Consider the following 57,671-nt stretch of genomic DNA (forward strand, 5'->3'; position numbering starts at 1 on the left):
CGTTAGCACATATAAAATTCCATTGTTTATTTTGTAAACAAAAACTAATCAAACTATGTATAGGCCAAGGTAGACTATCGCACAATAGATTATTGGTGGTGTGTATTTCTAAAGACTTTAACTGCTTTAAAACCTCAACAAAGCTTGTAAAATCTCCTGTAAGCGCATGGAGTTTTAAATAATCATAATAAACCCAAGCCAAAGAAAACTTAGCTTCCATATCCTGGGGATTATTATTCAAATTCTGATTAGCCAAAAGTAAAGCTTGCTCCAATTGGCCTTGTTTACGTAAAACTGTTACTGGATTATTAACCATACTAATACTACTTAAAATACAACAATAGAGCTACTAATCGCCCTTTATAAAGCGTCTCTTTAAATATACAATTTATTTTTTAAGTGTCGAAACAGTAAACACGAATATTGTTAAAATTTTAAGATTGATTCAAGAACATATCTAGTAGTACATAAGGATCAATAAGCTTTTTTAAAAATAAAAAAATTTCTTTGTGCTTGAATTCTGTATATAGGCAATACATGCAGCAAAAGCAAAAAAACTTTTTATTTATAGCAAATTATAGCTACATAAAAATGATTTTGGCCATTATTGAAAAATAATTTCACCCATTTAACAATTCCTCAGATAATAAGTTTACTTAAAAAAGTATTGCTTTAACACCTCTATAGATATAAACAAGAATTAAATTCATTTTTTTATCAAATTATCAAAAACAAATACTAACTAAAAACTAAATTATTTAAACATCGTGTATTTTTTGTTAAATTTTCAAAATACAAAATTAAAAAAAAAGAAGAAAATTCGTGTTTTTTCCTTATAGGTTGGGCGCTAGAGCCAAACCTTAATTTAATTTACTTTCTTCCAAAGTGTTAAATATCAGTATCTATAGAAAATTTACTATCGTTTATTGAAAACTTATTCCGATTTTTACCTAACACAAAAAACCATTTTTTATGAACACAACCGCTTTACTAAAAGTTAAGGCATTTAATCCACCTTAGCACAGATTAACTCAAGCTCCGTATAAAACCAAGCATCCTAATTAATTTTAGCTCATTATTAGCTAAAGTGTAGGTGAATTTAACTGGATTTCGACTTTCTTTAATAAGGCAAATATTATACTCTTTGGATTTATCCTAACTACAATCCAAGTGTTACTCAAAGCTTGCTCACGCAATTTTCTATTTCATCTAGCCTGAGAAATTCCATAAAACACCGAATCTTAATTTTTTCATTTCATTACTTTTTAAAAGGTAATCCTTTTTGTTGTATCTATCAATTAGATAGCAAGTTTGCTATCTAGGATTTGCTTTATCTTGTTATTTGCACTAGGCAAAGGATAAGGATAAGTATATGTCTACTTTATGCTAAAATAAAAGGTAAGATGATTCCATTTTACATAAGCAAAAAGTAACATATATGGCAATGGGATTACTGCTAATTTTAATTTGTTCTGATTTTTTCATTTTTAAATCGTTTTATATTATGAGTCAGAGTTTTGAATTTATTAATCCCGAACTAAGTCATACAATCTTAGTACAATGCAAGAAAACTAGTGAAATTCTAGTTATAAAAAACATTGATGAAAATGGCCTTTTACAGGGTGTAGAACCAATTATGGATAATTTGTTACATTTTATCAAAGTCCATCATAATCACGATCGTTTTCTACCATTTTTTTCACTCTTGTTGTTTCGCATGCAAAAGCCACATCAATACATCTATTACAGGGTACCTATTACCTCTGTGGTTGTAGCCGCGCAAGAAATTCGACAGACAATAAATCCATACTCATTTGATGATGATTGTGATTTTACGCTGCAAGAACAAGAAAACGGGTATAAGAAAGCGACAAAAAAAACCTTAAAAAAACAAACCGATATGTCTTCGAATCCAATTCCTACTTCTATAAAACAACAGGAAACAGATACTTTAAATACATCACTTGAGTTAAATTCTGATCAAAAATCGGATCAACAAAACAACTCTTCTAATAATCAAACAACTTATCCCAACAATACATTTTTAGAGAGTCAAATCGATTGGGATGCTTTAGAAAAGATAGGTATCTCTAAAGAAAAACTTCAAGCTAAAAATCTTTTAGAACCATTATTAAAAGGATATAAAACTTACACCTTATTTTCCGTTAAACTACAATTTGGAAATATATCCTGTAAAACAGATGCTCGAATAAGTTTCAGGCATGATAGTGCTGGTAGGGTAATTATCAATCTACAAGGTATTAAAAGAGAACCTCTACTTCACTTGCCTTTCTATGGCCATGAGTTCTCGGCTGAAGATAAGTCCAACTTATTAAAATATGGTAATATGGGACGTGTGGTTGATCTACTACAGGTTCATACAGGTGAGCTACTCCCCTCATTAATAAGTATAGATAAAGCAACAAATGATCTAGTGGCTATGCCTTTAGATAGAGTAAAAATCCCAGATTATATTAAGGGAATTAAATTATCTGAACAGGAAAAACTAGATTTAAAGCATGGTAAAAAGGTCTATATCAAGGATCTTCAATCTAAAAAAGGCGAGCCTTTTAATGCCTTTCTTCAATATAACACCGATAAGAAATACGTTGAGTTTTTCTTTGATAAACCCTATGATTCTTCCAGTAATTTCTCTGCAAAAACTGGAGTTCCTACCAAGTTTCGTGGGGTAGAACTGACTCTGGATCAGCAAGAGGCCCTTGAAAATGGTCAATCTGTATTTTTAGATAACTTAATCGATAGAAATGGTTGTCAATACAAAGGTTATATCATGTATAACCAGATTACCCATGCCTTACAGTTCTTCTTTGAACAACCCGCCAGCACTATTGATTAATTAAAAATGCCCCAAAAAGTGTGCACTTACTTTTTGGGGCATATCTTTTTTTTTGGCCAGCCGATTTTTTTTGCTCTTTTTTAAATTAAAAGGACAATCAATTATCAGATAGACGATTTAATTCCTTGTTTACAAGTTCAATTACTTGTGATTTAATATTTTTAAAATTTATATCCAATTGCTCTACGATATTGTTTCGTATTTGCTTTTTACTTTGTTTAAGCAAACTACTCTTATATTTAAAGCTGGTAATTACTGGTAATTCAGTATTTGATTCCCCTTTTTTTAAGTGTTTATCAATAATAATCTTTCCGTGAAAAACAGGGTATACTTGTCGTTGATTACCCTGATCGGATAGGCTAGCAACAAAGAAACCTTGTTTTAAACTACTAATTTTAGCACTTGGTATTAACATATCTAATTGTGTAGATACAGAATCACTGCGGCTTAAATCTGTTAAACTAAATGCATTTCTTTTTTGAAGAACTTTCCCAAATCTTTCACTTAAATGCTTGGCTGTCTCCCCTAAGGTCTGTCCACTAAAAATATTACCTACAGTTTGTAGTATTACTCTGCTTTCTTTGTCCCCGTAATCTCGTACTAATTGGGAGTAATCTTGAATCCCTAAGGTTACAGAGACTTTATTACTTCTAGCTGTAGCTATTAATTGATCTAATCCATTGAAATAAATAGTTGGTAATTCATCAAGTATCAAACTGCATTTAAGTTTTTGCTTTTGATTAATTAGTTTTACAATTCTAGAGCTATACAAACCCAAGGCTGCCGAATAAAAATCTTGTCTACCTGGGTTATTACCCAAACACAAAATTTTCGGCTTTAGTGGGTTATTCAAATCCAAAGTAAAATCACTATGACTCATAATCCAATATAAATTTTTTGATATTAATCGAGACAAGGGAATTTTCACCGAAGCAATTTGTCCCTGTAGTTGATCTTGCGCCCCAGCTTGTAGAGCATCGGTAAATGGAGATAAATAATTTTGTAATTCGGCATAACTACTTAAAATGCGGAATATTTTTTCATACGGCTGATTTATAAACTCAATTGCATGTGGTAGAGTGCAATACTTCCCATTTTCATAAATTTTTAAAAACCAGATTACCGCACTAAGTAATAAAATGGGAGATTCGACAAAAAAATCTCCTTGCTTTTGAATCCAGGAACGATTTAAATTCAATAGAATACTTTTTGCTGCTTGATAAGCATCACTAATATCAGTTAAACTTTCGGCCTGTAAGGGATTGCATCGATGAGACTTTTGGACATCATCGAAATTTAAAACATAAAACTTAACTCTTGGACTATATCCTGTGGGATTTGTTAATAAAGTATTATAAGCCAATAGGGTCAAATCACTAAATTTAAAATCATAGATCAACATGCTAAAACCTTTTTCTATATGCTGGGTAATAAAACTATTGATAATAGTGTAGCTCTTACCCGAGCCCGGGGTACCTAAAACCAGGGTGCCTCTATAAGGGTTTAGAAGGTTTAGCCACCCCTTATGCCACTTGTTTTTATAATAGAATTCTGTGGGTAAGTTAATAGAGTCAGGAGTATTAACACATTTTTTTTGCTGTAAAAAACTTTCGTTATCTATATTAAAGACATCTTTTAACAGATTTGTATTGCTTTGCCTTTTTAATTGAACTAAACTATATAAAACACCCATATATCCAATAATCACCCCATAGGTATCTACCTTTTGAGTAATCTTCACACCAAAGAATTCTACTGTTTCTCTGAGATTAAAGACAGCAAGGCAAACACCCAGATAAACCAAAGCTCTTTGTTTACTAATAGGATCATCCATCCTAACTCTAGTGGTATATAAAGCAAGAGTTAAAAAAAACAGGGCTAATGACTTATAAAAAAAACTATAACAACCCCATCTATACCCTTGACACAACTCAAGCAAGTAACGGTTAATATAAGCAACAAAGTAACCAGTACTTAAAGTCTTGCTATACTCAATGTGAAAGTAAAATATCACACTGGATATACTAACAAAAAATAAAAATCCGGTAATCGAGCCATAACTGGTATTAAAGGAATTTCGAGACATATTTAACTAAGTTTTATTTTGTTGGATAGTTTCAGTTCATTTAAAAACGAGTGCTTTTTTTGAACTGAATTTCTATATTGTTTTTCAGCCTGTAGAGTATATTTATGACGCTCTTGTAAAAAACCAAATAAAGGGTCTAGGTGAGTTATAGGTAATCTCACCCCCTTTTCAAAACTGTAATTTATCTGCTCATCTTGCCTTGGAATCCGATTAGAATACTTTGCTAATTCCCTTAGTCTATTGTTAATTTGTTGTCCCAGTAAACCAAAGGGTAAAACAAAACGGTTATGGTAATCCAAAAGATAAAAACAACTTGTGATACGATGGTTATCCGAAACTATTTTCATGGTTAAAACAGACAAGTTATTTTGTAAATCCTCTAAAGAGTTAGCTGATTGAATTTGTTGTTCTAAAAGTATTTGTAGTCCTATCCAATCTACTTCTTTGTCTAGAAACTTTCTTTTACTGGATAAAGATTTTGTTAGGGAATCCTTATTGGAAAAGCTGCCCAATTCATAAAACTTTTGTGCATCACCCATAAGCCCATCTTGGGTATCTAAGACAAAATACAACAACTTTTTTTCCTTTAAGGCTTTTGATGTAAAAGATAAATTAAACTGGTTAAGTAGTATTAGGTAACTATTTAAATCCATAAAATAATAACGTTCAAATAAATAGCCTAGAAGAACTTTTATTTGACTTTTAATATCCGCTTGATTTTTATTAATCAAAGGATTTAAAAACGTTTGGCTGGGAGAAAAATGTGGTTTTAGATAACTTAAATCATACTTTTCACTAAGTTTCTTTGCCAGCTCTGTGGCCTTGAAATAATCATAACTTCTTGATACAACTTTTCGATTATTTTGCACCCGAGAGCCAACGATATGATAGTGCTCTTTAGGGGTATCAAAATGCTTAAAAGCAATATAGGGTGTTTCCCTGTACCCCATGCCTGTCATAAAATCTCGTATTAACAATTTTCCTTTAAAGTCCGATAAGATGCTCCTGGGATTTGGGTTAACATTTCCATGAAATATGGGTTTAACCACCCGCGAGTTTAATAAACTATGTAGCTTTATCCATTGCAAGGCTTGTTGAAAACCTACTTCAAAGTCTTTGTTTTGGGGTATGTTGTTACAAAAAAGTACGCTTGCTTTGTTTTGCTGTACTTTTTGAAAGTTATACCATAAAACACGTTTTGGTGTTGCACTATACCAAACTCTGACTATCATAATAATTAGATGTTGATGGAAAATGTGCCTCAAACTCTAAGGATATCCCTACTATATTCTTGCATATATGGGTTAGTTCCTTAGTTAGATTTATCAATTCTAGAATTGTTTGGTCTTCTAGTTGCTTTTGCTTTGGAAATTGCTGAATTAGCGTAGAATAATGAAGACCTACTTGATAAAACTGCTCGTATAAACTAGTTAAACGCATATAATAATCCAGTTTTACTTTGTCGATTATAATACTCTTTAAGGTATTGTTTAATAACTTGTTTCGTATAAAAAAGCCTTTACTGGGAGCACAGGATTTTAAATACGCTAATTCAAATTGTTCTATCTCTTTATCCTTTAAGGTAAAAGTATAAGTCTTGGTTTGATGGTGCTGATTTTTGTCTTGCATAATTTTGATTTTTATTTAAGTAAAGAAACCAAATATTTTAAGTGATATATAAAGACTATGCAAAGCAGCTAAAAGCCAGTCACATCCATCTTATGCCAAAATACATAAACAAGTAAGAACCTACCTACAATGTATTAGTTTTAGAATATCTTTTGATGAATACTATAAATTATGATGCACCTATTTTCAAGTTTAATTTGGAGAAAAGCAAAGAGCTCCCCCTTCAAAAAAAAGAATAAAAAGACAAATAAAAATAAACAATTTTTGGGAAAAAGTACCACTGAGATTATCCAGGTAAATACTAATTTATTACAACACAAGGACCATTTTACTACGGCATTGAAAAGAAAACGAAAAAATAAATCCAAAACCATATCTGGCAATAAATCCTTAAAAAAAACAAAGAGCTAAAAAAAGTATTTTAGTCAACTTGTGTTGATCTACCAAAAACAGATATAGGCACTACAAAACAATCTCTTAGTATAAAACAACAAACAGTAAAACAAAAATACCTACTTGTTGCATCCCTATGGGACTTGTTTTTTACATTCTATTTATTGCCTTGTGTATTAATAAAAAAACCGATCCCAAATTGGATCGGTTTATATTTAAAACAATAGATAAACAGTAAGTTTTTATTGCCCTGCTAAAACACGGTAAAGTTCTACAAGATTGATCAAATAGTCTCTTTTTAATTCCGCGAAGCTTAAATCAGCGGCTAAAGAAAGCCCTTGAGCATTGATTAACTCCAAATAAGTAGCCTTATCCATTTCAAACATAAATTTAGTATTGTTTAAAGAAGTGGATAAAATTTCTACTCTTGTTCCCATCAACTCACCTTGCTGTTTTACCTTATCTATCTTAACAAGTGTATTGTGAACATCGGTAAAACTAGCGATAACTGCTGCTTTGAACTCTATGGCAGCCTTGTCTCGTTCGACTTTGGCCACCTGGTAGGCCGTACGCAATTTCTTTTGGTTAAAAATGGGCTGAATAATCCCACCGGCTACCATCCCAAATAAAGATCCAGGTGTATTAAACCAATCAGAACCTTGGATCGCATTTAAACCACCCGAGGCTGAAATAGTCAAATTCGGATACATTTGTCCCTGAGCAGCACCTACCTTGGCATTGGCAGCGCGAAGATTAAACTCTGCAATTTGAATATCGGGTCTTTGGCTTACAAAATCTGCTGGTACCCCATGACTTAAATCGCTAGTAAGATCTAAATCTTTTAAAGTAGTAGTACGTTTAATTTCTTGTGGATATTGATTTAAAAGTAAGTTCAAAGCACTTTGTTGTAAAGCAATCTCGGTTTGGATTTGGGTTAAAACCTCTTTAGATTCAATCCATTGTGCCTTAGATTGTTCAACCCCTAAAATATTGGCATTACCCACTTGGAACATTTTCTGGGTCAAATCATAGGTATTATAACGTAATTCTATACTTTTTTCAGCAATTTTTAATTGTTCATCTAGCATTAATAAATTAATGTACGTGGTTGCAACTTGTGCAATTAATCGATTCTCAACTGCTTTTTTTACTTGCTGACTTTGCAAATACATAGCCAATTTTGCTTCCTTTTCTCGGCGAATTTTCCCCCAAATATCTAACTCCCATGATAAATCTAGACTCGCTGTAAAATCATTATTTAAACGATTTTCCCCACTTAATCCTACAGCACTATTTTTAGAGGACTCGGTACGTGCCCCAGTTATATCTAAGCCAACTTGCGGTAATAAAGCCAATTTTGATTGCTTAAATAAAAGTTCGCTTTGTTGCATGTTTTTTACCGATAAAAGTAGATCTGTATTTTGCTCAAGGGCCAATTCTATAAGACCAATGAGTTCTGAATTTTTGAAAAACTGTTGCCATGTAACTTTACCTAGAGCATTTACTTGCTGGTTTTGTTGTTGCGAGTCTAAAAAAGATTCGGGTAAATTTTGCTCGGGTCTTTGATAATTTTGTCCAACTTTACAGCCCACAAGTAAACCCGAAGCAATTAATGTATAAACTATATTTTTCATTTGCATTTCATTAATTTTTAAGTTGGTGTTTTAGTCTAAAGTTTGGGTGTTATTCACTTGGGGTTTATACCCCGATATTTTTTCCTGTAAATACTGAAATAAAACATAAAGAACTGGAATGATAAATACACCAAACACCACACCAAATACCATCCCTCCTGCTGTACCTATACTAATGGAGTGATTACCCTGTGCCGAGGACCCCACTACAGTCATAAGGGGAATTAACCCTGCTACAAAGGCAAAGGATGTCATTAGAATTGGTCGTAGTCGTAGTTTTGAGGCCTGGATTGCAGAATCCACAATACTTAAACCTTGTGCCCTACGTTGAACGGCAAATTCGATAATTAAAATAGCATTTTTAGCCAAGAGTCCAACTAACATAATGAGTCCAACTTGAACATAAATATTATTGGCAATACCAGCCATTCCAATGGCAACAAACACCCCCATTATACCAATAGGTAAGGAAAAAAGAACGGCAAGTGGCAAGATATAACTCTCATACTGCGCGGCTAAAATAAAATAAATAAACAAAATAGATAATCCAAAGATAAACACCATTTGTCCACCACTTTTTTGTTCTTCTTTACTTAATCCTAACCATTCTATTGCATAACCATCTGGTAATTTCTCTTTGGCTACTTGCTCTACTTTAGCCATAGCATCTCCGGTACTCACACCAGGGTTTATAATTCCGTTTACCGTAATGGAATTAAATAAATTATGACGAGAAATTGCTTGAGGTCCATACGTTTTCTTTAAATAAGCTAAGGCACTAATAGGAATCATTTCTGCATTTTCACCTAACACAAAAACACTATCAAAGGAGGCCTCATCGGCACGATATGGCGCATCTCCTTGTACAAAAACTTTAAACTGTTTACCAAAGCGGTTAAAGTCATTTACCTGAGAACTACCGTAAAAAAGTTGAATTGCAGACATTATATCTGAAACTTCCACACCGTGCATCTTTGCTTTAACCGGATCTACCACAATTTCATACATTGGGAAGTTAGCCTGAAACATGGTAAAGGCTGCTTGAACCTGATCGGTGGCACTTAAATCTGCATTAAATTGGTTAACAACTTGGGCAAATTCGGTAATACTACCTCCTTTTCTATCTTGAACCACCAATTCTAATCCGTCGAAATCACCAAATCCGGGAACCGTCGGGTTAGCAAACATATAAAAGTCACCTTCTTTTATCTGAGATAGCTCTGTGTTTAAATTGGCGATTAATTCATTAATATCCACAACCTCTCCACGTTGATCCATATCTTTAAAACTAACAAATCCCATTGCATAGGCTGGAGAAGCCGCATTTCCTAAAATATTAAATCCAGAGATTGTTGTCACAGAACGTACCGCAGGGTTGTTTCGAATAATTTGATCTCCTTGTTTTAATACTTGGGTTGTTCTATCAATAGATGATCCCGGAGGTAAAGACAAAGCAAACATTGCAAAGCCCTGATCCTCATTTGGTATAAACGCTTTTGGTGTTGAATTCATTAACAGTATCATTCCAATTACAGAACCCACGATAATACATAAAGACAATACTTTTTTCTTAATCAAAAATGCAACTCCTTTCCCATATCGATTAGTTAAAGCAGTAAATCCAGCGTTAAACGATCTAAAGAAACGCTTTAAGAAATTCAACTTTTTACCTGAATCCTTATCTAAATCATGGTGATGATTCTTAAGCATTAAAGCACATAATGCAGGTGATAAAGTAAGGGCGTTAACCGCCGATATTAAAATAGCTATTGCTAAAGTAAAAGCAAACTGCTGATAAAATACCCCCACTGGTCCGTTCATAAATCCAACGGGCAAAAACACAGCACTCATTACAAGAGAGATCGAAACAATAGCACCAGTTATTTCACTCATAGCCTTAGAGGTTGCCTGTGGGGCATCAAGCCCCTCGTGCTCCATGGTGGAATGCACCGCTTCAACTACCACAATGGCGTCATCCACTACAATACCAATGGCTAAAACTAAAGCAAAAAGCGTCAACATATTAATGGAAAATCCTATTAAATCTAAGAAAAAGAAAGTTCCTATTAATGAGACCGGTACAGCAATAGCAGGTATTAAAGTCGATCTAAAGTCTTGTAAAAAGATATATACGATAATAAAAACCAAAATAAATGCTTCTAATAAGGTATAAATAACCTGATTAATGGATTCATCCAACTGGGTTTTATTTGCAAATGTAACATGGTATCTTAGTCCCACTGGTAAATCAGGAGTTAATTCCTCCAAAACTTGATAAACCTGGGTTTGAATCTGATTGGCATTAGAGCCATTGGTTTGGAAAACGGCCATGGTCACTGCTTGATTTCCATTAATTCTGTTATCTTCATCATAGGAAACCGAACCAAACTCAATTCTGGCTATATCCTTTAAATAAAGAACATTACCAGATTTATCGGCCTGAATAACTATTTTCTCAAATTGTTCCGGCGTATTGTACTTTCCGGAATAAGTCAAGGTATACTGCATAGCTCCTCCTGCATTTTGACCTAAATTACCCGCGGCAACCTCCATACTTTGATTTTGGATAGCTGTTTGAACATCCTTGGGAGTTAAGCCTCTACTGGCTAGTTTATGTGGATCTAACCAAACACGCATTGCATAGTCTTTCTCCCCAAAAATTTGCACGTTTCCAACTCCTTTAATACGTTTTAAAGCGCGAACTAGGTTAATACGGGCGTAATTTTGAACAAAGGTTTCATCATAGAGCTGATCATCATCGGAAATCAAATCTATAACCATGATCATACCTCGTTGCTCTTTTTGGGTAATTACCCCGGCTTGAATTACTTGCTCGGGCAAGATTCCTTGAACCTGAGCTACACGGTTTTGTACGTTTACTGCAGCTTGATCCGGATCGGTTCCCAATTCAAAGAATACCGTTATCATTGCCGTACCATCATTACTAGCTGTAGACTCGATATGAGTCATATTCTCCACCCCGTTTACTACCTCTTCAATTGGAGTAACAACGGATTTTAATACCGTCTCGGAGTTACCTCCTGGATAAGATGCCTGAATAACTACACTTGGGGGTGCGATATCTGGAAATTGTGCTATAGGAAGCTGGGTTAAACCAACAATTCCCAATATCACTAAAATCACAGAAATTACCGTAGCCAATACAGGTCTATGTATAATCTTTTTTAGCATTTCTACTTTTTTATAAGTTTAAAGTTTCTTACAAAGTCAAATTGTAAAAATATTTTTTATTGTTTTTGATCACTCAAAGGGCTAACCTGCATTTGATCCCTTAGTTTATCCACACCTGTGATAATCAAAGTTTCTCCAGGCTCAACACCACTTTCTATAAAATAGGTATGTAAGTCTTTCCCTTTTATTTTTAATTGACGTTGCTCCACAATATTATCAGCACCTAGTACATAAGCGAAAATTTTATCTTGTAAATCAACCGTGGCAGCTATTGGTATTTGGGTAATATCCTTTTCAATACTAATTAATTGTATGGTTCCTGTCCCACCATTGCGCAATAATTTCTCGGGGTTAGGAAAGTTAGCACGAACAGTAATGGCGTTTGTTTGTTGATTAAATTCACCATTTATCACATCTACCTTACCTGGTAGATCATAAGGTTGTCCATTACTTAAGATAAGTTTAGCAGGCATGTTTAGTACATTTTGCTGATTTTTGTTCTCTTTTACTAAATCCAAATAATTCGATTCCGATAAAGAGAAATAGGCATATATCTGATTAATATCAGAAAGAGTTGTTAAAGGCTCCGGATCGGTTGGTGAAACTAAATTTCCTACACGCTGAGAAATTAATCCCAAGAATCCATCCACTGGAGCTTTAATTTGACAATACCCCAGATTCAGATTGGCTTGGGCAACCTGAGCTTGAGCTTGAGCCACTACAGCTTGAGCGGTTTGTAAATTAGCCTCAGCACTTTGTAATTGAATGGGAGAAACAAAAGAATTTTCTAGTAAAGAAACTACCTTATTTTTTTCTAACTCGGCATTAACTAAACCTGCTTGGGCTGCTTTTAAAGAAGCTTGTGCGTTGTTAAGCTGTATTTGATAAGGTTTTGGATCAATCTGTAAAATAATTTGTCCCTTTTTTACATAACTCCCCTCTTCTGTTAAAATACTTTCTATATAACCCGATACCTTTGGTCGTATCTCCACATTCACTTTTCCTTTTAAAGAAGCGGTATAGGTATTTAATATATTGGCATCCTTACTTTCAACAACATCTACTTTTACCTCAAGCAAAGGCATTTGCACTTGGCTTTGATCTTGTTTGTTTTCACAGCTTACCAAAAAACCAGAACCCGCAAGTAAACCGGCCAAAAATAAAAATCTAATTGATCTAAAAAATTTCTTCATTATTCTTGTTTTTTTACAAGGACAAAATAAATTAAAAACCACCTTGTGTTTTTAAATTTTAATTTGAAGCGTAAAAAATAGTCTCTGAAGTGTAAAAATAACAACCTGTTATGTCAAAGCACTCTTTGTGGGTGGCTTTGCAAGATTATCGCAGTGTTAATAAAGTATTAAGCCAAGTTTTTTAAACAAAAAAACTTGGCTTTTCTAGCAATGTTTATCTACAATAAAAACCTAATGAATTTATTTAAGAATTAAGCCAGCTTTTAAAAAGGGGAGCTTTTTCTCTTGAAATTATAATTTCTCTTTGTGGATCTCGATGTAGTATTATTTTGAGTTTACCATTGAAATAATTTTGAATACTGGCAATAGAGTCTATGTGGATAATATGTTGGCGATTAGCACGAAAAAATAGCTTAGGATCTAATTCCTCTTCTAAATCCTCCATGGTTTGTCCTAAAATATGTGTGGTTAGATTTTGTTCAACCAAGTGAGTTATTTTTTGCTCGGAATAGATATAGTCAATATCTTTAACCTTCACGGTGATAAAGCCGTCTTTATAAGGCAATAAAAATCGAGAACGATAAATTTGTTGTTGGGTGTTTAAATATCCTAAAATATCTTTAATAGAATCTGTTATATCACTTGGATTAACAAAGGCCTCTAATTTATTGATTGCCCTTTGAAGATCTTCCACGCGAAGAGGCTTCATTAAATAATCAATACTATTTACTTTAAATGCTTTTAGTGCGTATTCATCATACGATGTGGTAAATATCACAGGAGAGGAAACTTTAACCTCTTGAAATATTTCAAAACACAAACCATCTTCTAGACGAATATCCATAAATATAACATCAGGCTTTGGATTCTCATTAAGCCATTTTACACTCTCATCGATACTTTCTAACACAGCCAAAACACTAGCAAAAGGACGTAACTCCTTTAATAAGCGTACAAGTTTATTGGCATTTCGCAATTCATCTTCTATGATTAAAACATCCATAGGTTCATTTTTCTAGTGTTATTATTATTTTTTTAAACTACTTTCCAACAAAGGTAGTTTGACAGTAAAAGACTCCTTGGTTTTTATAACCTGTACTTGGGTGTTGCTAAGGAGTTTGTATCTATCAATTATATTTCGAAGCCCCACCTTAGGCGAAGGCATAATTACAACAAGCTCTTGGATGTTATTGGAAACCACCACATATTTATCTTGCAGGTAAATTCGTATGTATAAAGGACTCTCCTTAGATGCCTTGTTGTGTTTTACTGCGTTTTCTACCAAAAGTTGCAATGCAATTGGTGCGATATAAAAATGTTCTCTGGCCTGATCAGGTATATCAACCTCTAAGATAACTTTGTTGCCCATTCGCTCATGAATTAAATAAAAGTAAGAATCCAAAAAGCAAATTTCATCTTGCAAAGGCACTAGGTTTTTACGTACATTAGACAACATGTAGCGATAAACCAAAGAGAGGTGTTCTAAAAATTTGGCAGCCAAGTTCTGGTCCTCAATAACCAACTCGGAAAGGGTAGAGAAATTATTAAATAAAAAATGTGGATCTAACTGCATTTTTAAGCTTTCTAACTCAGCCTGGGAAGCAACACGCTGTAATTGTTCGGTTTTTACCCGAAGCTCTGCTGCATCCATCATGGATGTCTTCCAGTTTTTTATTAAAAAATATCCTGTATGCACTGCCGAGATAAAAATCCCTGTATTAATACTAATTATTAAACTTTGCCAAATATCGATTTTTACATCCAAACTTATGGCCTGATCCCTGGGTATAGGCGTACAAATGATGTAAAGTAAGTTTAGAATGAAATAAAAAATAAAAATCAGTAAAATCAAAGAAATCAATTGCACAATAGCCCTTAAACCAGCACTCCTATCCCATGGAATCCAACGATTTAAAACCCTACTTAACCATAAACTAACCTCGGTAATCACCGTACAGTACAACAATAGTAATACCAAAGATTCTATTAACTCCTGTTGTTTAATAGTACCATGCCAATGCTCATCGTATGGGTTTAAAATAAAATGAGAAAACAGGTATAAAAGAAAAACTATAGGAATTACAATAATCCGATAATGTTTTATAAATAAGGACTCTTCTTTATTGCTACTCATAGTTAAGAATTTGTTCAACAAACTAAACAAAAATACACCTTTATGTGACTAGGATCTTAAAAAGAATCACTCAAATGTAATATTCACTTACTAAAGCGTCGAATTTAACCCTTTCACTCGTAGATCAAATTATCTGAATGTAGCAAATTAACAAAAACCATTTTTCATCAAGAGTGAAAAACACCAACATATCTCTAAAAAAAGTCTTTACAACAGGCTAATATTTATCATGCTACATATTTTTAACGTTTTAATTAATAAATTCTAAATCACACAACGAAACTTCATCTAAGAAACACTTAAAATCAAAAAAGCCCTATGATAAAATCATAAGGCTCTTTTTTTGTACTCTTGCAAAATCCAAATCATATAAAGTGTAGTGGCTTTACATGGTAGAATTTAGCCAAAATTCTAAATAACAGGCCCCCACCTGCATTTAGCAACAAACTAACCGTTATACTACCTAACTCGGATCTGAACTGGATCACAATTTTAGTATAACCACATTAATTCCCCAATCAATGTATTTTTAATTGGAATCGTTTCCACGCAATGCGCTTTGTAATTCCAAAATTATATCTTCTTTAAACCAAGTGGGCTTTTCCACTCTAACATAACGTGCAAACTTTAAAACTTCTTGCTTAAGATTTTCATTTATTTTCACTTGCAGATTTACCACCAGTCTTTGTGAATTTTCTTGAGATACGATACTTTGAGAGTTGTGAATTGGTCGCTTTTTTAAGTTTTCCTTTTGCGAACTACAAAACGACAACACCACATTTTCAACCTTCGCATTACAATACCCCAAACCTATACTTTGTTGATAGGCTTGTCTAACTTTTTGAATGTTTTCTCGGAACCTACTTTTTAATACACACAAATCTTTTATTGCTATTACCTTAAAGGTTTTAATTCTATCTTTTTCCTTAGCCACTAAATACCATAACTCTTGTTCTTGAATCACAAATAATGGCGATACTATATAATTCTTTTCAATTTTTTTAGACGCACTTACATAACAAAAACTAATCTTCCTTTGCCTTGTTATAGCCCCAAGAATCTCTTGGAGATAATCAATAGGTACAATACTAGTTGAACTAGGCATAAACTGGGTAAAACTCTCAAAGCTTATTTTCGCACTATCCCCCAAAATATCGGCTGTCACTAAATTACGAAGACAACTATGTACAAAATTAGCCGTGTCCATATTTTTTGCAACAATGTAATATCCTTTGGTTTTATTATCTAATTTAATATCTACTCCAAATTCGATTTTTAATTCGCGTAATGCCCTATAAAGGGTACGTTCACTAATATCAATTTTATGCATATTTAAATACGCAATTAACTCTTCCCTTTTAGGATAAGTATTTGTTTGTAAATAATTTAATAGTAAAAAATAATATCTTAGTTTTTTCATTATCCGGTTCCCTTTAAAAGAATTCTCTTTATGTACTACGGGATGTAAAAGTATACAACCACCTTGGTAATCACTAACTATATTTTGTCAAACCACTAAAAACCTGAGGGAATAAAAATCTTTTACACTAGTTTGCCATTGAATCTTTATTCGAAGTTCTTTATCTAACTAAAAGGTTAAAGTAATTGCACATGGAAAAAGAATATATTTTACAAAATTTTAGCATAATTTTAAATAAGTCACAAAAAAGAAACTTTATTTAATGCAATAAAACTCGCACAATGCTTAGGTAATACACTTGTAATTCTCTATGTGCATACAATATACACAAACAAGGTACATATTCCAAACAAAAAACTATTAAATCTTTATTTTAAGAATCTAGTTAGTACATTTTATCCCTTAAAATAAAAAATTAGTCTTTACTTTTTAGAATTTAAATAAGATAAATTTTTAATCCAATTACCTGTTAAGGCTATCTATAATTTTCGTATTTTTATATAGACATTTTTTAAGTCTTTGAATTTTGGTCTAACAATCAATTGCAAAAAAATATATACATGAGACTATCTTACCTTGTAGTAAGTGCTTTTTTTAGCACTGCGATTTTATTCTGCTCGTGTGACAACAAGAATAAAAACACCTTAAATAAAGCCGATCAACAAGAATTGCAAGAAAATTCTAAGGAATTCTTACAAGGAGTATTCCCTAAAATGCTGCTTACTGATTCTTATTTGGTTAAAAAGCCCAATTACAAACAAACTGTCCTTAGCACTACTTTAGACAAACAATTAAGTGTTGATTTTAATAAACATGGAGATTGGACCCAGGTAAAAAGTATAGATCATACGGCCATACCGGATGAATTTTTAACCACACAGATTCCTTTAATTCTAGAGTATGTAAAGACAAACTATCCTCTTAACTTTATTATAGAGGTAGAGAAAATTAAAAATCAGGGATATGAAGTAGAGTTGAACTCTCAATTTGAATTAATTTTCGATCACAATCAAAAATTCATTGGTATAGATTTAGATTACGATGATAACGAAGAATTAGTTGATTATCAAACTTTTCCAAAACAAGCCAAAGAGTTTCTTTCTAAAGACTTTTCACAAAGCCAAGTGGTCTTAGCTAAAAAGGAAACAGATGCAAAAAAAGTATCCCTAAAGGCTTATCTATCTCAGGGTTATAAGGTTGAGTTTGATAAAAAGGGAAATTGGACTCAAATATCCTCTAAAATCAATCAAGCAATAGATTTATCTAACATAGCCCCAGAGATACAAAACTATATCTCTTTGAATTATCCCAAATATATTATCACCGAGATTCAAAAAGACCTAAAAGATAAAGTGTATGAAGTAGAATTGGAAAAATCTGATGATTACATGGAACTAGTATTTTCTTTAGAGGGTAATTTTATAAAAGTAGATTAATAAAAAAGGCTAGAAATTATTTCTAGCCTTTTTTATTTAGCCCAATTATATTAGCTTTATAAATCAGCCAATAGGTATTAAGCAATGTATTTTCTTTTTCATCTATGTAAAGGTAATTATAACCTTAAAGAAAAAATATTTAAAATAAGTAAAGTCCTTTATTTATTTAGTAAAGACTTATTTTTATATAGTTAACTAATTAATTGGCATTTTTAAAAGGTAAATACCGTTTGGTTTTATATCTATCTTTTTTTGTTTATAAAGATTTCCAATTGCTTTTTTAAAGGCTTTTTTACTCATGTTTAAAACTGTTTTAATGTGCTGGGGATGACTAGTGTCATTTAGACCTAAAAATCCATTGTTTTTATCCAATTCACGTAAAATAACCTCTGCACTATCTAAGATTCCTTCCAAGCCAACTTTAGTTCTTGTAACATCTATTTTTCCATCCTCACGAATGGTTTTAATATATCCTAAGATACGGTCTCCGGTACGCAAATCCTCATATACTTGATTTTGATACATTAAACCTTTGTATTTTTCGTTTATAATCACATTAATACCTAATTCGGTAATATGTGAGACCACTAATTCTACTTCTTGTCCTATGGTAAGATCAATATCTTTGTTGTCCAAGAATTGATTTAGTTTACTAGAGCCAACAAGGCGGTTTGTTTTCTGATCCAAGTACATATGGATCAAATAGCGGTTTTTTTCCTTCATAGGACGCGCCTGTTCTCTAAAGGGAACAAATAAATCTTTTTCGAGTCCCATATCCATAAAGGCTCCGTATTGATTAATATAATTGACTTTTAACAAGGCAAATTCATTAATATAAATATACGGCTCTAAGGTAGTGGCCACTAATCTTTCCTCGTGATCTAAATATACAAAAACAACGATTTGGTCTCCTATTTCGTATTTTTTTGGTACATATTTATTGGGAAGTAGCACATCGGTCTGCCCATCTGTTAAATACAAGCCCACGCTAGTGTGTCTTGCAATGGTCAATGTATTATCGTCTCCTATTTTTATCATTTGTTATTCTAATTCTAAGTTATTTTAGTTCTAAGTCAAAAACTTGACGAAGATTTTCTATTTGCGGATTAATTTGTGTAAAATGTAGGTATTTATCCTTGTTAGACATTACTTTACTTACCACTTTAATTTGTTCGTTAACCTGGATGTGAATCTCTATATCGTAGTTGTTTAATTGCTTACGCAAAAAATTAACTAGTTCAAATTTATTTTCATCAAAACTAATCTTTGAGCCTTGGTTGGGTAATTCCAAGTTAATAATGGGAAAATTCAACTCCGGTTTTCTCATCCCCATTAAAGAGGCCATTAACATCATTTTGTTTTGCGATAATTTATCAGCATACCAATTCCAATGTTGCATCAAATCCGAATAAGAGAAAGTATCTTTTGGTAAGTCCTGCAAATCAACCGTTTGCTTATCTAGGGAATTCTCTAACTCTTTTTTCTTGCGTATTGAGGATAACGAAAGAGCATTTATTTGCACTTTAGTAGGCTGGTTTGGTGGTGAAACTTTAGCTTGTGAATCAAAACCAATTGTAGGTAAGGATTCCTGCGCACTATCTTTTGGCCAAAGATTTGGATTTAAACCTGAACTGATTTCACTTTTTTCAAGACTGCTTTGCAGGGTAGAATCCAAGTTTTGCTTAACCAGGTTCGCTTGGATATCTCCTTGATTTGAATTTGAATCAACGTTGTTTTTAAAATCTATAGGCTTTATAAAACTTCCTTGGTTGGTGTGATCCAAATTTGACTCGCCCAATACTTTTATTAACTCTTGTGGCGATACAATTACAGATTCATCTTTTTTTTTTCGCCTTGTATTGATAAAGACGCTAATTGCATTAAACAAAGTTCCACTAAAAGGCGTTGGTTTTGACTCGATTTGTATTTTAAATCACAGTCATTTGCCATTTCCATTGCTTGTAATAAAAATCCTATATTGGTTTTTTGACTTTGCATCACATAAAGATTTCTACCATGCTCCCCTACTTCCAATAAACTTGCTGTTTGTGGATTCTGTACCACCATTAAGTTTCTAAAATGAGAGGCAAGACCACCAACAAAGTGATGTCCATCAAACCCTTTTGCCAGGATATCTTCTAGGGCCGTTAAAAGTGCAGGTATATTACCCTGTAAAATCATATCGGTGATTTGAATATAATATTCAAAATCTAATACATTTAAATTATCAGCCACTGCTTGTCTGGTTAAATTGGCTCCACAATACGACACTACCCTATCAAAGATAGATAAGGCATCTCGCATGGCTCCATCGGCCTTTTGAGCAATAATATGTAAAGCCTCAGGCTCGTATTTAATACCTTGACTATTTGCAACAAGTGCTAAGTGATTTGCGGCATCTGCTATGGTGATTCGCTTGAAATCAAATATTTGGCAGCGAGATAAAATTGTCGGAATAATCTTATGCTTCTCGGTGGTGGCTAAAATAAAGATTGCATGGGCTGGTGGCTCTTCCAAAGTTTTTAAAAAAGCATTAAAAGCTGCAGAAGAAAGCATGTGAACCTCATCGATAATATACACCTTATATTTTCCGGTTTGAGGAGGTATGCGAACCTGATCGATTAGATTTCTAATATCATCCACCGAGTTATTCGAAGCAGCATCTAACTCAAAAACATTAAATGCAAAATCCTCTTGTGGATTATCATACCCAGGTTGGTTTATTTTTCTGGCCAAAATACGAGCACAAGTGGTCTTACCCACCCCACGAGGTCCTGTAAACAACAAAGCTTGTGCTAAGTGATTGCTTTGTATAGCGTTAACCAAGGTATTTGTGATGGCTTGTTGGCCTACAACCTCCTGAAAGGTTTGAGGTCTGTATTTACGTGCCGATACTATAAACTGTTCCATAAAATAAATATTAGTACAAAGGTAATTTAATTTTTCAAAGTCGAAAATTATTAACGCAACTCTGGGGGGAAAAATTCATCTTCTGGAAGATTCTCTTGCCAATATTTTAAAACTTTCCTATAATCAATAGGTGGTTGACCATGGGTGTGATCTAACTCAAAATTAAAGAATAAATATTGTAATTGAGTCTCTATAAAAAAATCCTCTAGATCTAATAATGGATCGTATTGCGATTTCAAATTCAGACTAAAGGTCTTTGCTGTGGTATTTGACCAAAAAGCAGTCCACCCACTTTTAAACTCTTTAATAAGGGAAAAGGCTGTTTGGCCGGTTTGTCTATGAATTAATTTAAGTAAAATTTTCCCGTCATTTCTGGATAATTTCTTCAATCTTTCTTTGAATTGACTCTCCAAATACTTTTGACTTCTATGTATGTATCTGCGTTTTTCTGCCTTGGATTCTATTTTCTGTAAGTTCTCATTTAAGATAATTAAATTATCGGCCGTTGCCCTTGCATAGGGGTATACTCTTCGCAATCTATTGCGTAGAATAATCATATCCTTTTTATAATTTTCTTGTTGTAGGTCTATTACAATCTCGCCGATAGAATAATCCTTAACCGAATCTTTTTCTTGCGGAATCTCCGGTAGGGCAACCAAAGATTTATTCTGGGCAATACACCCAGTGCTTAAACCAAAGAAAAGTAAGTAAACTAGAATTTTCATAAAACTAAATATAGCCAAAATTAGCTATTTAAAATGAGTTTTCCCCGGGAATTTAGTAAATTAGCAGAAAATTATATTATGGATAACAAAACTATTTTTGATCAAAATTCATTGGATTTTTTAAAAGAGTATTTAAATAATACCTCCGCAACTGGTCATGAATACAAAGGACAACAAATTTGGATGCAGTATCTCAGACCTTATGTAGATACATTTATTACTGATATTTACGGAACAGCTGTTGGTGTAATTAATCCGCAAGCTGAGTATAAAGTTGTTATTGAGGCTCATGCCGATGAGATATCTTGGTATGTGAACTACATCAGTGAAGAGGGCTTTATACATGTGATTCGCAACGGAGGTAGTGATCATATGATTGCACCTTCAAAACGAGTTAATATTCATACAAAAAGCGGCATTATTCAAGGTGTTTTCGGTTGGCCTGCTATTCATATTAGAAACAGACAAGGTAAAGAGGAATCCCCTAAAATAGAAACCAACTTTATAGATGTTGGCTGTGATAACAAGCAACAAGTATTGGATCTAGGCATTCATGAAGGATGTGTGGTTACGTATCCCGATGAGTTCACTATATTAAACAACAATCGTTTTGTTTGCCGCGCAATAGATAATAGAATTGGTGGTTTTATGATTGCTCAAGTGGCAAAATTATTGAAACAAAACAACAAGACCTTACCCTTTGGATTATATATTGTTAACGCTGTTCAAGAAGAGGTAGGTTTACGAGGTGCTCAAATGATTACAGATACCATTAAACCTAATGTTGCCATTGTAACGGATGTTTGTCATGATGCACATACTCCTATGGTGGATAAGACCATAGAGGGTAACAATAAAATAGGAAAAGGTCCAGTTATTGGTTACGCTCCAGCGATTCAAAATAATTTAAGGGAATTAATCGAACAAACAGCTAGTGAAAACCACATTGCATATCAACGAAATGCAATGAGTCGTGTAACGGGAACCGATACCGATGCTTTTGCTTATTCAAACGGCGGTGTTGCCTCGGCCCTTATCTCCCTTGCTCTTCGTTATATGCATACAACCGTGGAGATGGTAGATAAACAAGATGTTCAAAAAACCATTGAACTTATTTATCACACACTTTTGAATATAGAAAATAATCACGATTTTTCTTATTTCAAATAAGTACAAATACAATTAAAAACCCAATAGCCTTTAGGAATACTTATGTATTTTTAAAGGCTTTTTTTCAAAATTAGAATTCCTAATAATTTAGTAGCTTCATTGGAATTTAATTCATTAATTTTACTAAATTTGACTAACCAAATTACATTATTAAAATGTCTTTTTACAATCGTAACAAAAAACAAGCATCTACTACTAAAGTAAATAAAAACTTAGCTACTTCTAAAATTATTGAATTAGCTTCTGATCAACCGGAATATCGCGCAGTGTTTTATCAAAAACTTCTAAACAACAAAGTTTATGTACTTGTGGATAGTGGTTATGATACTAGGAATTTAACAGCTGGAATAGATCCCAATATTCCTATATTAACTTTTGAAAACCAAGTTATTCCTATTTTCACTGAAAAAGAAAGAATTTTCGACTCAGGGGCTATTAACCATGAGGTGGATTACATTGTGGTGGAGGCAAGACCATTTTTTGAGATGTCCCTAGGCTCGCCAATTATTGTAAATCCTTTTTCAAGGTTTTATAAAGAACTAGTTCCTAGAGAAATTTCACAGATGTTAAATGGATCTATATTCAAACCTAATCAGTCGGATTTTGTTCACGTTAAAATGAATGCTATAATAGGTAAGCCTAGTCATGAGCCTAGTGCTCTTTTGGATGATTTAAGGCTTCTATTTGCTAAAAATCCGCTTGTAAGTCAAGCCCACATTGCATGGACAGACTCGCAAGAAATGTTAGTTGAACCACATTACATCATTGCCGTAGAGGCCAATGAGTATCCAGGTGAGTTCAAACATATCGCACAGGATATTTCACAAACTTGTAAAAAACATCTTGAGGCTGATCAAATTATTGACATTATTAAATTAGAACCCGGAGGAAACTTTAGTGATTATTTCTATAATCAAAGTACCGCGTTTTATCAAAAAAGTTAAGCTAAGCTAGCACAGTGCTTTGGTTTTAGAAAGTTTTTTGTAGATACCAGCTTTTAAAAGAAAATTTCACTTAAAATATTTCAAAGAATAAAAACAAGTAAAAACGATTGTAAATAAAGGGTTGACAATCGTTTTTACTTGTTTTTTTTATGCAGTGAAAACCTAAAAAAAAAAAGCTATAAACCGCCAAATAAACAAAATCCATTTGGGTATTGTTTCCAACTACTTGCTAAAGACGAAACAAAAAGAGCTTGACAATAAAGGTAAATTTTTCATGGGAATTTCTCTGCCAAGTTTTAGATAGATGATTTATTGATTCGCTAGTTTGTTATATTTCCATTTTTCTTTTATCCCATTAGACACACCTTATTGGAAATAAAAGGTTTTTAAGTCAATGAAATTTTACCAATTAAAGATTACCCCACCAAGTTTCTCCCTTACAAGCAACACCTTTTGCATTTAGTAAATTCATCTTTTGAAAAGCTCCATAAAAGTCCTGTATCCTGGATTTACCTGGTAATACTATAGGTAAATAAAAAATGCCCCAAAAAAGTTAATTCCTTTTTGGGGCATATATTCATTTTTAAAGTTAAGTCTTTAATAAGCCTGTTTTTTAGGATTGAAAAAACTCCTTTTCCAAGTCTAACGGCTCTATATATGTGTTATTCTTATAAACACGCATATTACCACCAGAGATCTCATCGATTAAGATAATTTCATTGGTCTGGCTATCTAATCCAAACTCTAATTTTATATCATATAAATCTAAAGATTTACTGGCTAATTCTTGTTTGATAATCTGACAAATTTTCTTAGTTAAATTCTTTAAAATATCGTATTGTTCTTTACTTAAGATCCCTAACATATCTAAAGCATCTTTAGAAATAGTCGGATCTTGTCTTTGATCATCTTTAATGGTTACCTCAACAAAACTATCTAAGTCTTGTCCTAACTCTACATAAGCTCCATATCGTTTGTAAAAGCTACCCACAGCTTTGTAACGACAAATAACCTCTAGTCCTTTACCAAAAGCAATAGCTTTTCTAACCACCATGGATACATCGTTAAGATCCGCACTTACATAATGGGTTGGTATTTGATGATTTTTCAGAACCTCGAAAAAGTGTTTTGTCATTCTTAATCCACTTCTACCTACTCCATCGATTGTTAATCCCACAGAGTTAGCACCCGGGTCAAAAACTCCATTTTCTCCAGTAACATCGTCTTTGAATTTTAAAAGAACCTGATTGGTGGAATGCTCATAAACATCCTTTGTCTTACCTTTATACAATAAAGTCATAATTGTTGTGTTGTTATTAAAGCTCAAAAATACTACAAAACTGGTAAATTACGTCTTTATTTTGAAAAATATTACTATAAAAAAACCCCTTAGCCAAAGGCTGTAAGGGGCTAAATAAAACGTAAACTTAAACTTCTATGATTCTTATTTTAAAAAAGCTATTGCATGTTACTTTATCCTATGAATTTTAAATCACAACAAAATCACATCGGCGTGTATTTCTAGGACTGTGATCCTGACCAGGTAAAGGCTCGGGCCAACCAGCAAGGCGTTTTACTTGAGGCACTACTCGATTTTGTGAAATACCTTGTGATATAAAATAATCTATTATTCTATCCTGTCTTCTTTGCAAGAGCCACTGTTGATACTCTTGATTGTTTTGTTGGGTATCAAGAAATAAATTCATTTGGATTTGAGCATTTGGATTTTCTCTTAAATACAGAGTAACTCTTTGTAAATCAGATCTATTTTGTTCATTTAAAAAAGAACTATTAAAATCGTAATAAACAGCCGTTAAAAATCCTTCTGGATACCCTTTTTTCTCATTAGACTCTATGTAAGGAGGATCATTTTGGGCCTTATTCTTTGCATGGTGTATTTGCTTATCTTCTTTAATATTTGCTTTACTATATTGTGAAGACTCACTACTGGCAAGGTTAGACTCCGGGTTTTTGTGTGATTTATGATCCAAGGCCAACTTATGCTTGTTATTACCCGGGTTTGTGGCAATTAATCCAAAGATAACCAATGCTCCTTGATTACTTTGCTCAACTAATACCTCGGCAGAGCTGTAATCCTTAGCCTTACTTGTTATTTTATATACGCTTCCAGGAATTGTTGGTAAATAGTTATAGCCTCCGTCTTTGTTAGTAAAAACAGAATCTATTGCCCGCCCAGTTTGGTCATATAGACTAATTTTAGCCTTGTGAATTGGCAACTGGGTTTGTTTATCAAATACTCTACCCTGTATTTGTTGGCCTTGAAGACAATAACTCAATAAAAAAGCTAGAATACAATAAACAGACAAGTTATTTGATTTCATATTTGATTTCTATTTTTACAATTAAACATCTTTAAAAATAATAAAAATATCTCAAACTTTAACAAAATTTAAAACCAAATAGACATATAATACCAAAATATTATACAAAACACTTTTTAGATATAAACCTATTATTTATTTTCTTTTACCTGAAGATCTACAATTTTCCATAAACCCTGTGGATCTTTAAATAGATAAACTTCCATTTCAGACCTATGGCTTTTATCGGTATACACAAACACAAATTTTGCTTGTTGTTGGGAGTCTTGCCAATATATCTTTCCTGATTTTAGATGTAGATTTTGTTGCGAATTATTTGTGTATTTATACAATTGGGGATCGCTTTGAATACCTTGTAAGGCGGTTTGATAAACCCCAGTATGACGCAAAGCTCCTTGATACCAAATTTGAGTCAAATATAAGCTAGCACCTATAATAATTAAAAAACCAATAAAACCAAAAACCGCACGCTTGTTAGTCTCCACTACCATGGTACTTGTTTTAATACCCCCTATTTTTACATTTTGACTACTAACAAGCCAAAATAAAAGTTCTACAGGCCAAACAAAAGTACCTAGATTTCTTAGAATTAATCGAGCCGAATCTACCTCAGACAAGGTGTTTTTATCAACAATTTTTAATCCCATAATCCATTTCCCTGGACTCCTTTGCTTTATTAAGTCTTTGAAAATAAGAATCAGTAAAATCCCGGCTAAAGACAATAAAAAGCCCCATCCATTTTCTAAAAGAAAATTAACCCAACTTGGATTACCTAACAAAATAAAAGCGTAACATAGAATTAAATACAAACACAAGGCCAATAGAAAGTCGATTAAAAAGGCAAAAAGCCTCTTAAATCCACTTGGCTGTTTATAAGTAGGTTTACTTGATGGGTTATTCATAACAATTATATTTTAACTCTTACCCTAAATTTTAATTCTGTGTTTTTACCATCACTTTGGTTTTAATATTTTCACCAAAGTCTATGAATCTTATCCCTATCTGGGTTTTAAATAACTACGGGTTGTTATAAATTTTATGTTCCTATTTTGTTTGTAACAAAGTCCACTTTACATTTAAAAACAGCGATATATTAAAAATTTAACGTTCAAAAACGTTAAAATCCTTCTAAAATGCAATAACTAGCCAAGTTACATAAAAATAATAAGCAATATTTAAGCCAATACAATATATTATAAAACCATATTTATGAAAATTAAAAAAATATTCTTTTCTAGTTTAACACGTAAAATGTGTATATCGTAAATCATACAAAACAACGTTTTTTAAAGAGTTTTTTAAGGTATTTAATTAGCCCTATTGTCTTGTTATATGTATTTTTGTTGGCGAAGATTAAATGAAAAACAAGGCTAGTTTTTCTAGGGTTATTTTCCATTACTGGTAACCGACCCAATACGGATTATATATTTTCAAGGCTAGGAGATATATAAAAAGTATTCTAATCGAACTAAATCAAGGAGTAACCTCCTTTTTAAGTTATATGTTGTTTCCAAAAAAGAGCTATTGATTTAAAGATCAATAGCTCTTTTTATTTTAATCCTCCTGCTCTTGTATCTTGCTAGTGTAACGCTGTAGAAGTTTTTGAATAAAGGAAAGTTTATGTTGTGAGAACAAACTACCACTTAATTGCTGCATTTCTTCCCACATTTCTAATTTATCCATACACAGTAAAATATTACATGCCAGATAAAGTCTAGTCATATCTGTAAAACCTTCTAAATAAGCCTTATTTATTCCGCCCATGGAGAAAACTTGGATCTCATGGAGTTGTTTATTGTGAAAATACTGCTCTATTAAAGAAACACTTAAACTCGAGGTGGTCATGGGTAACTGTTTATTTAATACTTGTAGGGCTTTTTGAAAACTAGTAAGGGCATGTTCATAGCGATTTAAATAATATAAACTAACCCCGGTGTTAAACAGATTCTCCACATTATTTTTCTGACTCTCACAAAGTGCTAGAGCCTCAAAATAGCGTCTTTGCAATAACAGCAAAGTAATAAAATCGGACTGATCGGCATTAAGCCTAGCCAAGGCGTAACCTTTATCTTCTATATTCATAACTACTGTTTTTTGGTATTTAAAATTCTATTGGTTTAAGATTTTAATTTAACACATTACTAATTGTAATTTACAAAATATTTCTTACTAAATAAAGTTGTCCTACTATTTTAATACTTTTTTAATTATTAATACAAAACAGCAAACCAATTAAAACCACTTTTTCCATTTAAAATAACCCAGCATTACCAAGGCCAAAATTAGCATTGCTGCCAAGGTGAAGTAATATCCATTAACCAGACTTAACTCTGGCATGTTTTCAAAATTCATTCCATAGATTCCAGCTATAAAGGTAAGGGGAATAAAAACCACCGAAACAATCGTTAACACCTTCATGATTTGGTTCATTCGGTTACTTTGTGAGGCAAAATAGTAGTTTGTTGCACTATCGAGTTTATTTAAATTATACTCCACTTGATCTAAAGCTTCGTTAGATCGGTATTGTAACCTAGAGAAGAAAACCAAACTATCGGGGCTAATAGTGGAATCTTGACCTGGGTGGTTTTGCAAATTATGTAAAATCTCTTTAAAAGGAATAATCGCTCTTTTTATGTCTTGAATATCTTGGGTTAACTCCTCTACTTTAACTAAGACTTCTTTCTTATGATTGTTTTTTGCCTGCAATAAAACCTGTTCTACTTTTTCTTCTAATAAATCTAAACTAACAATATAATCATCCACCAATACATCTAATAAAGCGTAAAGTAAAAAACTGGTTTCACGATATCTCACCTGGCCTATTTTCAAACGGATTCGCTGGCGAATAATATCAAAAAAAGTATCGGGCACCTCTTGAAAACAAAGCAGAGAATTTTGCTTTAAAATAAAGCTTATCTGAGCTATGTGAATACTCTGATTTTTTTGACTCATGGGTAAAACGGCCTTCACACTAAAGAACAATAAATCATCTATTTCCTCCACACGAGTCCTTCTAGAGAAATTTAAAATCTCGGCCATAATATAGGATTGAATACCAAAAAAATTACCTATATTTTCTAAAAGTGTTATATTGTGTAATCCATGAATATTAAACCAAATTACCTGTTGACTGGTAGCTTTTTTAATTATTGGCTTAAGGGTGTTAAAATCAGGGGTTTTATATTCCCAAACCCCCTGGCTTTGATACACGAAAAGCTCCATGGAAACAGCAACCTGAGAGAAAGGGCCACAATACTCCAAAGAATTTGGTTGAAGTTTCCTATTTTTCTTATATTTAATCCGTTTCACATTTGTAAATTTGTTTAAATATAAATTTTTTTTATAAATTTTGCTAATAGCACATCAATCCATATTACATGAAATCTATACTTATTAAAAATATAAAACAACTACTTCAAGTTCGTCCAGAGAATCAAGTTATCCTTAAAGGAGATCAAATGAATGAGCTTCCTGTTTTGGAAAACGCTTTTTTATTGATCCACAATGATATCATCGAAGATTTTGGACCTATGGAAAATGCGCCAAACCCGGAGCAAAATCAGACGGTAATTGATGCTAGTGGGAAAATTGTTTTACCAACTTGGGTTGATAGTCATACTCACTTGGTGTATGCTGGAAATCGCGAAACGGAATTTGTAGACCGCATCAATGGCCTTAGTTACGAGCAGATTTTCAACAAAGGAGGAGGGATTTTAAACTCAGCCAAGAAACTTCAACAAACCAGTGAAGAGCAATTATATAACGAATCAGAAAAACGCCTACAACAAATCATCAGCCAAGGGACAGGTGCCGTAGAAATTAAATCAGGCTATGGATTAACTACTCAAAGCGAAATCAAAATACTAAGGGTTATAAAAAAACTTAAAGAGAATTACCCTATCGCCATTAAAAGTACTTTTTTAGGTGCCCATGCCTTTCCTTTACAATACAAAGAAAACCAACAACAATACATCGATTTACTAACCAAAGAAATGATTCCTTTGGTAGCCCAAGAGAATCTAGCTGACTTTGTAGATGCTTTTCTTGAAACAGGTTATTTCTCCAAGGAACAAACCCAGGAAGTTTTACAAGCAGGAAAAGCCCATGGATTAAAAGCTAAAGTACATGTGAATCAATTCACTAGTATTGGCGGGATTAAAACCTGTGTGGATAACAATGCCTTATCGGTGGATCACCTAGAGGTACTTACCCAAGAGGATATCGATATTTTAAAAAACAGCAACACTATGCCTGTGGCCTTGCCAACATGTTCTTTTTTTATCAATATAGATTATGCCCCGGCAAAAGAAATGATTCAACAGGGTTTACCACTTGCCATAGCCTCGGATTTTAATCCAGGAACAACCCCTAGTGGTAATATGAACTTTGTGGTTTCAACCGCGTGTATAAAGTTGCGCCTTACACCAGAACAGGCCATTAATGCAGCCACAATAAACGCTGCCTACGCAATGGATTTATCCAAGGAATACGGAAGCATTACCAAGGGTAAAAAAGCCAGTGTGATTATCACCAAACCACTGAATTCCTTTTATGAAATCCCGTATAGTTTTGGAACAAATCACATTGATCAAGTTATTTTAAAAGGAGAAATTCAAAACTATAAATAAACCAGCACCACTAAAGAAAAAAAGCATGCAAAGCAAATTAGAACTTTTAAAGCGCTCGGATGTAATTAATTTAACCAATTATAGAAATGGGGAAATAAAATTGGCCGAACGTGTTTACTTAATTGAAGATGCTGTTAATTGGCAAACGGAGTTGAAAAACAATCCTACTCGTTATGCCCTTATTGGGATAAGTGAAGACATTGGTATTAAAGCAAACTTTGGCCGAGTTGGTAGTAAAAATGCGTGGCAGAGTTTTTTAAAAAGCTTTTTAAACCTACAACACAATCGCTTTTGTAAGGGTAGTTGGGTTACTATTTTGGGTAATTTAGATTTTGAAAAAGAATCACAAATAGCCCATGAGCTTGATCCTTACAATAAAGAAGACCGCAAAAAGCTCTTTGAATTAGTACAAAACATAGATAAAGAGGTGTCTCACTTAATTGCTCAAGTGGTAAGTGCGGGAAAAATCCCTATTATAATTGGTGGAGGCCACAACAATGCTTATGGCAATATTAAGGGCACAGCTCTGGCTAAGGGAAAGGCCATAAATGCAATTAACTTTGATGCCCATACTGACTTTCGTCCTTTAGAGGGCAGACACAGTGGTAATGGATTTTCCTATGCTTTTGAAGAGGGGTTTTTAAAAAATTATTTTATCTGGGGACTTCATGAGAATTATACCTCCAAGGCTATTTTTACTTTAATAAAAGAGAACCAACATCGTGTTAAATACAACACCTATGAGCAGATTAAAATACGCCGAGAGAAATCGTTCGATTCCGAATTAATCACAGCCAGTAAGCACATCGATCATGGGTTCTATGGAATTGAAATCGATTTAGATTCCATGCCTTTTGTTGCCTCTAGCGCCAGTACACCAAGTGGTTTTTCCATTGAAAAGGCCAGGGAGTTTATCCATTATTTTGCGCGTAGTAAACAAGCAGCCTACCTGCATATTTGCGAAGGTGCTCCGGAATTAGACTCGCTTGAAAACCGCCACTTAGTTGGAAAGTTAATCTGTTATTTGGTAACAGACTTTTTAAAGAGTAATCACATAAAACATTAATTTTGAATATATTACTAATTGAAGATGACCCGCGAATTAGTGAATTTATTTGCAAGGGGTTACAAGAGAACAATATGGTTGTACAAGTTGCCAACAATGGACAAGTTGCCAGGGATTTGGTGGGTCAACAACAATGGGATGTGATTTTATTGGACATTATGCTCCCGGATATTAACGGAATTGAACTCACCAAGTTAATCCGATTTAAAAACATCTTTACCCCAATTTTAATCCTAAGTGCTTTAAGTGATACTAGTGATAAGATAATGGCCTTGGATAGTGGTGCAGATGATTACATAACTAAACCGTTTCATTTTAGCGAATTACTATCTCGCATTAATGCCTTAACAAGACGAAGTAAGTTTAATCAAATGACCAGTGAACCTCTTTATAGTTGTGCTGGAATTTCCATAGACACCCAAAAACATTTAGTTAAGCAAGATCAACAAGTCATGGATTTATCTCCTAGGGAGTATAAACTACTTCTATTTTTAATGGAAAATAAAAACAAAGTAGTCTCGCGAACTCAAATACTGCAAGCTGTATGGTCTATTAGTTTTGATACCAATACCAATGTAGTGGATGTTTATATATCTTACATTAGAAATAAATTATCTGTAAAAAACAAGGGCCTTATTCAAACCATTAAAGGCACCGGTTATATGTTGAGTGAATAATTGTTGCACTATGAATTTAAGAAAACGTCTAACTTTATATAGCACCGGAATCTTTGGCATTGTATTTTTAATCTGTGCATTGGTTATCTTTTTTGCTTTTTATAAATCGGCTATCAACTCAACCTATAAGGAGCTTAAAAGCGATGCCTTACTAACGGCGTTTTATTACCTGGAGAAAGACGAACTTCCTTTAAGTGAACATTGGCTTATTAGCAAAGAATTTGAAAATAACATTAAGAAAAATAAAATTGCAATTTACAATGAAAAAGATCATATTTCTTATGGTAACACACTAGCGGACCCTAGTGTAACCCCTGAGATTTTACAGCAAATCCGAGATTTAAAACAATATAGTTTTAGAACTAAAAATTCTTTTTATCAAGGTATTTTCTATCCGGATAATCAAGGAGATTTTGTGGTTATAACCACCAGTTCCACAACTAGTTTTAATAGTCAAATAACGCGTTTGTTAACAATCTTACTCTTTGTTTTTCTAGGAGGCATTACCAGTATTTACTTTTTAAGCAAATACATCTCCAATATTGCCTACAAACCCTTAAAGCAAATTGTACAACAGGTCAACTCCATTGATTACCACAATATAGACCAGCGTGTTACCTTTACCAATACAAAGGATGAATTGGCCACTTTGATAAATTCCTATAATGAACTCCTACAAAGGTTATCACAGAGTATTATAACCCAAAAAAATTTCATCAATTACGCTTCACATGAATTCAAAACCCCTTTAACAGCAATTGCGGGAAACCTAGAAGTTTTTGCTCAAAAGCCAAGAAGCTCCGCTCAGTACAATCAAGTAGCTAAAAAAGTACTAGAGAATGTTTACCGCATCCAAAGCATCTTAGATAATTTACTTTTACTTAGTTCTTTAAAAGTTAAAGCATATGAGTTAAAACCAGTTCGTTTGGATGAGATACTATGGAATATCCATCAAAGTATTTTACAAAAATATCATGTTGAAATACAAATTGAATTAAGGATCGAAAACTCAGAAGATTTAATTTTAAAAGCCAATGAAACCCTTTTAGAGCTTGCCATTTATAATCTGGTAGAAAACGCTGTTAAATACGGATTAAATAAACCAGTTAACCTGATTTTATCAAAAGACCCCCAAGATGGGCTTTCTTTAGAAATTATAGATAAAGGAAAGGGAATCCCAGATGATGAAATTCCCTTACTTAAACAAATATTTTTCAGAAGTCAAGACGTTAGTCATATCCCAGGTAGTGGGATTGGACTTAGCCTAACGGCCAGTATTTTAGAACTACATCAAATTAAATTTGACATTAAATCTACACAAAACATAGGTACAAAAATCACTATATTTTTTTAAACCCAAATTGTTCGATATACATATCTAAAAGTACCATTGCCGTCATTGCCTCGACAATAGGTACCGCTCGAGGTAAAACACATGCATCATGACGGCCCTTACCTTGTACAACTACAGGGTTATTATTAATATCGATGCTTTGCTGATCCTGCATTAGGGTTGCCGTGGGTTTAAAGGCCACTTTAAAATAAATATCCATACCGTTGCTTATCCCTGCCACTATTCCACCAGCATTATTACTTTGGGTTTTACCTCCAGGTAAAATAGAATCATTGTGCTGACTTCCCTTTAAAGTAGTTGCAGCAAAACCAAGACCAAATTCCACTCCTTTAACGGCATTAATACCCAGCATAGCTTTGGCTAATTCGGCATCTAAGCGATCAAAAACAGGCTCCCCCAATCCAACTGGTACCCCTTGCACCACACAAGTAATTGTTCCGCCAATAGAGTCTCCTTCTTTTTTTATCTTTTTAATTAAATCTTCCATCTCAATGGCTGTTTTTGCACATGCACAGCGCACTGGATTTTGTTCAATATTACCAAAGTCTAATTCCTGATAACTCTTATCTACTTTTACCTTTCCTACGCTACAAACATAAGCGGTGATTTTTACATCTTTCAAAACCTGCTTGGCTATAGCCCCTGCAACAACACGAGCTGCTGTTTCACGCGCCGAACTACGACCACCTCCACGGTGATCACGTAATCCATATTTTTGATCGTAAACGTAATCTCCATGACTTGGGCGATAGATGTCCTTTATATGGTCATAATCCTTGCTTTTTGAATTTGTATTTTCAATGATAAATCCTATGGGAGTCCCTGTGGATTTACCTTGAAATATACCCGAGAGAAAACGAACCTGATCGGCCTCTTTTCGTTGGGTTACAATTTTACTTTGTCCGGGTTTTCGTCTATCCAATTCGTTTTGAATCGCTTGTAAATCTAGGGTAATACCAGCAGGGCAGCCATCGATTATACCACCAATAGCCTCTCCGTGGGACTCTCCAAATGTTGTTACTCTAAAGCGATTTCCAAATGTATTACCTGCCATAAATGTTGTATTTACTACAAGTTTAGCAATTTTCTAAGACTTTAACAGACTAATAAATCAATTAAAATTCACAAATTACTTAAGTCATTCATTTACAGGTAAAAAAAACTATTGTATAAGTAAAGCAAATTATAGAAAAACTTAACAAAAAACCCTTTATCTACCTACATAGTATTACAAAGGGCTAAGGGCAACAAAAAAGTCAGGGCAAATACCCTGACTCTAAAATCAAATAATCTATTAACTGTCTTATACTACGAATTAATATCCTTGTTAATTTGGTTATCTAACAAATCGTCGGCTTTACTTTTTGCCATATCCACCTTAGTTTGCAGGTTATCCTTTACAACCTGTGCGGTGTCTTTTAATTTATTTTGACCCTCTTGTGCATAAATCTCCCCCTTTTCCACTGTTTGATCAATTTGATCAACAGCTTGTGGATAGCCTTGGGCAACGTTTTGTTTTGCTTGCTCCACCTTATCGTTAATGGTATGTTTTAACTCGTGTGCTCCCTCTTTTGTCTTTTCCCAAATCTCGGCAGCCTTATCAATTGCTTTATCGGCTAAGTCACTAGCTGCTTTTTGTGTTTTATCAATAGCTGTATTTACTTGGTTCTTTAAATCTTTTTCAGAAGAATGGCTCATAATTATAATTGTTTAGTTAATATACTAGACAAGTTACACATATTTAATTAAAATAAAAATATTTAAACATAAATATATATAATAAAATACAAATTTTATTGCACTAGTTACAACCTACAAAAACCAATAAAAACTCCCTATTTACCTATCTTCCAAAAAAAAAAAGCACTTTTTCGATCCTTTATAAAAAGAATTGAAAAAGTGCTTTTTTTTATTTACAATCTTAAAGCTGGTAATCCTATAATTTTTGGTTTGGATAAAGCTTTAAAGTTTTAGAAGTCTCTTGTCTAATTTGATCAACCAATTCAGGATTTTCGTTTAATTTCAATCCAAAAGAAGGAATCATCTCTTTAAACTTATCTTGCCATTGTTGGCTTTGAAATTCCTCAGGGAAACATTTTTTTAATAACTTGAGCATAATAGATGTCGAAGTCGAGGCTCCTGGCGAGGCTCCTAAAAGAGCGGCAATTGTTCCATCTTTGGAACTAACAACCTCGGTACCGAATTGCAAAATACCTTTTCCTGTCTTAGGATCTTTTTTAATCACCTGTACACGTTGTCCGGCTTGTTCTAACACCCAATCTTCTCCCCTTGCATCTGGGAAATAATCCTTTAAAGCCTCCAGGCGTGCTTCACTGCTTTGAAGTACCTGTCCGATTAAATACTTGGTTAAATCAATGTTTCTAAGACCTGCTCCCATCATGGGACCAATGTTATTTAATTCTAAGGATTTAAATAAATCTAGGTATGAACCGTACTTTAAAAATTTAGTAGAGAATCCTGCATAAGGACCAAAAAGCAACGAATGTTTACCATCTATAAAACGAGTATCTAAGTGAGGAACCGACATGGGTGGGGCTCCCACTGATGCTTGTCCATACACCTTGGCCATGTGCTTTTCTACAATCTTTGGATTGCGACATACCAACCATTGTCCTCCAACTGGAAAACCACCGAAACCTTTGCTCTCAGGTATGTTTGCTTTTTGAAGTAAAAGAATTGCTCCTCCACCAGCTCCCACAAATACAAATTTAGTGGTAATCTGCTTTTTAAGACCAGTCTTTGGATCTTTTGCGATAACCACCCATTTATCTGCATCTGCTTTGATGTCCTCTACCTGCGTGTTATAAGTTATATTAAAAGAATCTTGTTGTTGTAGATGATCAAATAATTGACATGTTAAATCACCAAAATTAACATCGGTTCCCAATGGCATATAAGTAGCGGCATAGGGTTGGTCTTTTATTCTATTTTCCATCAAAAGCGGAGCCCATTTTTTAATCTGCTCCACATCTTGTGAGAATTGCATTCCTGCAAATAAGGGATATTTTTGCAATTCTTCATAACGTTTTTTCAAAAAACTCACGTTGTCCTGACCCCAAACAAAACTCATATGAGGCACAGAATGAATGAAAGTAGAAGCATCTTTTACTACTTGCTTTCGAACTAAATACGACCAAAACTGTCGAGAAACCTCAAACTGTTCAACAATATTAATTGCCTTGGTTGCATTGATACTCCCATCGGCATTTTGTGGCGTGTAATTTAATTCGCAAAATGCGGAGTGTCCAGTTCCTGCATTATTCATCGCGTCTGAGCTTTCTATAGCTGCACCATGCAGACGCTCGAGTACCTCGATTTTTAAATTTGGTTTCAGTTCCTTAAGTAGGATTCCAAGTGTGGCACTCATGATACCAGCTCCTACTAAAACAACATCAGCCTGTGTTTTTTGTATGCTTGACATTATATAGGGTTTATTTTCTACAAAATTAATTTATCTTATGGGGATTATAGGTAAAATTTTCTTAAATTATGAGAAATTAATTTCTTAACTACTCATATAGTCTTGTAAAATAATGGTAGCAGCAATTTGGTCGATTAGGGCCTTATTTTGTCTTTGCTTCTTTTTCAAGCCTCCATCAATCATAGATTGAAAAGCCATTTTAGATGTAAAACGCTCATCAACTTGCTCCAATGGCATATTGGGGAATTGTTTTTTGAATTTTTTTATAAAACCATCAATGTATTGATTAACGCTAGATAGTTCATTATTAAGCCTTTTAGGCTGACCAATGATAACTTTCTCTACTTTTTCTTTAGAAAAATAATCCGTTAAAAAGTTCATTAACTCACTTGTATCTACGGTGGTTAATCCCGAGGCAATAATCTGCAATTCATCGCTAACTGCGATTCCTGTGCGTTTTTGTCCGTAATCAATAGCTAATAATCTAGACATGGATGGTTGAATTAAGTTATTGTTTAGTAAGTAAAAGTTCCGTAAGTAGAGCTGATTGTCAATTTCTTAGTATCACTGGCCTGTACCCTTCCAATAATTTGAGCCTTTACATTAAAAGATTCCGAAATAGCTATAATATCTTGGGCTACTTCTGGTTTTACATAAAGTTCCATACGGTGACCACAGTTAAATACCTGATACATCTCTTTCCAACTAGTATTGCTTTGTTCTTGAATAAGCTTAAATAAAGGTGGTACATCAAATAAGTTATCTTTAATAACATGAAGATTTTCAATAAAATGTAAAATCTTTGTTTGTGCTCCTCCACTACAGTGTATCATACCATGAATACTCTGGGAGTTATATTTACTTAAAATAGCCTTAATTATCGGGGCGTAGGTTCTTGTTGGAGATAAAACCAATTGACCTGCATCCAATGGAGAACCTTCCACTTGATCGGTTAATTGTACTTTACCTGAATACACTAAATCCACAGGTAAAGAATTATCATAACTCTCTGGATATTTACTAGCTAGGCTTCGATCAAAAACATCGTGTCTTGCTGAGGTTAATCCATTGCTTCCCATTCCTCCGTTATATTTGGATTCATAACTAGCCTGACCAAAGGATTCTAATCCAACAATAACATCTCCAGGAGCAATATTTGCATTATCTATCACATCACTTCTTTTGATTCTAGCCGTTACCGTTGAGTCAACTATAATTGTGCGTACCAAATCCCCCACATCGGCAGTTTCTCCACCTGTGGAATAAATAGTTACACCAAATTTCTTTAATTCTTCAATTAATTCTTCGGTACCATTGATAATGGCAGAGATTACCTGTGCTGGAATTAAATTCTTATTGCGACCTATAGTGCTAGATAACAATATATTATCGGTTGCTCCCACACATAATAAATCATCTATATTCATAATCAGGGCATCTTGAGCAATACCCTTCCAAACAGAGATATCTCCAGTTTCTTTCCAATACGTGTAAGCTAAAGAGGACTTTGTCCCAGCTCCATCGGCATGCATGATTAAACAGTACTCCGGGTCGCCTGTTAAGTGATCTGGAATTATTTTACAAAATGCTTTAGGAAATAATCCTTTGTCAATGTTTTTAATAGCATTGTGAACGTCTTGTTTCTCCGCTGAAACACCGCGAAGTGCATATCTATTATTTGAATTCATATAAAGTGTGTTGTTTCGCGCAAATTTAATGCTAATGTTTGGCTTTAGCAATCAAATTCCCATTAGTTTTAATAGAATTACTTTTATTAATTGAATCCACAGATTATTAAAAGTTATAGATAAAAAATCTACTATATTACTCAGGATAAATCCCTTGTGGAACGTGCAATTCTAGAAAAACATAAGAAATTAACTAATAATCAAAAAGAATTCTTTTAACAAATTGTTAGCCCTTAGATTATATTATATCCAAAAACTACCTAAAAAACCCTTATAAATCATTACAAAACCCACTTTTCAATTAAGATATATATGCGAATTTATAAATCTTTTAAAAACAATGGTAAATCAATAGTTCTAAGAACTCTTGCTTATTTTTAAAATTATTGAACCTGTAATAGCATCTTTAGAACATAGAGATAGTTTTGATTCTAGAAAAAAACATGTCAAATCTATATCTAGTAATTTGTTTAAAATGATCTTTATAATAGTTTCATAAAACATCCCAGAGCACAATCATTAATTAACAGCTATTTAATTGGCAAAAGGATTATGCACAAACAAAAAATTCTCTTGATTATTAAGCTTGGCTAAAATTGTGCCTTTTAAAAATAATATAGTTCGATAAGCCCATGGAAATACAAAGATAGAAAACCCGTATATGTTAAAACACACCGCTATAAATGCGAAAAGGCAAAATACTAAAAGCTATTACTTTTAATATTTTACCTTTTTATTTTAAGTCTTTTATAAAAAAAGAACTTTTTAATCCTTTTTTTATAAATAGCCTTTTTTTACTTTTATATAGTTTGCAGTACTGAAATCAGCACATCAATATCTTTATGCGTGTTCTCATGAGAGAAAGAAAGTCGAAGACTTGGTTTTTTTAAATCTTCCTCTGGTAAAAACTGGGAAAGCACATGTGAGGGCTTTTGCGAACCACTCTGACAAGCACTTCCTCTTGAGACTGCAATACCTTTCATATCTAATTGAAAAAGCATCATAGCTGCCTTCTCTTGGCTTAAAGGTAACAGTACGTTTAAGATGTTGTAAAACCCTTGTTTATCTCCATTGAATTTAATCTCTGGAAAAATTTGCTTTAACTGTTCTTGACAATATTGTTTTAACTCGGTTATATGTTTTCTTTCTTGCTCGAGTAACTCATAGGCCATCTCTAAGGCTTTTGCCATACCTACTACTTGGTGAACTCCTTCGGTTCCTGCTCGAAGTCCTTTTTCTTGCTCACCTCCAAAAATAACTGGACGAAGCACATTTTTTTTGCGGATAAAAGCAAAACCTATTCCCTTTGGACCATGAAATTTATGGGCACTTGCAACAATAAAATCAATTGCTAATTCTTGTAAATCAATCCTTGTTTTTCCTACCGATTGTACGGTATCACAATGAAAAAGTCCTTGATTTTCTTGTACCATATTAGCCACTTTAGCCAAATCTAGCTCCGTACCTACCTCATTGTTAACATGCATTAAACTCACCAAGGTCTTTTTATCTGAATTACTTAAGAGTTGCTCTAATTCACGGTAATCAATCTCACTACTTGGTAATATATTTAAATAAATAACCTCTATTCCGTACTGTTTTTGCAATTGACTAATTGTATTTAATACAGCATGATGTTCTAATTTTGTAGTAATAATACGCTCTACTTTCAAATCGCGAACCGCACTGGTTAAAATCCAGTTATTAGCCTCGGTTCCACAAGAGGTAAATATAATCTCGGAAGAAGATACATTAAACTGCTTTGCAATGACCTTTCTCGCATTTTCAATTAAAGCCTTGGCATGACGTCCGATTGCATAAGTAGATGAAGGGTTTCCGTAATCATTTCTCAAAACTTTAATCATCTCTTCAATTACCTCTGGACGAACAGATGTAGTTGCAGCATTATCTAAATAAATATGTTCCATTTTGTGTTGGTATTAATTTTTCTTAAGTAAATAGTTTGTTTAATATAAAATTAATCAAGGTTTGCAAATGTAACAAATCTTAAAATTAATACAAGTTTTTTCGCACTAACATATCCTAAAAAAACAACAATTGCTATTGTTTATTAGTTAATTAAGCTGATCAATTCGAATATTTTGTTTTTCTAATACTTTTCGAGAAATAAATCCAAAGAACAATAAATAAACAAAACACAACAAACTAACCACATAGGAGTTATGAATTCCAATAATATCGGCTACCTTTCCCTGAATTGGAGGGATGATTCCACCGCCTAAAATCATCATTATTAAAAAAGAAGATCCTTGAGCGGTGTATTTTCCTAATCCCATAATAGCAATATTAAAAATTGCAGGCCATAAAACACTGCAGGCTAAACCAGCCGATAAAAATGCATAAATGGCCACCATACCGGTTGATAAAAGGCCTATAATTATGGATATTACTCCCATTAAACTAAACAAAATCATTGTTCTGGCAGATTTATTATTAGCATAAAAGCAAAATACAATTTGAATAGCCACACAAATACTATAATAGTATAAAGGTTGGATATTATTACCTGCCAATTTATTGGCAAACATCACCACAGCGTAGGCTAAAAAAGGCACAAGAATCAATAATAGTATTCGCTTGTTTTTACTTAAATTAAATATGCTCACCGCCGCGGCCCATCTACCTATCATTAAACTACCCCAGTACATAGATATATAAGGTGCTATTTGAGAGGATTGTAAAGAGCTGAATTCTTCTAATTTTAATAAGTCCCCAAGATTACTACCCACTGCTACCTCTACTCCAACGTAGGTGAAAATAGCCAACATTCCCAAAAGAAGTTGCGGGTATCCCATGGCTCCCCACCCTTGGGGGTTTTTAGCACTTTTAAAATAAGCATAAGTTATACTTAAAGCAATCACACATAGGGCTAAAAACAAAAAAAAGATACGCATGTTATCCAAAGGTACTTTTACGTTTTGTATTTGTAGGGTTAACTCGGCGAGTTTTTCCTTAGCCGTTAATAAAGCCCCAGAATTCTCAGTCAGGGATTTTGAGTTATCTAAAACTACTTGATAATTACGCTCAAGCTCTACTAAATTCTTGGAATCTTTACTGGTATAACTCCAGAAAACAAAACCAAAAATACCAAATAAACACACACTCATTAGAACTAATAAATAAACCGCTTTTTTTGCTGGTTCTATAGTTTGTTTGGAGATTCCTTTGGGAATTTTTTTTGAAAAATAAAAAATCAAACTAGCCACAAAAAAAAGAGCACCAACCCCTACATATAGCAAAGTCATACTATCTAAAGAAAGGTCTTTAATCTGTGAGTCATCAAGGGTTTTAGTACTTCCAAAAAGCCCATAGGCCATTAAAAGGGGGCCGATGGTTCCACCCAAAGAATTTACCCCCCCTGCAAGACTAACCCTTGAGGTTCCCGTTTTGGGATCTCCAAGAGCAATAGCTAAGGGATTGGCGGCGATTTGTTGTAATGAAAAACCCAAAGCAACTATAAAAAGCCCCACTAACAGTGCTAAATAAATACTCACCTGTACAGCTATAACCATCGAAACAGCACCTAATACAGAAAATAAAAGTCCATATACAATCGAGTTCTTATATCCCCACTTACTCACTAAATCTACCTTTGTTATAGATGCAAATAAAAACATACCTAAAGCCCCAAGATAATAAGCAGTATAAAAAGAAAAGTCGATTAACTGACTTTGAAATTGATCCAGATGAAAGAAATCTTTACAAAAGGGAATAAAAATACTATTACTAGCGGCGAAGAATCCCCAGAAAAAAAATACGATGATAAGGGTATATAATCCAGGATAATTAGTCTTGATATGTTCTTGTTGCATTTAAAATAATATAAGGGTTTAGTTTATCAGTTACTTTTCAAAGATAATTAAATAAGTTTTACACCAAGATTAATGAGCATATATACAAAGAAAAAACTATTTTTGTCTATTGATTATAAGACATAGATAAATGAAAAAGTTTTTAACTCTAATGGGTATAGCAGCACTAACCACGCTTTACTCTTGTGATGACGGGGATTTAATTTACAACGATATAGATTTCTCAGCAGACAACGCGGTTGCTAAATGTAGTAATATAGGTGCCGAGAAGATTTTTTATAAAATACAAAAAGACGAGACTTTAATTCTAGTGGTTGATGTGGCCAATTTAATGAAAGATCCCACTCTTGCAACAGTATCAACAAGTATAGATGGAAAACAAACTTCCTTGCAGTATAGAAAATATTCAGATAATCTAAGCTCTGATAATATCTGCAATATACCAAGTCCAGCTTTTCCAAATGTTATAAAAAGCATTGATGCTTCTGCCGGGGGAACCATACGAATAAATAGAGACATAGCTATGAATTATAATAATTCAAGCCCAAATAATCCAGTTGGATTAATTTATCAGTATGCATTTTACCTAGAGAATATTAATTTCCACGATCAAGAAACGAACATCAAATACGATAAGATGTTCTTTGGAACTAATAATTATGCAGAACGTTCTTTAAGTTTTGATTTTATTAACCAAACCCAAAGACCTTTATTTTCAGATTATTCGTGTCAAGACAAATTCTATGCTTTATCGGATAAAGAGGCCCTTGTAATGGAATTAGGTCAATTGGATTTACCTGATCAACCTGGGGAACAACCTACTCGAATTGCAATTAATTCTCAACACAAAGTTAGTTTTAAACAATACAAAAGAACTGGTATTAATTTAGACCAAGTTTGTCAAAACCCAGGAGATATACCCGGGACCTCTGAATCGACTTTAAATACTTTAGAAGAGTTATGGAATGCCACAAGTGGAGAGTTTGTAATACAAGCCTCATGGACATCACCTGTTGAAGGAGAACGACAATTAAAATACCAAATAAGCTTAGTAAATGTGGTGTTTAACAAAGATCAATACGAGCATATTTCATTCACCAGACCTATTATCGAATTGGGAGAGTTTTACTAAACAAATGTATTTTCAAAATAATAAAAAACGCTTTTAGAATTATCTAAAAGCGTTTTTTATTATCCAATATTCTTTATTGCTCCTTTGGTTTGATTTACTTAAAAAGCACTAGGAATTAATACCCTGCAATTGTATCATCTCCCCTAGGGTCAGCACCTCCTTGATAAGAACCATTAGGATTAACCAAAATTCCCTCCACACGGCCATAATTAGATCGAGGTTTTAAAATATATCCCTTTTCTTGTAATTCTAATCTCACTTTGGCAGAAATAGCATCTTGTTCTACATCAATTTGATCAGGTAACCACTGATGATGAAAACGTGGTGCTGCAACGGCTTGTTGCATATTCATTTTAAAATCCACAACATTTAAAATAGTTTGAAACACGGAGGTAATAATAGTTGATCCACCTGGGGTTCCCACTACCATGTAAAGCTTATTATCCTTTTCAAGAATAGTTGGACTCATCGAGCTTAACATACGTTTACCTGGTTCAATAGCATTTGCTTTACCCCCCACAAGACCATACATATTTGGTACCCCTGGTTTAATGGAGAAATCATCCATTTCATTGTTAAGAATAAAGCCTGCGTTTGCTACAACCACATGTGAACCATAAGAACCATTTAATGTGGTGGTTGCCGAGATGGCATTACCCCATTTATCTACAATACAATAATGGGTGGTTTGTTCGCTTTCATATCCAGGTATGGTACCTGGGTTTATATCGGCACTTTTTGTTGCTTTTGTAAAATCTATATCAATCATACGAGAATCAATATACTGATTTTCTAAAAGCTGATTCACCGGTACATCAATAAAATCAGGGTCCCCTAAATACTTAGATCTATCGGCATAAACTCTTCGTTCTGCCTCTACCATAGCAATTACCGAGTTTTGGCTTTGGAATCCCCATTTGTCTAATGGATATTTTTCAACACCACGTAGTAAAGAAATTAAAGCAATTCCACCACTACTTGGAGGTGGCATAGATATTACTTTTAAATTCTTATAGTTTCCCACAACCGGTGTACGCCATTTGGCTTGGTAAGCCTTTAAATCCTCCAAGGTAATGGCCCCATTGCCTTGTTGCATTTGGGAAACAATTAATTCTGCGGTTTTACCTCCATAAAACCCTTCTCTTTTATCTTGCGCTATACGCATTAGAGTTTGAGCTAAATCCTGTTGGATCAATAAATCGGCTTGTTTCCAAGTCTTATCTTGGGTAAAAACATTTTCTTGGGTATTTAACCTTCTAAACTCGGCTTGTTCTTTGTTAAACTCAGCGGCCTGTTGTTTTGTAATTTCAAAACCATTTTTAGCCAATTCAATAGCCGGAGCCACTAAATCTGCCCATGGCAGGCTACCGTATTTCTCATGTAATTTAACCATACCATCCACAGTCCCGGGCACACCGGCAGCTAAGGCACCCTTTAAGCTTAAATCTTGTATAACCTGTCCATCTCCAGACCAGTACATATTCTCTCTTGCTGTTAAAGGGGCTGTTTCTCTGTAATCTAAGGCATCAACGGTACTATCTGAAGAACGGTAAATAATAAAACCTCCTCCGCCAATATTTCCCGCATTTGGATAAACTACCGCTAAGGCAAGCTCTACGGCTACTGCGGCATCGGCTGCGTTACCACCTTTTTTTAAAATATCTATTCCCACTTGACTTGCCGCGGGATGGGCAGAAACAATCATACCATTTTTAAAGCTAGGTACTTTCTGGGCATAAACCTGGGCAATACTAGCGCATAAAAATAAGGTTGAAATAATAATTTTTCTCATTCTAGTTTAAGTTTAACCGCGCAATATAGAAAAATTTTAGGTTTTATTAGATAAAATTTAACACCTTGTTTTCTTGGTAAACCTTAAAATTGTGACAACCAGCAAGAATAAATAGCTTAAAAACACTGTTTTTAATGCTTATTGGTTTTTAATACTTGGCCTTGAAAAATCAAAAGTTTATTTTTGCAAAAAATCACCCTGGAATATATGAACATAAAATTAATTGCAATAGGTAAAACAGATAGCAAGCCTCTACAAATATTAATAGAAGAGTACATAAAAAGATTAAACTTTTATGTCAAATTTGACTTAGAAATTATCCCAGATATAAAAAATGTAAAAAACCTATCCGAACAAGAGCAAAAGCAAAAAGAAGGAGACTTAATTCTATCGAAAATAACAAATCAGGATTATTTGGTTTTACTGGATGAAAACGGGAAAGATTTCACCAGTGTTGCTTTTTCCGATGAATTACAAAAAAGAATGAATTCGGGAATAAAAACCTTAGTTTTTGTCATAGGTGGACCTTATGGTTTTAGTCCAGAGGTTTATAAAAATGCGAAAGGGAAAATAGCATTATCAAAAATGACATTTTCCCATCAAATGATTCGTTTATTTATTATCGAACAGATCTATCGTGGTTTTACTATATTACGCAATGAGCCTTATCATCACCAATAATCCCTTTAATAGATTAAATCTGTAGCGACAAACTTATCCTGTAAATTATTTTGCTTTAAATACAAACGAGTTTGCAGGTAGGTTTCAAAATCTAAGTCCTTATTAAAACCTAACTGAATAGAATCTTTATCTTTTATAATTTCTATTAATTGATCCATCTTGGCTGGGTAGCCTTCTATTAAAACAGTATCCTTGTTTTTCACATATACCAAATTCTCTAGAGCAGAAGGTCCGTTGAATCCAAAATCCAATTCTTTAAAATTAAAAAATGCTAATTTTTTATTCAGCGTATCGGCATAAGAAAAATATACTTGCAATTGGTCCGCATGCATGTTTTCTGGGTCGTATTTGGTGTTTTTTATCTTACTAACACTATTGGCAACCTGTAAGAGATTCAAACTCCTTTCAACCGAAAAAATATAATTTGTACCTGCAATTCTATTATCTTGATTTTCGATTAACTGGTTAGTCTGAGAATCTTTCTCTAAATATACTGGGGAATGATTCTCCACAAATTCTGTATCGGTAAAAGAGCCTCTTGTTAAATGTAGCTGTTTATTTTCACAACCCACAAGGCCTATTAAACAAAGACCTAGTAATACTATTTTTTTCATATATGGAATTGTTTTAAAATTTCTCTAGTCTCCACGGCTTGCTTTACATCGTGTACTCTAAGTATTTTTGCTCCTTTTAATAAAGCTACGGTATTTAAAACACTCGTACCATTTAAGGAATCTTCCGGGCTAATATCCAGTAATTTATAAATCATTGACTTTCTGGATATCCCAACTAAAATAGGTAATTCAAATAATTGCAAAAGCTCTAATTTATCCATTAATTGATAATTTTGTTGCAAGTTCTTTGCAAAACCAAATCCAGGGTCTAGTATAATATCATTAATTTTTGCCTGTCTAGCTAGAGCAATTTGCTTGGAAAAAAACAAATTTATCTCTTTTATTAGATCCTCATATTCAGTCATAGACTGCATGGTTTGCGGGTTTCCCTTGATATGCATCATAATATAGGGAACCGATAATTGTCCTACAACATCTAGCATATCGGAATCTAATGTACCCCCTGAAATATCATTAACTATACTTGCTCCTGCTTGTATGGTGGCCTTTGCCACTTGACTTCGAAAGGTATCTATGGAGAGAATAATCTTTGGAAACTCCTTTACCAATAACTCCACTACCCTAACAATACGTGCTAATTCTTGCTGGGTGGACACAAATTCTGCACTAGGTTTAGTAGAATACGCACCTAAATCTATAAAATCAGCTCCTTGGCTTAACATAAGCTCTGTTTGATTCAAAAAATCCACATCGCTTTTATATCTCCCTCCATCATAAAATGAATTGGGTGTAATATTTAAAATTCCCATTACCTTTGGAAGAGTTAAATCCACTAATTCTCCCTTACAATTTATTGTCATAGTGTTTTATAGCTTACTTATTTTCGTATTTTTATAAATTAAATCATTTCAAAATGCACTAAGCTCTTTCAAAGGGCTAGTATTATTACTATTTTTGAAAAAATAATATGACAAATATAATTCAAATGAACACCACTTCGGCCCAATATGATCAAGTAATTGCAGTATGCAGAGATTTATTTATGCGTAAGATGCAAGACTATGGTTGTGCCTGGCGAGTTTTAAGACTGCCTTCTTTAACCGATCAAATTTACATCAAAGCCCAGCGAATCAGAAGTATCCAAGAGAATACCGTACAAAAAATACAAGAGAATCAGGACTCGGAATTTATAGGTATTATTAATTATTGTATCATGGCTTTGATTAGCTGTGAAATTGGTGTGGCTAATCAACCAGATCTTACACAGCAAAGAGCCCTTGAGTTATATAACACCCAGGTAGAATCTTGTAAGGTATTAATGGAGAATAAAAACCATGATTACGGGGAAGCCTGGCGCGATTTACGAGTAAGTTCATTAACCGATTTAATTATTCAAAAACTCTTAAGGGTAAAACAAATCGAGGATAATAAAGGAAAAACAATTGTTTCAGAGGGAATACAAGCCAATTACCAAGACATGCTTAATTATGCTGTCTTTGCTTTAATCCATTTGCAGCACATGGATTCATCACAACCACAATAAGATAAAACACAACCCTAATATGAAAACTATAGCTAAACTAGCCCAAGGATTTGTTGGAATCCTTTTTATACTATCGGGATTAATTAAATTAAATGATCCTATCGGTTTTTCATTTAAGTTAGAGGAATACTTCTCTGAACCGGTATTGAATTTACCGCTTTTTGAACCCTACGCTCTTGAAATTGCTGTGATACTAGTTATTGCCGAGGTTATATTGGGAGTTGCTCTATTAATTGGCTTTATGCGCCGATTAACCTTGTGGTTACTTTTGTTAATGATTGTGTTTTTCACTTTCCTTACATTTTATTCGGCCTACTTTAATAAAGTAACAGATTGTGGTTGTTTTGGAGATGCTTTAAAACTTAGTCCTTGGCAAAGCTTTACCAAAGATTTAGTATTACTAATTCTTATTGTAATTATTTTTATCCAACAAAAAGTTATTCATCCCTTATTTACATCTAAAACTCGTATTACAATAATGATTGTCAGCTTATTGGGATGTGGATTTATGGCTTATTGGGTACTGAATCACTTACCTTTAAAAGATTTCAGAGCCTATAAAATAGGAACAGATATCTTACAAGATATGGAAATTCCTCAAGATGCCCCACAAAGTAAATTTGAAATGACTTTCTACTACTTAGTAGATGGACAAGAGCAAGCCTTTAGTGATAAAGAGCTTGCCAACATACCTAAAGGAGCCAGTTTTATACGCCGTACCGATGTAATGATTGAACAGGGGTTTATTCCACCGATTCATGATTTTACCATGGACAAAGATGGTATTGACTACACTTATGATATGATGCAGGAGCCCAAACTTGCTTTAATTGTTACCTACGACTTAAATAGTTCTGATCCAAAAGGATTAGCTATGATGAAGGATTTTGCCAATAAAGCTATAGTACAGGGCTACAAAGTAATTGGTCTTAGTGCCTCTTCACAAGATAAAATCGATCAAGTAATTAATCAGTACCAACTACCCTTTGAGTATTACACCTGTGATGCTACCACATTAAAAACAATAGAGCGCGCTAACCCGAGTATTGTTATTTTAAACCAAGGAGTAATTACGCAAAAGGTACATTACAATGACTTAAATAAATTAAACTTATAATTCAAAAAAGTTGATAAGCTATTTTTTTAAAAAATTCCTTTACGCATTAGCTACTCTTTGGGGAGTGGTAACTGTGGTATTTTTTCTATTTCATGTTCTACCGGGGGACCCTGCTAGAATGATGTTAGATCAAAATCAAAGTCCACAGCAAATAATGGCTATCAATAAAAAATTTGGTTTTGACAAACCCTTATCAACGCAATATGTATTGTATTTAAATGATTTATCTCCCTTGTCGATTCACAGTAGCGCACCTACAGATTATAGCTTTAATAAAGGTCAGTATCAAGGAGTTAAATTAATGGAGTTTAAAAATCATCAAATTCTTATAAAGTTACCCTATCTAAGAGAGAGTTTTCAAAAAACGGGCAAACCTGTAAGTGAAATTCTAGCCCAAACCTTGCCAAGCACTATTTTATTGGCAGTTATCGCCATTACCATAGCCTTGTTCTTTGGTGTTGTGCTAGGTATTATTTCGGCTGTTTTTGTTCACAGTTGGATTGACAAACTCATCGCTTTAATTAGTACTTTTGGTATGAGTATACCTTCTTTTTTTAGTGCCATCTTGTTTGCTTGGATATTCGGCTTTGTCCTACATGATTACACGGGGCTTAATATGAGTGGAAGCCTTTATGAGGTGGATGATTTTGGAAACGGACAATATATTGCACTAAAAAATTGTATCTTACCTAGTATTGTCCTTGGAATACGTCCCTTGGCAGTGGTTAGTCAATTAATGCGTAACTCCATTTTAGATGTATTTAACCAAGATTATATTAAAACAGCCAAAGCAAAGGGGTTACATCCCTATTACATTTTAAAAAACCACTGTATAAAAAATGCGCTTAACCCTGTGGTCACAGCCTTATCTGGTTGGTTTGCATCCATGTTAGCTGGTGCGGTTTTTGTGGAATATATCTTTGGGTGGAACGGACTTGGTAAAGAAATTGTTGAGGCTTTAAATACCTTGGATTTACCTGTTATAATGGGTTCTGTTTTGGTTATAGCCACAAGCTTTGTTATAATTACAATTATTGTAGATATTATATATGCTTATTTAGATCCACGCGTTAAATTGAATTAATCAAAAAAAAATAAATTATGAGAAAATTAATATTTGCCTTAGCATTAGTTAGTCTTAGTCTTACTGGATGTAAGCAAAAGTCGGAATCGGTAGAGCTAAAAACATTAACACAAGAGCAACAAGACCAGAAGGATCAACAAGACCAACAAAGTAATTTGCCACAAGATCCTACTAAATTCAATAGCATAGCCCTTGCAAGTAGCTTTACTACTTTAACCGGTGAGACAGTTACACTCCAAGACATCTTGGATTCAGTTAAAGGATCACCAGCTTTAATCGATATTTGGGCAACTTGGTGTCCGGATTGTATCAAAGCTTTTGAAGGTTCAAAAAAAATAAAACAAGAGTTTCCAAACACTAAGTATATTTACTTATCTTTAGATAAGGATCAAGAAAAGTGGAAAGCAGGTGTTAGCAAGTACGATTTAACTGGTGAACATTTCTTTTTAAATGACCCTAAGGGTATGAAAGGAGAGTTTGGAATCTCCATAGGTCTGAATTGGATTCCTAGATACATTGTGGTAGATAAAGACTCTAATATTGCTTTATACGATGCTACGGAAAAAAGTTTTGAACAAATACAACAAACATTAAAAACATTGAATTAATATGAGAAAGCCGATTGTTGCTGGAAACTGGAAAATGCATAAGACACTTGCAGAGACTAAAAAATTATTAAATGAGCTAGTACAACAACTACCCCAAACTCAACAAGTGCAGGTGATTGTTGCCCCTGCCTTTACCAACTTACAATGTGCTACAGAATTATTAAAAGATAAAAATATAGGTGTTGCTGCTCAAAATATGCATCAAGCAGATGGTGGAGCCTTCACGGGAGAAATTTCGGCATCTATGCTACAAAGCGTTGGTGTGGAAACCGTTATATTAGGTCACTCGGAAAGACGTATTTTCTTTCATGAAACCAATGCCACTTTAAGGGCTAAAGTAGACACGGCCCTTAGACATAATATGAACGTAATTTTTTGTATTGGCGAGGAATTAGAACACAGAGAAGCCAAACAACATTTTAATGTGATTTTCAATCAATTAAAAGACTCTTTATTTCACTTACCAAAGCAAGCTTGGGAAAAAATTGTTTTAGCCTATGAGCCTGTATGGGCAATTGGTACTGGAGTAACCGCATCGGCTGAGCAAGCTCAAGAGATGCATGGTTTTATTCGCGAGGAAATAAACCGAAAATACGATAAGAAAACAGCCGATGAATTACGCATTTTATATGGAGGAAGTGTAAAGGCTGCTAATGCTAAAGAAATTTTCTCTCAACCAGATGTAGATGGAGGATTAATTGGCGGGGCTTCTTTAATAGCACAAGATTTTACTGCTATTGTAAATAGTGCCTTGTAGCGAATTATTTAAATACAAGTAAAAAATATATCAAAAACAGCTGTTTTACCATGTGTAAACCAGCTGTTTTTTTATTTCAAAAAGTAGTATAAATTAACTACAAATAACCAAGTGTAAGTACTAGTGGTTCTAATTATCTTTACTCTTAGCTTTTTTTTTGAGCTCAAAAAAATAACAAAACCATACCGAGCATCACTTTTTAACATGCCCTTATAAGCCTTATTTATATCTTGAATTGCAATCCACTTGGGAAACTATGTTATGCTCTGCACAAAAATCTAACATCTTTTGGATTTATTTTAGCATCCAGCCTTTTAGTAGATTCTTTAAGCAAAAAACAGGTTTTACCCCTAATTGCATATTGAAATAAAATAAGTAACTCTTTTTAATTCAAGTTAACAATCACCATAACACAATTTGGATCACAAATACTTTGATAAAGGGTATCCTTTAGGTTTAGTAAAGGTATCGATCCCTGTTTTTTTAACAAGAAACTATTGTATCTTTGTGCTCTAAATTTATAGTTATCATGTCAAAAGAAACTAAAAAAGGTATTTTTCAAGGCATTATTGAAAAAGATGAGCAAGGAAATTACTTTTGTGGGCCCTACTTATTAGATTATCAGTACACCCAGGCTAATTTTCAACTAGGAGATAAAGTAAGCATTAAAACCGCAGTTGCTAACCCTAGTGCAAAAAGTAAACAAAAGTATCCTAAGAAGTCTTTAAAGTTTTTCTTAGCCCAAGAAAACTAATACATTCATAAATCAAAAAAAGTAGGAACTGTTTTTCAATAGTTTCTACTTTTTTTTATCTTATTTATGCAATAAAACTATAGTCCATTTTTTTTAGTGGGAAATAGTTTTTTACCTTGGGTTTTGTTTAATATACACCTGGGTAGCACCCAATCCGTATTTTTGATAATTTGCATCCTCTGCCACCACCTCAGTATAACGAGAGAACAGGAATTCTAACTCTGCTTTTAACACCCCTTCTCCAACTCCGTGAATAAACACAATACGTGGTATACGGTTTTTAATTGCAAATTCCAATTGTCCTCTTGCACAATCCAATTGAAGGGTAAGCATATCATATTTTTCCATACGAGCATAATCCTTAGTCAACTTCTCAATATGCAAATCTACCTCTAGAACAAATTCATCTTTTTTAGAACGTTTCTCTTTAACAAAAGATCTTTTTTTCGGTCCTTTTTTATCTCCCAAAGCATCTAAGACTAGTCCTTTACTGCTAGCTTTTTCAATTTGCTTATCATCTAAAAAATCCATTTTCAAAAGTTCCTTTTCTTGGTAATTCAAAACAAATCCATCTTTTGTCTCAATGGTAACTGTTTGCTTATTTACCGAAATAACAACTCCTTCTTGGTCCTCGTCTAAAACCTGTACTTTATCTCCTTTACTTAACATCTTGATGGGGTTTATGGTTTTTATCTTCATTTTGATCCACAGACTCTTCCATTAAATCCTCTTTTATTCCCTTTTCAAATTCCCTTTGTGCTGGGTTTTGAATACTATTTGAATTACTGGGAGTTTTGCTCATTAATTTAGCCATTAAAGCAAAAAACAATGCCACAGCTACTACCTGAACCCAAATCTGTACATTGCCACTAGCCTGTTGAGCTAAAGCCCAGATCATAAATAATACAGCGATTATAATATAAATAATTTTAAATGCTTTCATAAGTTTTCTATTTAAGGTGCTAAACGCTCTATAATCCAATCCAAATTATCTTCCGATAGGCTATACCTAACTCTATCATGGAGTCGATTTGGTCTTCCTTGCCAGAACTCCATAGAGATAGGCTCTACAACAAATCCTCCCCAAAAATCCGGTCTCTTAATCTGGTTTTGATCCTGGTCTTGTAATTGTGTTAATCGCTCTATTAATACATTATAATCGGCAATTACTTGACTTTGATTCGAGGCAATAGCTCCTAAACGCGAACCTAATGGTCTGGAATCAAAATAATTATCACTTTGTAATTCACTTGTTTTTCTTGCTATCCCTTTAATGATTACTTGACGCTCTAACGATGGCCAGAAAAACGATAAACACACCTTGGGATTTGCCAAAATGGCCTTGCCTTTCTCCGAGTGGTAATTTGTGTAAAAAACAAAACCATTTTCATCATAACTCTTTAAAAGCACGACCCTTGTTTTTGGAAAACCATCAAGTCCAATGCTACTAACATGCATGGCATTTACTTCACTCTCCCCTTTAAACTCTTCGACTTCAAAAAACCATTTTCGAAACTGCATCAGTGGATTTTGCTCAACTTTATGCTCATCTAAGTGTCCTTTCTCATAAGACTTTCTATAATTACTTAAATCGGTCATAATTACTTTGTTTTAAAATTTAAATATAGCTCCGTCATCCGCGTTTAAAATCTTACCATCAAACTCCTGTTCTGCCTCTTTTTTAAACAACGTTATATCCGAGTATCTTGTTGAATAATGGCCCAAAATCAAGACTTTTGCATTTGCTAATCTAGCAATGCAAGCAGCTTGTTTAGCCGTAGAATGTTTAGTGTGTTGGGTGTAATGACTCTCGGATTCTAAAAACGTACTCTCATGATATAAAACATCCACACCTTGAATAATAGGAACTATTTGCTCGTTGTAAAGTGTGTCTGAGGCAAAAGCATAGCTTTGTCCGGGTTGGGGATCATAGGTAATTTGTTTGTTTGAAATTACCTGACCATTATCTAAGGTGATATCACAACCGTCTTTAATTTTCTGATAATAACATTTATCTATTCCCAAATCCTCAATTTCACCTATACGTAACTTTCTGTCTTTTGGAGTTTCCTCAAACAAAAATCCATTGGTATATACCCGATGATCTAGGGGAATTGTTGTAACTCTAACCTTGTCATCTTGGTAAATAACTTCACTTTGTTTACTAGTTAGTTCATGAAAAAAAAGTTTGTATCCAGTAAAAGAATTAGCCAATCTTAATTGCAAAAGAATTACCTCTTTAATTCCCTTGGGTCCATAAACATGCAGATCAGCTTGACGATTTAATAAAGTAAAGGTAGAGATAAGACCAATTAAACCATAGAAGTGGTCTCCGTGAAGATGAGAGATAAAAATATGATTAATACGCTGAAACTTAATCTTTCTGCGCCTTAATTGTACCTGGGTGCCTTCACCGGCATCTATTAAAAACATTTGTCCACCTATCTCTAAAACCTGTGAAGTAGGGTTAGTAATGGATCTAGGTGTTGCTGCGTAACAGCCTAATATAGTAAGTTTCAAGTCAATAGAGTTTTTATATTTGCCTTTGTAATGTACAAAAATCACCTCTATATAACAAAAAGAAAAGGCTTAATTTTAACTATATCTAAAAAGCATTTACCCTTTTAAGACATTACTAAAATTAAGCCTTATTTATATCTTAAAATCCAAGATCGCGCTGGATTTCATCCATATCTATTATATCACCTGCTTCTAAAACAGTAGGTACTACAACTAATTCTTTATCAAAATCATTGAAGTCTACATCGGCAATAACAATCACAAAGCTTTTGTTTGCTTTCTCAAGGTGATTTAAAGCTAATGGTTCAAATAAATACAAATCCTCTTGGGCAATTGGCTTAGCTATTACAGTCAGATCCACGATTATATTTTTATTGGATAATCCGTTGTTATATTGCTGTTTAATTTTCTCAACCAATGTAGCAACATCACTCTGGCTATCGGTCAAAATAACGCTATGTCCTTTTTCTTTGATTCTCATAACACTGTTTTATTTTATCTGTAACTAGGTAAAATTAACTATTTTATCTTAGATGCCAAAAGGTATATCACTGCCATGCGAATTGCTACCCCATTTTCCACTTGATCTAAAATCACCGCTTGCTCACTATCTGCAACATCCGAGGTGATTTCCACACCACGATTAATTGGGCCAGGGTGCATGATCATGATTTGCTTGTCTAAAGAATCTAATAACTCTTTGGTTAATCCAAATTGTTGGGAATACTCTCTTGTTGAGGGGAAATAACTATAATCTAAACGTTCGTTTTGCACTCGTAGCATATTGGCGGCATCACACCAATTAAGTGCTTTTCTTAAATCGGTCTCCACCTCTACACCTAATTCTTGAATATATCTAGGTATAAGGGTTTTAGGTCCACACACCTTTACTTGAGCTCCTTGTTTTTGCAAGGCAAAAATATTGGAAAGAGCCACGCGAGAATGCAAAATATCCCCTACAATCACCACCTTTTTTCCAGCTACCTCTCCATATTTCTCACGAATAGAATAACTATCTAAAAGAGCTTGAGTGGGATGTTCATGAGCTCCATCACCTGCATTAATTATACTAGCCTTGACATTTCTAGATAAAAATAAAGCGGCTCCTGGGGTACTATGTCTCATAACCACCATGTCCACTTTCATTGCTAAAATATTATTAACCGTATCAATTAAAGTCTCCCCTTTTTTAACCGAGGATTGCGCTGCCGAGAAACTAATCACATCTGCCGAAAGTCGCTTTTGGGCTAACTCAAAAGATAATTTTGTTCGTGTTGAGTTTTCAAAAAAGATATTGGCTATTGTAATATCTCTTAAAGAGGGTACTTTTTTAATTGGTCTGTTGATTACCTCTTTGAAGTGGTCTGCAGTTTCAAAGATTAAATCAATGTCATTTTTATTGATATATTTTATACCTAGAAGATGATTTACACTTAGTTCTTTCATCACTTAATGGGTTGCTTGTTTTTGAGATTAGATAATTTCGGTAGATACTAAAAGTACACAGTCGTCTTGATTTTGTTCTGATAAATGAACTTTTACCGACTCGTTATTAAAGGCATCCACTTGACGTCCTCTATAATCGGGTTGAATAGGTAGATGTCGAGAGAAACGGCGATCAATTAGAACTAAAAGTTCCACTTCCCTTGGCCTACCAAAAGATTGTATAGCACTTAATCCAGCACGAATACTTCGTCCGGTATATAATACATCATCGATAAAGACAACTTTTTTGTCCTCAACTAGAAAATCAATTTGTGTTTTATTGGCTTCAAGGGGTTTTTGATTTCTTCTAAAGTCATCTCTAAAAAAAGTGATATCTAAAAAGCCAAGAGCTACATCAGATATATTGTATTGTTTTTCTAAAATATACTTTATACGCTCAGCTAAAAACTTGCCACGTGGTTGAATACCAATAAGAAGTGTCTCAGAAAAATCAAGGTGATTTTCCACCAACTGACATGCCAAACGATGTAGAATAATGTCAATCTCTTTTGAAGTAAGTAATACTTTTGGATTCATATAAAAAAGAGTTGTGTTTGGAAGGCAAAATTACAATTAAATATTGTTCTGAGCTAATTATTCCAACAACTTTGTAAGATTTTTTTAAGCAAAAACAAAGTCTTCCATAAAATCAAATTTCTTTTAATCCCGGTAGATCTGCTTCTTATTTCAAACGAATTGTTTTTAAAAAGATACCTTTTTGAAAAAAAGCAACCCAATAAAAAAAAAGCTACCAAACCGGGGCTTTAATACATCTAATTCCCCCCTATTAAATAAAGCAAAAAAGACACCTAGAAAATAACGTTTTATTAAAAGGAGTCTTTTTGGTTTTAAACAGATTTTACCAACTAC

The 57,671-nt window shown here is 33.6% G+C and carries 52 protein-coding genes (1 of these 52 running past the window's edge); 16 read left to right on the forward strand and 36 right to left on the reverse strand.

Translation table 11 applies throughout. The annotated features are described in order from the left end of the window. A protein-coding gene (locus ACYSNV_RS05965; protein WP_461761649.1) for a tetratricopeptide repeat protein crosses the window boundary here: on the reverse strand, positions 1 to 316 show its 5' end (the start). It extends 1,187 nt beyond the left edge of the window; 316 of the gene's 1,503 nt are visible here — the first part of the coding sequence; the start codon lies at positions 314 to 316; its stop codon lies off the left edge, out of view. A gap of 1,188 nt (positions 317 to 1,504) precedes the next feature. Between ACYSNV_RS05965 and ACYSNV_RS05970 the strand changes: the two genes are divergently transcribed. Continuing rightward, positions 1,505 to 2,857 (forward strand): DUF3945 domain-containing protein, encoded by a 1,353-nt coding sequence (locus ACYSNV_RS05970; protein WP_461761650.1) that lies wholly within the window; start codon positions 1,505 to 1,507, stop codon positions 2,855 to 2,857. A gap of 97 nt (positions 2,858 to 2,954) precedes the next feature. Here the strand turns inward: ACYSNV_RS05970 and ACYSNV_RS05975 are convergent, their stop codons facing one another. The 9 genes from ACYSNV_RS05975 to ACYSNV_RS06015 all read right to left on the reverse strand — a co-directional run bounded on the left by ACYSNV_RS05975 (position 2,955) and on the right by ACYSNV_RS06015 (position 16,538). Continuing rightward, positions 2,955 to 4,943, reverse strand: coding sequence for a type IV secretory system conjugative DNA transfer family protein (locus ACYSNV_RS05975; protein WP_461761651.1), 1,989 nt, complete (start codon positions 4,941 to 4,943; stop codon positions 2,955 to 2,957). A gap of 2 nt (positions 4,944 to 4,945) precedes the next feature. Beyond that, complete coding sequence (locus ACYSNV_RS05980; RefSeq protein ID WP_461761652.1) at positions 4,946 to 6,175, reverse strand: relaxase/mobilization nuclease domain-containing protein; 1,230 nt, start codon at positions 6,173 to 6,175, stop codon at positions 4,946 to 4,948. Beyond that, positions 6,153 to 6,572 carry a plasmid mobilization protein gene (locus ACYSNV_RS05985; RefSeq protein WP_461761653.1) on the reverse strand — a complete coding sequence of 140 codons (420 nt, stop codon included), beginning with the start codon at positions 6,570 to 6,572 and terminating at the stop codon, positions 6,153 to 6,155. The genes ACYSNV_RS05980 and ACYSNV_RS05985 overlap by 23 nt, the downstream gene beginning before the upstream one ends. A gap of 635 nt (positions 6,573 to 7,207) precedes the next feature. Next, positions 7,208 to 8,599, reverse strand: coding sequence for an efflux transporter outer membrane subunit (locus tag ACYSNV_RS05990; protein ID WP_461761654.1), 1,392 nt, complete (start codon positions 8,597 to 8,599; stop codon positions 7,208 to 7,210). Between the two features lie 30 nt (positions 8,600 to 8,629). Then, positions 8,630 to 11,791 carry an efflux RND transporter permease subunit gene (locus ACYSNV_RS05995; RefSeq protein WP_461761655.1) on the reverse strand — a complete coding sequence of 1,054 codons (3,162 nt, stop codon included), beginning with the start codon at positions 11,789 to 11,791 and terminating at the stop codon, positions 8,630 to 8,632. 56 nt (positions 11,792 to 11,847) lie between these two features. Then, a complete protein-coding gene (locus ACYSNV_RS06000; RefSeq protein ID WP_461761656.1) occupies positions 11,848 to 12,984 on the reverse strand; it encodes an efflux RND transporter periplasmic adaptor subunit in 1,137 nt (378 codons plus the stop codon). 244 nt (positions 12,985 to 13,228) lie between these two features. Next, complete coding sequence (locus ACYSNV_RS06005; RefSeq protein WP_461761657.1) at positions 13,229 to 13,987, reverse strand: LytR/AlgR family response regulator transcription factor; 759 nt, start codon at positions 13,985 to 13,987, stop codon at positions 13,229 to 13,231. Between the two features lie 24 nt (positions 13,988 to 14,011). Then, a complete protein-coding gene (locus ACYSNV_RS06010) occupies positions 14,012 to 15,118 on the reverse strand; it encodes a sensor histidine kinase (RefSeq protein WP_461761658.1) in 1,107 nt (368 codons plus the stop codon). A gap of 529 nt (positions 15,119 to 15,647) precedes the next feature. Further along, complete coding sequence (locus ACYSNV_RS06015) at positions 15,648 to 16,538, reverse strand: helix-turn-helix transcriptional regulator (RefSeq protein WP_461761659.1); 891 nt, start codon at positions 16,536 to 16,538, stop codon at positions 15,648 to 15,650. 560 nt (positions 16,539 to 17,098) lie between these two features. On the opposite strand from ACYSNV_RS06015, the gene ACYSNV_RS06020 reads away from it, so the two are divergent. After that, on the forward strand, positions 17,099 to 17,974 hold the full coding sequence (locus tag ACYSNV_RS06020) for a PepSY-like domain-containing protein (RefSeq protein WP_461761660.1): 876 nt from the start codon (positions 17,099 to 17,101) through the stop codon (positions 17,972 to 17,974). A 195-nt stretch (positions 17,975 to 18,169) separates the two neighbouring features. On the opposite strand, the gene ACYSNV_RS06025 is transcribed toward ACYSNV_RS06020, so the two are convergent. The 4 genes from ACYSNV_RS06025 to ACYSNV_RS06040 are packed head-to-tail and all read right to left on the reverse strand — an operon-like array spanning position 18,170 to position 21,609. Beyond that, a complete protein-coding gene (locus ACYSNV_RS06025) occupies positions 18,170 to 19,012 on the reverse strand; it encodes a CvfB family protein (protein ID WP_461761661.1) in 843 nt (280 codons plus the stop codon). 19 nt (positions 19,013 to 19,031) lie between these two features. Further along, positions 19,032 to 19,862 carry a hypothetical protein gene (locus ACYSNV_RS06030; protein WP_461761741.1) on the reverse strand — a complete coding sequence of 277 codons (831 nt, stop codon included), beginning with the start codon at positions 19,860 to 19,862 and terminating at the stop codon, positions 19,032 to 19,034. Beyond that, positions 19,802 to 20,884 carry a DNA polymerase III subunit gamma/tau gene (dnaX, locus tag ACYSNV_RS06035; protein WP_461761662.1) on the reverse strand — a complete coding sequence of 361 codons (1,083 nt, stop codon included), beginning with the start codon at positions 20,882 to 20,884 and terminating at the stop codon, positions 19,802 to 19,804. Before dnaX ends, ACYSNV_RS06030 begins: the two co-directional genes overlap by 61 nt. Positions 20,885 to 20,934: 50 nt before the next feature. Then, positions 20,935 to 21,609, reverse strand: a complete 675-nt coding sequence (locus ACYSNV_RS06040; protein WP_461761663.1) for a DUF4294 domain-containing protein — start codon at positions 21,607 to 21,609, stop codon at positions 20,935 to 20,937. Between the two features lie 78 nt (positions 21,610 to 21,687). Between ACYSNV_RS06040 and ACYSNV_RS06045 the strand changes: the two genes are divergently transcribed. Both ACYSNV_RS06045 and ACYSNV_RS06050 read left to right on the forward strand, forming a co-directional pair. Next, positions 21,688 to 22,779 carry a M42 family metallopeptidase gene (locus tag ACYSNV_RS06045; protein WP_461761738.1) on the forward strand — a complete coding sequence of 364 codons (1,092 nt, stop codon included), beginning with the start codon at positions 21,688 to 21,690 and terminating at the stop codon, positions 22,777 to 22,779. Positions 22,780 to 22,934: 155 nt separating this feature from the next. After that, on the forward strand, positions 22,935 to 23,723 hold the full coding sequence (locus ACYSNV_RS06050; protein ID WP_461761664.1) for an enhanced serine sensitivity protein SseB C-terminal domain-containing protein: 789 nt from the start codon (positions 22,935 to 22,937) through the stop codon (positions 23,721 to 23,723). 613 nt (positions 23,724 to 24,336) lie between these two features. Here ACYSNV_RS06050 and ACYSNV_RS06055 read toward each other — a convergent pair. The 5 genes from ACYSNV_RS06055 to corA all read right to left on the reverse strand — a co-directional run bounded on the left by ACYSNV_RS06055 (position 24,337) and on the right by corA (position 29,374). Then, positions 24,337 to 25,023, reverse strand: coding sequence for a phosphoribosylaminoimidazolesuccinocarboxamide synthase (locus ACYSNV_RS06055; protein ID WP_461761665.1), 687 nt, complete (start codon positions 25,021 to 25,023; stop codon positions 24,337 to 24,339). 187 nt (positions 25,024 to 25,210) lie between these two features. After that, the gene (locus ACYSNV_RS06060) at positions 25,211 to 26,065 is read right to left on the reverse strand and encodes a hypothetical protein (protein WP_461761666.1); all 855 of its coding nucleotides are present in this window, start codon (positions 26,063 to 26,065) and stop codon (positions 25,211 to 25,213) included. 131 nt (positions 26,066 to 26,196) lie between these two features. Next, positions 26,197 to 26,967, reverse strand: coding sequence for an RDD family protein (locus tag ACYSNV_RS06065; RefSeq protein WP_461761667.1), 771 nt, complete (start codon positions 26,965 to 26,967; stop codon positions 26,197 to 26,199). A gap of 652 nt (positions 26,968 to 27,619) precedes the next feature. Further along, positions 27,620 to 28,147, reverse strand: coding sequence for a tetratricopeptide repeat protein (locus ACYSNV_RS06070; protein WP_461761668.1), 528 nt, complete (start codon positions 28,145 to 28,147; stop codon positions 27,620 to 27,622). 150 nt (positions 28,148 to 28,297) lie between these two features. Beyond that, positions 28,298 to 29,374, reverse strand: a complete 1,077-nt coding sequence (gene corA / locus ACYSNV_RS06075) for a magnesium/cobalt transporter CorA (RefSeq protein WP_461761669.1) — start codon at positions 29,372 to 29,374, stop codon at positions 28,298 to 28,300. A gap of 68 nt (positions 29,375 to 29,442) precedes the next feature. On the opposite strand from corA, the gene hutI reads away from it, so the two are divergent. From hutI to ACYSNV_RS06095, 4 genes are read left to right on the forward strand one after another with little or no spacing between them, the layout of a single operon-like run. Next, a complete protein-coding gene (hutI, locus tag ACYSNV_RS06080; RefSeq protein WP_461761670.1) occupies positions 29,443 to 30,693 on the forward strand; it encodes an imidazolonepropionase in 1,251 nt (416 codons plus the stop codon). 25 nt (positions 30,694 to 30,718) lie between these two features. Beyond that, positions 30,719 to 31,759 (forward strand): formimidoylglutamase, encoded by a 1,041-nt coding sequence (locus ACYSNV_RS06085; RefSeq protein WP_461761671.1) that lies wholly within the window; start codon positions 30,719 to 30,721, stop codon positions 31,757 to 31,759. Between the two features lie 2 nt (positions 31,760 to 31,761). Next, complete coding sequence (locus ACYSNV_RS06090) at positions 31,762 to 32,436, forward strand: response regulator transcription factor (protein ID WP_461761672.1); 675 nt, start codon at positions 31,762 to 31,764, stop codon at positions 32,434 to 32,436. A 10-nt stretch (positions 32,437 to 32,446) separates the two neighbouring features. Then, positions 32,447 to 33,790, forward strand: coding sequence for a HAMP domain-containing sensor histidine kinase (locus ACYSNV_RS06095; RefSeq protein ID WP_461761673.1), 1,344 nt, complete (start codon positions 32,447 to 32,449; stop codon positions 33,788 to 33,790). Here ACYSNV_RS06095 and aroC read toward each other — a convergent pair. The 7 genes from aroC to ACYSNV_RS06130 all read right to left on the reverse strand — a co-directional run bounded on the left by aroC (position 33,777) and on the right by ACYSNV_RS06130 (position 42,753). Beyond that, positions 33,777 to 34,844, reverse strand: a complete 1,068-nt coding sequence (gene aroC, locus ACYSNV_RS06100; RefSeq protein ID WP_461761674.1) for a chorismate synthase — start codon at positions 34,842 to 34,844, stop codon at positions 33,777 to 33,779. The genes ACYSNV_RS06095 and aroC overlap by 14 nt on opposite strands. A 254-nt stretch (positions 34,845 to 35,098) precedes the next feature. Continuing rightward, a complete protein-coding gene (locus ACYSNV_RS06105; protein ID WP_461761675.1) occupies positions 35,099 to 35,488 on the reverse strand; it encodes a hypothetical protein in 390 nt (129 codons plus the stop codon). A 238-nt stretch (positions 35,489 to 35,726) separates the two neighbouring features. Next, complete coding sequence (gene mqo, locus ACYSNV_RS06110) at positions 35,727 to 37,232, reverse strand: malate dehydrogenase (quinone) (protein ID WP_461761676.1); 1,506 nt, start codon at positions 37,230 to 37,232, stop codon at positions 35,727 to 35,729. An 84-nt stretch (positions 37,233 to 37,316) separates the two neighbouring features. Then, positions 37,317 to 37,724: a Holliday junction resolvase RuvX gene (ruvX, locus tag ACYSNV_RS06115; RefSeq protein ID WP_461761677.1), complete on the reverse strand. Its 408-nt coding sequence runs from the start codon at positions 37,722 to 37,724 to the stop codon at positions 37,317 to 37,319. A gap of 23 nt (positions 37,725 to 37,747) precedes the next feature. Beyond that, positions 37,748 to 38,920 carry an AIR synthase related protein gene (locus ACYSNV_RS06120; protein WP_461761678.1) on the reverse strand — a complete coding sequence of 391 codons (1,173 nt, stop codon included), beginning with the start codon at positions 38,918 to 38,920 and terminating at the stop codon, positions 37,748 to 37,750. Between the two features lie 800 nt (positions 38,921 to 39,720). Continuing rightward, positions 39,721 to 40,848 carry a cysteine desulfurase family protein gene (locus ACYSNV_RS06125; RefSeq protein ID WP_461761679.1) on the reverse strand — a complete coding sequence of 376 codons (1,128 nt, stop codon included), beginning with the start codon at positions 40,846 to 40,848 and terminating at the stop codon, positions 39,721 to 39,723. Positions 40,849 to 40,995: 147 nt separating this feature from the next. After that, positions 40,996 to 42,753, reverse strand: a complete 1,758-nt coding sequence (locus ACYSNV_RS06130; protein WP_461761680.1) for an MFS transporter — start codon at positions 42,751 to 42,753, stop codon at positions 40,996 to 40,998. 130 nt (positions 42,754 to 42,883) lie between these two features. Here ACYSNV_RS06130 and ACYSNV_RS06135 point away from each other — a divergent pair, with 130 nt between their 5' ends. After that, positions 42,884 to 43,885: a hypothetical protein gene (locus ACYSNV_RS06135; protein WP_461761681.1), complete on the forward strand. Its 1,002-nt coding sequence runs from the start codon at positions 42,884 to 42,886 to the stop codon at positions 43,883 to 43,885. A 115-nt stretch (positions 43,886 to 44,000) separates the two neighbouring features. On the opposite strand, the gene ggt is transcribed toward ACYSNV_RS06135, so the two are convergent. Continuing rightward, complete coding sequence (gene ggt, locus ACYSNV_RS06140) at positions 44,001 to 45,677, reverse strand: gamma-glutamyltransferase (protein ID WP_461761682.1); 1,677 nt, start codon at positions 45,675 to 45,677, stop codon at positions 44,001 to 44,003. A 207-nt stretch (positions 45,678 to 45,884) separates the two neighbouring features. Here ggt and rlmH point away from each other — a divergent pair, with 207 nt between their 5' ends. Further along, positions 45,885 to 46,358: a 23S rRNA (pseudouridine(1915)-N(3))-methyltransferase RlmH gene (rlmH, locus tag ACYSNV_RS06145; RefSeq protein ID WP_461761683.1), complete on the forward strand. Its 474-nt coding sequence runs from the start codon at positions 45,885 to 45,887 to the stop codon at positions 46,356 to 46,358. Between the two features lie 5 nt (positions 46,359 to 46,363). On the opposite strand, the gene ACYSNV_RS06150 is transcribed toward rlmH, so the two are convergent. Both ACYSNV_RS06150 and folP read right to left on the reverse strand, forming a co-directional pair. Next, complete coding sequence (locus tag ACYSNV_RS06150) at positions 46,364 to 46,972, reverse strand: hypothetical protein (protein ID WP_461761684.1); 609 nt, start codon at positions 46,970 to 46,972, stop codon at positions 46,364 to 46,366. Then, a complete protein-coding gene (gene folP / locus ACYSNV_RS06155) occupies positions 46,969 to 47,793 on the reverse strand; it encodes a dihydropteroate synthase (RefSeq protein ID WP_461761685.1) in 825 nt (274 codons plus the stop codon). The genes ACYSNV_RS06150 and folP overlap by 4 nt, the downstream gene beginning before the upstream one ends. Positions 47,794 to 47,918: 125 nt before the next feature. Here folP and ACYSNV_RS06160 point away from each other — a divergent pair, with 125 nt between their 5' ends. The 6 genes from ACYSNV_RS06160 (at position 47,919) to ACYSNV_RS06185 (ending at position 52,796) form a co-directional block, all read left to right on the forward strand. Further along, positions 47,919 to 48,476 (forward strand): DUF1599 domain-containing protein, encoded by a 558-nt coding sequence (locus tag ACYSNV_RS06160; RefSeq protein WP_461761739.1) that lies wholly within the window; start codon positions 47,919 to 47,921, stop codon positions 48,474 to 48,476. Positions 48,477 to 48,495: 19 nt separating this feature from the next. Continuing rightward, positions 48,496 to 49,593 carry a BT_3928 family protein gene (locus tag ACYSNV_RS06165; RefSeq protein WP_461761686.1) on the forward strand — a complete coding sequence of 366 codons (1,098 nt, stop codon included), beginning with the start codon at positions 48,496 to 48,498 and terminating at the stop codon, positions 49,591 to 49,593. Between the two features lie 10 nt (positions 49,594 to 49,603). Then, positions 49,604 to 50,677 carry an ABC transporter permease gene (locus tag ACYSNV_RS06170; protein ID WP_461761687.1) on the forward strand — a complete coding sequence of 358 codons (1,074 nt, stop codon included), beginning with the start codon at positions 49,604 to 49,606 and terminating at the stop codon, positions 50,675 to 50,677. A 17-nt stretch (positions 50,678 to 50,694) separates the two neighbouring features. Further along, the gene (locus tag ACYSNV_RS06175) at positions 50,695 to 51,285 is read left to right on the forward strand and encodes a TlpA family protein disulfide reductase (protein ID WP_461761688.1); all 591 of its coding nucleotides are present in this window, start codon (positions 50,695 to 50,697) and stop codon (positions 51,283 to 51,285) included. A 1-nt stretch (position 51,286) separates the two neighbouring features. Then, positions 51,287 to 52,042, forward strand: a complete 756-nt coding sequence (gene tpiA, locus ACYSNV_RS06180) for a triose-phosphate isomerase (RefSeq protein ID WP_461761689.1) — start codon at positions 51,287 to 51,289, stop codon at positions 52,040 to 52,042. A gap of 529 nt (positions 52,043 to 52,571) precedes the next feature. Beyond that, positions 52,572 to 52,796, forward strand: a complete 225-nt coding sequence (locus tag ACYSNV_RS06185; RefSeq protein ID WP_461761690.1) for a hypothetical protein — start codon at positions 52,572 to 52,574, stop codon at positions 52,794 to 52,796. Positions 52,797 to 52,907: 111 nt separating this feature from the next. On the opposite strand, the gene ACYSNV_RS06190 is transcribed toward ACYSNV_RS06185, so the two are convergent. The 7 genes from ACYSNV_RS06190 to pyrR all read right to left on the reverse strand — a co-directional run bounded on the left by ACYSNV_RS06190 (position 52,908) and on the right by pyrR (position 57,338). Next, positions 52,908 to 53,465 (reverse strand): DNA mismatch repair protein MutS, encoded by a 558-nt coding sequence (locus ACYSNV_RS06190; protein ID WP_461761691.1) that lies wholly within the window; start codon positions 53,463 to 53,465, stop codon positions 52,908 to 52,910. Further along, a complete protein-coding gene (locus ACYSNV_RS06195; RefSeq protein ID WP_461761692.1) occupies positions 53,455 to 53,739 on the reverse strand; it encodes a hypothetical protein in 285 nt (94 codons plus the stop codon). The genes ACYSNV_RS06190 and ACYSNV_RS06195 overlap by 11 nt, the downstream gene beginning before the upstream one ends. An 11-nt stretch (positions 53,740 to 53,750) precedes the next feature. Beyond that, positions 53,751 to 54,395: a pyridoxamine 5'-phosphate oxidase gene (gene pdxH / locus ACYSNV_RS06200; RefSeq protein WP_461761693.1), complete on the reverse strand. Its 645-nt coding sequence runs from the start codon at positions 54,393 to 54,395 to the stop codon at positions 53,751 to 53,753. Between the two features lie 12 nt (positions 54,396 to 54,407). Then, positions 54,408 to 55,316, reverse strand: coding sequence for a ribonuclease Z (locus ACYSNV_RS06205; protein ID WP_461761694.1), 909 nt, complete (start codon positions 55,314 to 55,316; stop codon positions 54,408 to 54,410). Positions 55,317 to 55,455: 139 nt separating this feature from the next. Further along, complete coding sequence (locus tag ACYSNV_RS06210; protein ID WP_461761695.1) at positions 55,456 to 55,797, reverse strand: ribonuclease Z; 342 nt, start codon at positions 55,795 to 55,797, stop codon at positions 55,456 to 55,458. Between the two features lie 38 nt (positions 55,798 to 55,835). Then, positions 55,836 to 56,762 carry an aspartate carbamoyltransferase catalytic subunit gene (locus ACYSNV_RS06215; RefSeq protein ID WP_461761696.1) on the reverse strand — a complete coding sequence of 309 codons (927 nt, stop codon included), beginning with the start codon at positions 56,760 to 56,762 and terminating at the stop codon, positions 55,836 to 55,838. A gap of 27 nt (positions 56,763 to 56,789) precedes the next feature. Next, positions 56,790 to 57,338: a bifunctional pyr operon transcriptional regulator/uracil phosphoribosyltransferase PyrR gene (gene pyrR, locus ACYSNV_RS06220; protein ID WP_461761697.1), complete on the reverse strand. Its 549-nt coding sequence runs from the start codon at positions 57,336 to 57,338 to the stop codon at positions 56,790 to 56,792. Positions 57,339 to 57,671 lie beyond the last annotated feature (333 nt).

Source organism: Myroides sp. LJL119 (assembly GCF_054871605.1).

Coding starts and splice junctions, on each gene's coding strand:
- ACYSNV_RS06010 (WP_461761658.1), bottom strand. CDS start 15,118: ATGAGTAGCAATAAAGAAGAGTCCTTATTTATAAAACATTATCGGATT.
- pdxH (WP_461761693.1), bottom strand. CDS start 54,395: ATGACCGATTTAAGTAATTATAGAAAGTCTTATGAGAAAGGACACTTA.
- ACYSNV_RS06160 (WP_461761739.1), top strand. CDS start 47,919: ATGAACACCACTTCGGCCCAATATGATCAAGTAATTGCAGTATGCAGA.
- aroC (WP_461761674.1), bottom strand. CDS start 34,844: ATGGCAGGTAATACATTTGGAAATCGCTTTAGAGTAACAACATTTGGA.
- folP (WP_461761685.1), bottom strand. CDS start 47,793: ATGACAATAAATTGTAAGGGAGAATTAGTGGATTTAACTCTTCCAAAG.
- ACYSNV_RS06175 (WP_461761688.1), top strand. CDS start 50,695: ATGAGAAAATTAATATTTGCCTTAGCATTAGTTAGTCTTAGTCTTACT.
- ACYSNV_RS05970 (WP_461761650.1), top strand. CDS start 1,505: ATGAGTCAGAGTTTTGAATTTATTAATCCCGAACTAAGTCATACAATC.
- ACYSNV_RS06165 (WP_461761686.1), top strand. CDS start 48,496: ATGAAAACTATAGCTAAACTAGCCCAAGGATTTGTTGGAATCCTTTTT.
- ACYSNV_RS06065 (WP_461761667.1), bottom strand. CDS start 26,967: ATGAATAACCCATCAAGTAAACCTACTTATAAACAGCCAAGTGGATTT.
- ACYSNV_RS06070 (WP_461761668.1), bottom strand. CDS start 28,147: ATGAATATAGAAGATAAAGGTTACGCCTTGGCTAGGCTTAATGCCGAT.
- ACYSNV_RS06185 (WP_461761690.1), top strand. CDS start 52,572: ATGTCAAAAGAAACTAAAAAAGGTATTTTTCAAGGCATTATTGAAAAA.
- ACYSNV_RS06050 (WP_461761664.1), top strand. CDS start 22,935: ATGTCTTTTTACAATCGTAACAAAAAACAAGCATCTACTACTAAAGTA.
- ACYSNV_RS06215 (WP_461761696.1), bottom strand. CDS start 56,762: ATGAAAGAACTAAGTGTAAATCATCTTCTAGGTATAAAATATATCAAT.
- ACYSNV_RS05980 (WP_461761652.1), bottom strand. CDS start 6,175: ATGATAGTCAGAGTTTGGTATAGTGCAACACCAAAACGTGTTTTATGG.
- ACYSNV_RS05990 (WP_461761654.1), bottom strand. CDS start 8,599: ATGAAAAATATAGTTTATACATTAATTGCTTCGGGTTTACTTGTGGGC.
- ACYSNV_RS06120 (WP_461761678.1), bottom strand. CDS start 38,920: ATGAATTCAAATAATAGATATGCACTTCGCGGTGTTTCAGCGGAGAAA.
- rlmH (WP_461761683.1), top strand. CDS start 45,885: ATGAACATAAAATTAATTGCAATAGGTAAAACAGATAGCAAGCCTCTA.
- ACYSNV_RS06125 (WP_461761679.1), bottom strand. CDS start 40,848: ATGGAACATATTTATTTAGATAATGCTGCAACTACATCTGTTCGTCCA.
- ACYSNV_RS06020 (WP_461761660.1), top strand. CDS start 17,099: ATGAGACTATCTTACCTTGTAGTAAGTGCTTTTTTTAGCACTGCGATT.
- ACYSNV_RS06015 (WP_461761659.1), bottom strand. CDS start 16,538: ATGAAAAAACTAAGATATTATTTTTTACTATTAAATTATTTACAAACA.
- ACYSNV_RS06190 (WP_461761691.1), bottom strand. CDS start 53,465: ATGTTAAGTAAAGGAGATAAAGTACAGGTTTTAGACGAGGACCAAGAA.
- ACYSNV_RS06150 (WP_461761684.1), bottom strand. CDS start 46,972: ATGAAAAAAATAGTATTACTAGGTCTTTGTTTAATAGGCCTTGTGGGT.
- dnaX (WP_461761662.1), bottom strand. CDS start 20,884: ATGGAACAGTTTATAGTATCGGCACGTAAATACAGACCTCAAACCTTT.
- mqo (WP_461761676.1), bottom strand. CDS start 37,232: ATGTCAAGCATACAAAAAACACAGGCTGATGTTGTTTTAGTAGGAGCT.
- ACYSNV_RS06005 (WP_461761657.1), bottom strand. CDS start 13,987: ATGGATGTTTTAATCATAGAAGATGAATTGCGAAATGCCAATAAACTT.
- ACYSNV_RS06195 (WP_461761692.1), bottom strand. CDS start 53,739: ATGAAAGCATTTAAAATTATTTATATTATAATCGCTGTATTATTTATG.
- tpiA (WP_461761689.1), top strand. CDS start 51,287: ATGAGAAAGCCGATTGTTGCTGGAAACTGGAAAATGCATAAGACACTT.
- pyrR (WP_461761697.1), bottom strand. CDS start 57,338: ATGAATCCAAAAGTATTACTTACTTCAAAAGAGATTGACATTATTCTA.
- ACYSNV_RS06210 (WP_461761695.1), bottom strand. CDS start 55,797: ATGAGAATCAAAGAAAAAGGACATAGCGTTATTTTGACCGATAGCCAG.
- ACYSNV_RS06055 (WP_461761665.1), bottom strand. CDS start 25,023: ATGACTTTATTGTATAAAGGTAAGACAAAGGATGTTTATGAGCATTCC.
- ACYSNV_RS06025 (WP_461761661.1), bottom strand. CDS start 19,012: ATGATAAAAATAGGAGACGATAATACATTGACCATTGCAAGACACACT.
- ACYSNV_RS06085 (WP_461761671.1), top strand. CDS start 30,719: ATGCAAAGCAAATTAGAACTTTTAAAGCGCTCGGATGTAATTAATTTA.
- hutI (WP_461761670.1), top strand. CDS start 29,443: ATGAAATCTATACTTATTAAAAATATAAAACAACTACTTCAAGTTCGT.
- ACYSNV_RS05985 (WP_461761653.1), bottom strand. CDS start 6,572: ATGCAAGACAAAAATCAGCACCATCAAACCAAGACTTATACTTTTACC.
- ACYSNV_RS06045 (WP_461761738.1), top strand. CDS start 21,688: ATGGATAACAAAACTATTTTTGATCAAAATTCATTGGATTTTTTAAAA.
- ACYSNV_RS06040 (WP_461761663.1), bottom strand. CDS start 21,609: ATGAAAATTCTAGTTTACTTACTTTTCTTTGGTTTAAGCACTGGGTGT.
- ACYSNV_RS06135 (WP_461761681.1), top strand. CDS start 42,884: ATGAAAAAGTTTTTAACTCTAATGGGTATAGCAGCACTAACCACGCTT.
- ACYSNV_RS06130 (WP_461761680.1), bottom strand. CDS start 42,753: ATGCAACAAGAACATATCAAGACTAATTATCCTGGATTATATACCCTT.
- ACYSNV_RS05975 (WP_461761651.1), bottom strand. CDS start 4,943: ATGTCTCGAAATTCCTTTAATACCAGTTATGGCTCGATTACCGGATTT.
- ruvX (WP_461761677.1), bottom strand. CDS start 37,724: ATGTCTAGATTATTAGCTATTGATTACGGACAAAAACGCACAGGAATC.
- ACYSNV_RS06000 (WP_461761656.1), bottom strand. CDS start 12,984: ATGAAGAAATTTTTTAGATCAATTAGATTTTTATTTTTGGCCGGTTTA.
- ACYSNV_RS06095 (WP_461761673.1), top strand. CDS start 32,447: ATGAATTTAAGAAAACGTCTAACTTTATATAGCACCGGAATCTTTGGC.
- ggt (WP_461761682.1), bottom strand. CDS start 45,677: ATGAGAAAAATTATTATTTCAACCTTATTTTTATGCGCTAGTATTGCC.
- ACYSNV_RS06105 (WP_461761675.1), bottom strand. CDS start 35,488: ATGAGCCATTCTTCTGAAAAAGATTTAAAGAACCAAGTAAATACAGCT.
- ACYSNV_RS06060 (WP_461761666.1), bottom strand. CDS start 26,065: ATGAAATCAAATAACTTGTCTGTTTATTGTATTCTAGCTTTTTTATTG.
- ACYSNV_RS05995 (WP_461761655.1), bottom strand. CDS start 11,791: ATGCTAAAAAAGATTATACATAGACCTGTATTGGCTACGGTAATTTCT.